Genomic DNA, 57,671 nt, shown 5'->3' with positions numbered 1-57,671 from the left:
GGGAGCGAGGTGTCCTCCGAGGTGGCGGCGAGCAGGGACACGACGGCCGTGTACGTGGCGTCGGTGCCCTGTGCCCGCGTCAGCCGGTCGGCCAGAGCGGCCCGGTCGGTGGCGTCGGCCTCGACGCGGACGGTGTCCTCGCCCAGCGCGGCGACGGCGGCGGCCAGCCACGCGTCGTCGGCGTACCCGGCCGGCACGATCACCAGTAGGCGACCCTGCGGTGCGGCGGTGGCGGGTGTGGTGAGGGGCTTCCAGGTGACGCGGTAACGCCAGCCGTCGGCCACGGACTGCTCACGACGGCGGCGGCGCCAGGACGACAGCGCCGGCACCATCGCCGTCACCGTCTCCCCGTCCAGGTCCAGCGTGTCAGCGAGCGACCCCAGGTCCTCCCGCTCCACCGCCGACCAGAACTCGGCATCCACCGGATCCACCGCCCCGGCCACCGGCGCGGCAACCACCTCCGGCCAGAACCGCTCCCGCTGGAACGCGTACGTCGGCAACTCCACCCGCCGCGCACCCGAACCTTCGAACAGGGCCGACCAGTTCACGGGCAGCCCGTGCACGTGCAGTCGGGCGGCCGCGGTGACCACGGCCTGCTCCTCGCCCCGGTCGCCGCGCAGCACCGGCACGACGGCCGGCTCGGGCTCCTGGCCGTCGAGGACGCGCCGGACGAGGGCGGAGAGCACTCCGTCGGGGCCGAGTTCGAGGAAGGTCCCCACACCGGCGGCGCGCAGGGTGTGGACGCCGTCGGCGAAGCGCACGGCCTCGCGGACGTGCCGCACCCAGTAGTCGGCCGTGCACAGCTGCTCGGCGTCGGCGAGCCCGCCGGTGAGGTTGGAGACGACGGGGATGCGCGGAGCCGTGAACGTCAGACCGTCCGCGACCGCGCGGAACGCGTCCAGCATCGGGTCCATCAGCGGCGAGTGGAACGCGTGGCTGACCCGCAGCCGTGTCGTGCGCCGGCCGTCGGCGGCGAACCGCTCGGCGGTCCGAAGGAGGGCTTCCTCGGCTCCGGAGACGACGACGGCGTTCGGGCCGTTGACCGCCGCGATCGTGACCTCGTCCGACAGGAGCGGGGTGACCTCGTCCTCGGTGGCCTCCACCGCGAGCATCGCCCCGCCCGCCGGCAGCGCCTGCATCAGCGTGGCGCGGGCGGCGACCAGCCGGCAGGCGTCCTCCAGGGAGAACACGCCGGCCACATGGGCCGCGGTGACCTCGCCGATGGAGTGGCCGCCCACGAAGTCCGCCGTGATGCCCCACGACTCGACCAGGCGGTACAGCGCGACCTCGATCGCGAACAGCGCGGGCTGGGTCCAGCCGGTGCGGTCCAGCAGCTCCGCCTCGTCGGTGCCCGCCGCGGCGAACAGCACCTCCCGCAGCGGGCGGTCCAGTTCCAGGTCCAGATGGGCCAGGACGGCGTCCAGGGCCTCGGTGAAGACGGGGAAGCGCTCGTACAGCTCGCGGCCCATGCCGATCCGCTGACTGCCCTGCCCGGAGAACAGGAACGCGGACGTGCCCGCGGTGCCGCGCAGGCCGCGCGCGGCCTCCGTCACTCCGTCGGCGCCGGCCAGCAGTACCGCGCGGTGCCCGAAGGCGGAGCGGCCGCTCGCGAGCGAGTACCCCACGTCCACCGGGGACAGTTCGGGGTGGTCCGCGGCGAAGGAGGTGAGCCGCTCGATCTGCTCGTCGAGCGCCTCGCGGGTCCGGCCGGAGACGACCCATGGCACGACGGCCGGTGCGGTCGTGCGCACGGGCTCGGCTGCGGGCGCGGCCTCGGCCGGCGGGGCCTGCTCGACGATGACGTGGGCGTTCGTGCCGCTGACGCCGAAGGCGGAGACGCCCGCCCGGCGCGGGTGCCCGGTCTCGGGCCACTCGGCCGGCTCGGTCAGCAGCTCGATCGCGCCGGCCGACCAGTCGACGTGCGACGAGGGCGCGTCGATGTGCAGGGTCTTCGGCAGCGTGCCGTGGCGCATGGCCAGGACCATCTTGATGACGCCCGCCATGCCGGCGGCGGCCTGGGTGTGACCGATGTTGGACTTGACCGCGCCGAGCAGCAGCGGCCGCTCCCGGTCCCGCCCGTACGTGGCGAGCAGCGCCTGGGCCTCGATCGGGTCGCCGAGCGTGGTGCCGGTGCCGTGCGCCTCGACGGCGTCGACGTCGGCGGCGGTGAGGCCCGCGTCGGCCAGGGCCTGCCGGATGACCTGCTGCTGTGCCGGGCCGTTGGGCGCGGTGAGGCCGTTGGACGCGCCGTCCTGGTTGACGGCGGTGCCGCGCACGATGGCGCGGACCTCGTGACCGTTGCGCACGGCGTCGGAGAGGCGCTCCAGGACGAGGATGCCGACGCCCTCGGACCAGGCGGTGCCGTCGGCGCCGTCGGCGAAGGCCTTGCAGCGGCCGTCGGGGGCCAGGCCGCCCTGGGTGCTGAACTCGATGAAGGAGTCCGGGCCGGACATCACCGACGCGCCGCCGACGAGCGCCAGTTCGCACTCGCCGGAGCGCAGTGCCCCGGCCGCCCAGTGCGTGGCGACGAGCGACGCCGAGCAGGCGGTGTCGACGGTGACCGCCGGGCCTTCGAGGCCGAGCGTGTAGGAGAGCCGGCCGGACATGACGCTGGCGGTGTTGCCGGTCGCCACGTAGCCCTGGACGTCGGAGGACGACCGGCGCAGCAGGGTGGGGTAGTCCTGGCCGTTGGTGCCGACGAAGACGCCGGTGCGGGAGCCGCGCAGCGACGCGGGGTCGATGCCGGCCCGTTCCAGGGCCTCCCAGGTGGTCTCCAGCAGCAGCCGCTGCTGGGGGTCCATGGCCAGGGCCTCGCGCGGGGAGATCCCGAAGAAGGCGGCGTCGAAGTCGGCGACGCCGGTGAGGAATCCGCCCTCGGTGGTGGCGGAGGCCCCGGCGGCGAGGGCACCGAGGTCCCAGCCCCGGTCTGCCGGGAAGGCGGAGATGCCGTCGCGGCCGTCGGCGAGCAGTCGCCAGAGGTCCTCCGGGGAGGACACGCCGCCGGGGAAGCGGCAGCCGATGCCGACGATCGCGATCGGGTCGTCGTCGGCCGGGCGGGCGGCGGGTGCCGTCGCCACGGCGTCGGGCAGCGTCCCCGCGATCTCGGCCAGCAGGAACTCCGACAGCTCCAGCAGGGTCGGGTGGTCGTAGACCAGGGAGGCGGGCAGGCTCAGGCCGGTGGCCGCGGCGAGCCCGTTGCGCAGTTCGAGCGCGGTCAGCGAGTCGAAGCCCAGGTCCTTGAAGGCCCGGTCGGACTCCACCCGGGAGGCGTCGGAGTGGCCGAGCACCGCGGCCACCTGGGTGCGCAGCAGGTCCACCAGGAACCGGCCGCGGTCGGCGGCGGGCAGCTCCGCGAGGCGGCGGCGCAGCGCGGGTTCGCCGCCGGTGGCGGTGTCCTCCCCGGTGCCGGTCGTGGCGGTCCGTCGCATCTCGGGCAGGTCGGCGACGAACGGGGCGGGCCGGACGGCCGCGACGGTGGCGGCGTAGCGGCTCCAGTCGATGTCGGCGAGGGCGAGGACGGTGTCGTCGTGCTCGATGGCCTGCTTCAGCGCGGCGACGGCCCGCTCGGGTGCGAGCGGTGCGAAGCCGCCGCGGCGGACGCGGCTCTCGACGTCGGCGTCGACGGCGACCATGCCGGACTGGGCCCAGGGGCCCCAGGCGAGGGAGGTCGCGGTCAGGCCGGCGGCCCGGCGGTGTTCGGCGAGGGCGTCCAGGTAGGCGTTGGCGGCGGCGTAGTTGCCCTGTCCCGCGGCGCCGAGGGTGCCGGCCGTGGAGGAGAACAGGACGAACGCCGACAGGGCGGTGTCCCGCGTCAGCTCGTGCAGGTTGCGGGCCGAGACCGCCTTGGCGTTCATGACGGCGGAGAAGTTCTCCGGCGTCAGGTCGGCCAGCACGCCGTCCTCGACGACGCCCGCGGTGTGGACGACCGCGGTGAGCGGCCGGTCGGCGGGGACGGCGGCGAGTACGGCGGCGAGCGCGTCGCGGTCGGCGGCGTCGCAGGCGGTGACGGTGACGTCGGCGCCCAGCTGCTCGAGTTCGTCGCGCAGTGCGGCGGCGCCGGGGGCGTCCGCGCCGCGGCGGCTGGTGAGCAGCAGGTGCTGTGCGCCGCTGCGGGCCAGCCAGCGGGCGACGTGGCCGCCGAGTCCGCCGGTGCCGCCGGTGATCAGCACGGTGCCGGTCGGGGCGAACACACGGCGTACGGGCCGGTCCGCCGCGGGGCTGTGGGCGAGTCGGCGGACGAAGACGCCGGAGGCGCGGACGGCCACCTGGTCCTCGCCGTCGGTCCGGGCGAGGACGCCCGCGATCCGGCGGGCGGTGTGGGCGTCGAGCTGCTCGGGCAGGTCGAGGAGACCGCCCCAGCGCTGCGGGTTCTCCAGGGCGGCGACGCGGCCGAGTCCCCAGACCGCCGCTTGGGCGGGGTCCTGGACGTGCTCGGAGCGGCCGACGGAGACGGCGCCGCGGGTGACGCACCACAGGGGCGCGTCGAGTCCGGCGTCGCCCGCGGCCTGGACGGCCGCGGCCGTCAGGGCCAGTGCGGCGGGCACCCCCGGGTGCCCGGCCCGCTCGTCGTCGGCGAGTGCGAGCAGCGACAGGACGCCCTCGAACCGGGCACCCCCGTCGAGCAGTTCGCGCAGGCGCCCGGCGAGGGCGGCGCGGTCGGGGGCGGTCACCTCGACGCGGACGGTCTCCACGCCGAGGCCGTCGGTCAGGGCGCACGTCCAGGGGTCCGTGCCCGAGCCGGCCGGGGCGAGGACGAGCCAGGGGCCGCGCGGTGCGGCGGTGGCGGGTGCGGTGAGGGGCTTCCAGGTGACGCGGTAACGCCAGGCGTCCGCGACGGACTGCTCACGACGGCGGCGGCGCCAGGACGACAGCGCCGGCACCATCGCCGTCACCGTCTCCCCGTCCAGGTCCAGCGTGTCAGCGAGCGACCCCAGGTCCTCCCGCTCCACCGCCGACCAGAACTCGGCATCCACCGGATCCACCACACCGGCCACCGGCGCCGCGACCGACTCCGGCCAGAACCGCTCCCGCTGGAACGCGTACGTCGGCAGCTCCACCCGCCGCGCACCCGAACCCGCGAAGAATCCGGACCAGTCGACGGACACCCCGTGCACGTGGGCGTCGACGAGCGCGGCGGTGATCGCCGACTCCTCGGGGCGGCCGCGGCGCAGCAGGGGGACCAGCACGGCGTGCGGGTCGTCGGCGAGGCTCTCGCGGGCCATTCCGCAGAGCACACCGTCGGGGCCGAGTTCCAGGAAGGTGCGTACGCCGTGCTCGGCCAGCCAGTTCACGCCGTCGGCGAAGCGGACCGCGTCGCGGACGTGGCGCACCCAGTACTCCGGGGAGCACACCTGCTCGGCGGTGGCGAGACGGCCGGTGGTGTTGGACACGAAGGGGATGGTGGGCGCGTGGTAGGTGGCGCTCTCGGCGACGCGGCGGAAGTCGTCGAGCATCGCGTCCATCAGCGGCGAGTGGAAGGCATGGCTCACCCGCAGCAGCCGGGTCTTGCGTCCGTCGGCCTCGAAGCGGGCGGCGATGTCCACCACGACGTCCTCGTCGCCGGAGACGACCAGCGAGGCGGGGCCGTTGACGGCCGCGACGGACACCCGGTCGGCGTGGTCGGCCAGCAACGGGAGGACCTCGTCCTCGGTGGCCTGGAGGGCCGCCATGGCGCCCCCGGCGGGGAGGGCCTGCATCAGCCGGCCGCGCGCGGCCACGAGGGCGCAGGCGTCCTCCAGGGACAGCACCCCGGCGACGTGCGCGGCGGCGAGTTCACCGATGGAGTGCCCGGCCAGGTAGTCGGGCCTGATGCCCCAGGACTCGACGAGGCGGAAGAGTGCCACCTCGACGGCGAACAGGGCGGGCTGGGCGTAGCCGGTGGCGTCGAGCAGCTCGGCCTCGGGCGTGCCGTCCTCCGCGAAGATCACCTCGCGCAGGGGGCGGTCGAGGGCGGTGTCGATCCGGGCGATCACGGAGTCCAGCGCGTCGGCGAACACCGGGTACCGCTCGTAGAGTTCCCGGCCCATGCCGGGCCGCTGGCTGCCCTGTCCGGTGAACAGGAACGCCAGCCGGCCGCGGCCCGCGGTGCCCTGGAGGACGCCCGGGGCGGGGGTGCCGTCGCGCAGGGCCGTGAGGCCGCGCAGCAGTTCCTCGCGCTCCCCCGCCACGACGCCCGCCCGGCGTTCGAAGCCGGTCCGGGACGTGGCCAGGGAGAAGGCGAGGTCGGTGAGGTGGAGTCCGGGCCGCTCGGCGAGCAGGGACAACAGACGGTCGGCCTGGGCGCGCAGGGCGGTGTCGCTCTTGGCGGACAGCGTCAGGGGCACGATGCCGGGCGCGGGCCCGCTCGCGGGCGCCGCCAGTTCCTCAGCAGGGGGGGCCTCAGCAGGGGGTGCCTCGGCGGGCGGTGCCTGTTCGAGGATGGTGTGCACGTTGGTGCCGCTGAGTCCGAAGGAGGACACACCGGCCCGGCGGGCACGCCCGGTCTCGGGCCACTCGGCCGGCTCGGTCAGCAGCTCGATGGCGCCCGCCGACCAGTCCACGTGGGACGAGGGGGTCTCGGCGTGCAGCGTCCTCGGCAGGACGCCCTCGCGCAGGGCCATGACCATCTTGATGACGCTCGCGACACCGGAAGCCATCTGGGTGTGGCCGATGTTGGTCTTGACCGACCCGAGCAGCAGCGGCCGCTCGCGGTCCTGGCCGTAGGTGGCCAGCAGGGCCTGGGCCTCGATCGGGTCGCCCAGGGCGGTGCCGGTGCCGTGCCCGTCGACCGCGTCGACGTCGGCGGGCGTGAGGCCGCCGTTGGCGAGGGCCTGGCGGATGACGCGCTGCTGGGAGGGGCCGTTGGGGGCGGTGAGGCCGTTGGAGGCGCCGTCCTGGTTGATGGCGCTGCCGCGGACGACCGCGAGGACCTGGTGTCCGTTGCGGCGGGCGTCCGAGAGCCGCTCCAGCAGGACGAGGCCGACGCCCTCGGCGAGGGTCATGCCGTCCGCGTCGTCGGAGTAGGCCTTGCAGCGGCCGTCGACGGCGAGGGCGCGCTGACGGCTGAAGCCGACGAAGGCGTTCGGGGTGGCCATGATGCTGACGCCGCCGGCGAGGGCGAGGGAGCTCTCGCCGTTGCGCAGCGACTGGCAGGCGAGGTGCATGGCGACCAGCGAGGAGGAGCAGGCCGTGTCGAGCGTGACCGCGGGGCCCTCGAAGCCGAAGAGGTAGGAGACCCGGCCGGAGAGGATGCTGGAGAGGGTGCCGGTGACCATGTGGCCCTCGGAACCCTCGGTGGCGTTGGCGGCGCCGGTTCCGTAGTCCTGGTAGCTCGCGCCGATGAAGGTGCCGGTCGAGCTGCCCCGCAGGGAGTCGGGGTCGATGCCGGCGCCTTCGAGGGCTTCCCAGGCGGTTTCCAGCAGCAACCGCTGCTGGGGGTCCATGGCCAGGGCCTCACGCGGGGAGATGCCGAAGAACCCGGCGTCGAAGTCCGCGACGTCCCGCAGGAATCCGCCCTGGACGGAGTAGGTCTTGCCGTGGCTGTCGGGGTCCGGGTCGTAGAGCCCCTCGGCGTCCCAGCCGCGGTCGGCGGGGAAGCCGGAGACGGCGTCGGTGCCGTTCATGACGAGGTCCCACAGCGCCTGCGCGGAGCCGACCCCGCCGGGGTAGCGGCAGCTCATCCCGACGATGGCGATCGGCTCGTCGGTGCGGGCGGCGGAGGCCGCCGGGGCGGCCGCGGCGATGTCGACGCCCGCGATCTCGGCGCGCAGGAACTCCACGAGCGCGAGGGGGGTGGGGTAGTCGAAGACCATGGTCGTCGGCAGCCGCAGCCCGGTGATCTCCCGGAGGCGGTTGCGCAGGCCCACGGCGGTCAGCGAGTCGAAGCCGACGTCGCGGAAGGCACGCTGGTCGGACAGTGCCTCGGACGAGGTGTAGCCGAGGACGCCCGCGGCCTCGGAGCGGACGAGTTCCAGCAGTTGGCGTTCCTGCTCGACGGCCGGGAGGGCCCGCAGCCGGGCCGCGAACTCCCCTTCGCCGCCCTTGCGCACGCTCTGCTCGGCGGCCTCGGCCAGTCGGCGGACCTCGGGCACCTCGTCGAACAGCGTGGTGGGACGGCCCGAGGTGAACACCGGGTGGTAGGTGTCCCAGGCGACGCCCGCGATGGCGAGCACCGTCTCGTCGTCGTCCAGGGCGCGCCGCATGCCGGCCAGCGCCAGCCGGGCGTCCATGAACTCCAGGCCGCTGCCCCGGATCTGGTCGGGGTCGACCCGGCCGAGGCCGAGGTCGTCGGCCCAGATGCCCCAGTGCAGGGACGTCGCGGTCACCCCGCGGGCGCGGCGGTTCTCCGCGAGCGCGCTGACGAACGCGTTGCCCGCCACGTAGGCGGCGTGCTGTCCGCTGCCCCACATGCCGGCGGCGGACGAGAAGAGGACGAAGGCGTCCAGTTCGGCGTCGTCCAGCAGTTCGTCGAGGTTCTGTGCTCCGGCGACCTTGGCGTGGACGACCTTGGCGAAGGCCTCCATGGTGGTCTCCGCCAGCGAGTGCAGCTCGATGACGGCGGCGGTGTGGATGGCCGTGCGGATGGTGTGGCCGTCGGCCTTCAGCGTGGCGATCAGTTCGGCGAGCGCGTCGCGGTCGGTGATGTCGCAGGCGGCGACGGAGGCCTCGGCGCCCTGTTCGGCGAGTTCGGCCACGAGCTCGGCGGCGCCGGGGGCGTTCATGCCGCTGCGGCTGACGAGGACCAGGCGCTCGGCGCCCTGGCCCGCGAGCCATCGCGCGATGTGGGGGCCCAGGGTGCCCGTGCCGCCGGTGATCAGTGTGGTGCCCCGGGGCGACCACGCGCGGTCCGGGTTCGGTTCGCCGGCCGGGGCGGGGAGCACCCGGCGGGTGAACACGCCGGAGGGGCGGATCGCGAGCTGGTCCTCGCCGGTGGTACCCGTGAGGACGGCGGCGAGCCGCTGTCCGGCGCGTTCGTCGAGCGTGTCGGGCAGGTCGATCATGCCGCCCCAGCGCTGCGGGTGCTCCAGCGCGGCCGTCCAGCCGACGCCCAGCACCTGCGCCTGCACCGGGTTCGTCACCAGGTCCGAACGGCCGGTCGAGACCGCGCCACGGGTCACGCACCACAGCGGGGCGTCGATGCCCGCATCGCCCAGCGCCTGGACGAGCGCGACCGTCAGGGCGAGACCGGAGGCCAGTGCCGGGTACGCGGCGCACGGCTGTTCCGCCGCCGCCAGCACCGAGACGATGCCGGCCACGTCTGCGACGTCCCGCAGCCGGGCCGCGAGGACGGCGCGATCGACGCAGGACTCGTCCAGCACCAGGCGGCGCACCTCGGCGCCCTGGCCGGACAGCGCGGCCACCACGTCGTCGTCGGCGATGCCTTCGGCACCGACCACCAGCCAGGTGCCCGACACCGAAGCCTGCGGGACACCACTGAGCGGCGACCAGGCGACGCGGTAGCGCCACGCGTCCAGCGCGGACTGCTCACGCCGCTCACGGCGCCACGACGACAGGGCGGGCAGCACGGCGGCGAGGGACTTCTCGTCGATATGCAGGCTCGAGGTGAGAGCGGAGACGTCCTGCTGCTCGACGGCCGCCCAGAAGGCGTCGTCGGCGGGGTCCGTGGTACCCGTCCGGTCGGTTTCGGAGGGCACGATCCACAGGTGTTCGTGCTGGAAGGCGTACGTGGGCAGGTCGACCCGGCGGGCGCCGACGGCGGTGAGGTCCACCGGCCAGCGGACGGCCGTGCCCCGGACGAACACCTCGGCCAGCGAGGTCAGGAACCGCCGCAGACCGCCCTCGTCACGCCGCAGCGTGCCGGTCACCAGCCCCTGGCCGGTGGCGTCGTCGAGCATGTCCTGGACGCCGACGGTCAGCACCGGGTGGGAGCTGACCTCCACGAACACCCGGTGGTTCGTACCGAGGAGCGACCGCACGGCCGCTTCGAACTCGACGGTGTTGCGCAGGTTGCGATGCCAGTACTCGGCGTCCATGCCGCTGGTGTCCAGCCACGCGCCGGTGACGGTCGACAGGAACGGCACCTCGGACTCGCGGGGCCGGATCGGTCCCAGCTCGGACAGCAGTTCGTCGTGGAGGTCCTCGACCTGAGCGGAGTGCGAGGCGTAGTCCACCGCGATCCGCCGGACCCGAACACCCTCGTCCGTGAGCTGCGCGGCCAGGTCGTCCAGACCCTGCGGATCACCGGAAACCACCACCGAACGCGGCCCGTTGACCGCCGCGACCGACACCCGGCCCGCGAAACCGTCCAGCCGCTCCTCGACCTCCGCGACCGGCAGCGCGACCGACATCATCCCGCCACGCCCCGCCAGCCGACGGCCGATGGCCTGGCTCCGCAACGCCACCACCCGCGCGCCGTCCTCCAACGACAACGCACCCGACACCACAGCCGCGGCGATCTCACCCTGCGAGTGACCCACCACAGCATCAGGACGCACACCATGCGCCTGCCACAACGCCGCCAACGACACCATCACCGCGAACGACGCCGGCTGTACGACGTCGACCCGCTCCAGGGAGGGGGCGTCCGGTGCCTGGCGCAGGACGTCGGTCAGCGACCAGTCGACGAACGGGCCGAGGGCGTCGGCGCATTGGGCGACGCGCTCGGCGAAGACGGGCGACTCCTCCAGCAGCCGGGCACCCATGCCCACCCACTGCGAACCCTGCCCCGGGAACACGAACACCGTCTTGCCGTCGACGTCCGCGGCACCGCGCACGACGGCGGGCGACGACGCGTCGGCGGCGACGGCCCGCAGGCCGGTCAGCAGCTCCTCGCGGTCCGTGCCGACGACGACCGCGCGGTGTTCGAACAGCGAGCGTGCCGACGTCAGCGAGAACCCGATGTCGGCCGGACGCCAGCCCGGCTCGGCCTCCACGGCCGACACCAGGCTCGCGGCCTGGTCCCGGACGGCGGGCGCGCTGCGCGCGGACACCACCCATGGGAGCAGCACCGCGGCGTCGTCCGCCGGGGCCGGGGAGGCGGGCTCCGCGGCCGTGAGGTCCTCGGCGCGCGGCGCTTCCTCCAGCACCGCGTGCGCGTTCGTCCCGCTGATGCCGAAGGAGGACACCGCGCAGCGGCGCGGCCGCTCCCCCGCCGGCCACTCGACCGGCTCGGTGAGCAGCTCGACCGCACCGGCCGACCAGTCGACGTGGGACGAGGCGTTGTCGCTGTGCAGCGACTTCGGCAGCAGGCCGTGGCGCATCGCCATGACCATCTTGATGACACCGGCGACGCCGGAGGCCGACTGGGTGTGGCCGATGTTGGACTTCACCGAGCCGAGCAGCAGCGGCCGGTCCGCGTCGCGGTCGCGGCCGTAGGTCACCTGGAGGGCCTGGGCCTCGATGGGGTCGCCCAGCGGTGTGCCGGTGCCGTGGGCCTCCACCGCGTCGACGTCCGAGGGGGACAGTCGCGCGTTGGCCAGCGCCTGGCGGATGACGCGCTGCTGGGAGGGGCCGTTGGGGGCGGTGAGGCCGTTGGAGGCGCCGTCCTGGTTGATGGCGCTGCCGCGGACGACCGCGAGGACCGGGTGGCCGTTGCGCCGTGCGTCGGAGAGCCGCTCGACGAGCAGGATGCCGACGCCCTCGGCGAGCGCGAAGCCGTCCGCCTCCTCGGCGAACGCCTTGGACCGGCCGTCGGTGGCCAGCGCCCGCTGGCGGCTGAAGGCGACGAACGGGTCGGTGGTCGTCATGACCGTGACGCCGCCCGCGACCGCGAGGGTGGTCTCGCCGTTGCGCAGCGACTGGCAGGCCAGGTGCAGGGCGACCAGCGAGGAGGAGCAGGCCGTGTCGACGGTGACCGCGGGGCCTTCCAGGCCGAAGACGTAGGACACCCGGCCGGAGAGGACGCTCGGCTGGCTGCCGGTGACCATGTGGCCCTCGGAGCCGGGCTCGGCGCCGCCGCGGCCGTACTCCTGGTAGCTGGAGCCGATGAACGTGCCGGTCAGGCTGGACCGCAGCGAGGCGGGGTCGATGCCGGCCCGCTCGACGGCCTCCCAGGTGGTCTCCAGCAGCAGGCGCTGCTGCGGGTCCATGCCCAGTGCCTCACGCGGGGAGATGCCGAAGAACCCGGGGTCGAACTCGCCCGCCTCGTGCAGGAATCCGCCCTGCGTCGTGTAGGTCGTACCGGCCCGGTCGGGGTCCGGGTCGTAGAGGCCGGTGGTGTCCCAGCCGCGGTTGGCGGGGAACTCCGAGATGGCGTCCACCCCGTCCGCGACGAGCCGCCAGAGCTGCTCGGGCGAGGTGACCCCGCCCGGGTAGCGGCAGCTCATGCCGATGATCGCGATCGGTTCGTCGTCGGCCGCCGCCGAGGTGGCGACCGGGCCGGCCACGTCGATGCCGGCGCCGAAGATCTCGGCGGCCAGGTACCGCGCCAGGGCGAGGGGCGTGGGGTAGTCGAAGACCATGGTGGCCGGCAGGGTGAGGCCGGTGACCGTGCCGAGCCGCTTGCGCAGCTCCACGGCGGTCAGCGAGTCGAAGCCGGCCTCGCGGAAGGCCCGTTGTTCGGGGACGGAGTCCGCCGAGCCGTGTCCGAGGACCGCGGCGGCCTCGTCGCGGACGAGGTCCACGAGGAGCCGCTCCCGCTCCTCCTCGGCCAGGGCGCGGACGCGTGCGGCGTACTCGGAGGCGGCACCGGTCTCGTGCTCGGTGCTCAGCTGGAGGGCGCGGATCTCGGGCAGGTCGGCGAGCAGCGCGCTGGGGCGCATCGAGGCGAAGAGCGGGAAGTAGCGCTCCCATTCGACGTCGGCGACGGTGACGGTGACGTCCCCCTGCACGACCGCGCGCCGCAGTTCGGTCATGGCGGACTGCGGGGTGAGGAAGCCCAGGCCCTGGCGGACCAGGCTGTCGGAGATGGCGTCGTCGACGGCCATGCCGGCCTCGGCCCAGGGGCCCCAGGCCACGGAGGTCGCGGTCAGGCCGTGGGCGCGGCGGTGTTCGGCCAGGGCGTCGAGGTAGGCGTTGGCCGCGCCGTAGGCGCTCTGGCCGCCGCTGCCCCACACGCCGGCGATCGAGCCGAAGAGGACGAAGAGGTCGAGTTCGCGGTCCCCGAGCAGGGCGTGGAGGTTGGCCGCGCCCGCCGCCTTGGCCGACGTCAGCTCGGCGAAGGCGGTGACGGGGGTCTGCTCCAGGGGTGCGGCCTGGCCGACGCCCGCGGTGTGCACGACACCGGTCAGCGGCAGCTCGTCGGGGACGGCCGCGAGCACGGCGGCCAGCGCGTCGCGGTCAGCGACGTCGCAAGCGACGATCTCGACGCGGGGGCCCAGCGCCTCCAGTTCGGCGCGGAGTTCGGCGGCGCCGGGGGCGGTGGGACCGCGGCGGCTGGTGAGCACCAGGTTCTCGGCGCCGCTGCGGGCGAGCCAGCGGGCGACCTCGGCGCCGAGCGCCCCGGTGCCGCCGGTGATCAGCACGGTGCCGCGGGCGGTGAACGCGGTCTCGGCGGGCAGGTCCTGGGCGAAGGCGCGGGCGAGGCGGCGGCCGGAGAGGCCGGAGGCGCGGACCGCCACCTGGTCCTCGCCGTCGAGGCCGGTCAGGACGCCCAGCAGGCGCTGTACGGCGTGCTTGTCGAGCACCTCGGGCAGGTCGACGAGTCCGCCCCAGCTTCGCGGGTACTCCAGGGCGGCGACGCGGCCGAGGCCCCACGCGGCGGCCTGGGCGGGCCGGGTGACGGGGTCGGCGGGGCCGGTCGACACGGCGCCGCGGGTGGCGGTCCACAGCCGGGCGCCCCACCCGGTGTCGCCGAGTGCCTGGGTGAGGGCGACCGTCAGGGCGAGTCCGGTGGTGAGCGGCGGACAGGCCGGGCTGGGGCGCTCGTCCAGCGGGAGGAGGGACAGGACACCGGTGAGGCCTTCGGCGCCTTCGACGGCGGTGAGCCGCTCGGCGAGGACGCTCCGGTCGGCACACGGGTCGTCGAGCACCAGGAGACGGGCCCGGGTGCCGTGGGTGTGCAGCGCGGCGAGCAGGTCGTCGCGGAGCTCGCCGTCGATCCCGTCGGTGGTGACGAGCAGCCAGCTGCCGTCCGCCGCCGGGGCGGCGGCGCCTCGCAGCCGGGTCCACTCGACCCGGTAGCGCCAGGTGTCGAGGAGGGCCTTCTCCTGGTTGCCCTGGCGCCAGGACGACAGGGCGGGCAGCAGCGAGCCGAGCGAGGAGATCTGGTCGTCCGCGAGGCCCAGGATCGTGGCCAGTTCATCGGCGTCGCCCCGCTCCACGGCGGCCCACAGCCGCTGGTGCGCGGGGTCGGCGGACGCGTCGGCGGTCACCGGCGAGGCGGCCTGCGGCCAGTAGAACTCGTGCTGGAAGGCGTACGTCGGCAGGTCCACCCGGTGGGCGCCGGAGCCCGCGAGGAAGGCGGACCACTCCACGCTCACGCCGTGCACCTGCAGGCGCGCCAGCGCGGCGGTGACGGTCTGCTCCTCGGGGCGGTCGGCGCGCAGCACGGGGACGAGCAGGGCGCCGTGTTCGTCGCCGAGGGTGTCCTGGGCCATGGCGGACAGCACGCCGTCGGGGCCGAGTTCCACGAAGGTGGTCACACCCGCGTCGTGCAGGGTGCGGACGCCGTCGGCGAAGCGGACCGCGCCGCGCACGTGCCGGGTCCAGTAGTCGGGGGAGCGCAGCTCTTCCTCGGTGGCGAGCCGCCCGGTCAGGTTCGACACCAGCGGGATGGCCGGTGCCGCGTAGGTCAGCCCCTCGGCGACGCGCCGGAAGTCGTCCAGCATCGCGTCCATGCGGGGCGAGTGGAAGGCATGGCTCACCCGTAGCCGCTTGGTCTTGCGCCCCTCCGCCGCGAGACGGTCGGCGATCTCCCGGACCGCGTCCTCGTCACCGGCGACGACGACCGACGTCGGCCCGTTGACCGCGGCGATCGACACGCCGTCGGTGAGCAGCGGCAGGATCTCTTCCTCGGTGGCCTGGACGGCCACCATGGCGCCACCGGCCGGCAGCGCCTCCATGAGTCCGGCCCGCGCGGCGACCAGCGTGCAGGCGTCGGTGAGCGAGAGGACGCCCGCGACGTGGGCGGCGGCGAGTTCGCCGATGGAGTGCCCGGTGACGTAGTCGGGGGTGACGCCCCAGGACGACACGAGGCGGAACAGCGCCACCTCGACCGCGAAGAGGGCGGGCTGGGTCCAGCCCGTACGGTCCAGGAGGGCGGCGTCGGCCGAGTCCGCGGCGGCGAAGAGCACCTCGCGCAGCGGGCGGTCCAGATGGGTGTCCAGACGCGGGGTCAGTTCGGTGAGCACCGCGTCGAGGGCCTCGGCGAAGACGGGGAACCGCTCGTACAGTTCGCGGCCCATGCCGAGGCGCTGCGCGCCCTGGCCGGCGAAGAGGAACGCCGTCCGGCCGGGGTGGGCGGCCTCGCCCTCGACCAGGTGGGCGTCGGGCCGGTCGGCGGCCAGCGCGGCGAGCGCGCGCAGCAGCGCGTCGCGGTCGCCCGCCACCGCGGCGGCGCGCTGGTCGAAGCGGGAGCGGGTGGTCAGCAGGGAGTACGCGACGTCGGCGGGGTCCAGCTCGGGGCGCGCCTCGACGTAGGACCGCAGCCGTGCCGCCTGCGCCCGGAGGGCGTCGCGGGTACGGCCGGAGATCAGCCACGGGACGACGGCTGTGGCGTTCGGGGCGGTCCGCTCGGGGGCGGGGGCCGGGGGCTGCTCGATGATGGTGTGGACGTTGGTGCCGCTGATGCCGAAGGAGGAGATGCCCGCGCGGCGGGGGCGGTCGGTCTCGGGCCACGCCGTCTGCTCGGTGAGCAGCTCGACGGCGCCCTCGGTCCAGTCGACCTTGCTGGAGGGGGCGTCGACGTGCAGGGTGCGCGGCAGGATGCCGTGGCGCATCGCCATGATCATCTTGATGACGCCGGCGACACCGGCGGCGGCCTGGGTGTGGCCGATGTTGGACTTGACCGAGCCGAGCAGCAGCGGCCGGTCCTCGTCCCGGTCCCGCCCGTACGTGGCCAGGAGGGCCTGGGCCTCGATCGGGTCGCCGAGGGTGGTGCCGGTGCCGTGGGCCTCGACCGCGTCGACGTCGGCGGGCGAGAGTCCACCGCTGGCGAGGGCCTGGCGGATGACGCGCTGCTGGGAGGGGCCGTTGGGGGCCGTCAGACCGTTGGAGGCGCCGTCCTGGTTGATGGCGCTGCCGCGGACGACCGCGAGGACCGGGTGGCCGTTGCGCCGTGCGTCGGAGAGCCGCTCGACGACGAGCACACCGACGCCCTCGGACCAGCCGACGCCGTCGGCCGCGTCGGAGAACGCCTTGCAGCGGCCGTCCGCGGACAGCCCCCGCTGCTTGGAGAACTCGACGAACACGGACGGCGTCGACATGACCGTCACACCGCCGGCCAGCGCCAGCGAGCACTCGCCCGCCCGCAGGGCCTGAGCGGCCAGGTGCAGGGTCACCAGCGAGGAGGAGCAGGCCGTGTCGACGGTGACCGCCGGGCCCTCGAGCCCGAAGGTGTAGGACACGCGGCCCGAGACCAGGCTCGGGGAGGTGCCGCTGCCCTGGAAGCCCTCGAAGTCACCACCGGCGAGTACGGCGCTGTAGTCGCTGTACATCACACCGGCGAAGACACCGGTCTGGCTGCCGCGCAGGGACACCGGATCGATCCCGGCGCGCTCGACGGCCTCCCAGGACGCCTCCAGCAGCAGACGCTGCTGCGAGTCGGTGGCGAGCGCCTCGCGCGGGCTCATGCCGAAGAAGGCGGGGTCGAACTCGCCCGCGTCGTGCAGGAAGCCGCCCGATCGGGTGTAGGCCGTGCCGGGGTGGTCGGGGTCGGGGTGGTACAGGCCGTCGACGTCCCAGCCGCGGTTGGCGGGGAAGCCGGAGACCGCGTCGGTGCCCTCGGTGACGAGCCGCCACAGGTCCTCCGGCGACGTCACCCCGCCCGGATAACGGCAGGCCATCCCCACGATCACGATCGGGTCGTCGGTGTCCACGGCCCGCGCGGCGGGCGCGGTGACGGCGGCCTCCGAGCCGAGCAGCTCGTCGAGGACGTACGCGGCCAGGGTGCGCACGCTCGGGTAGTCGAAGACAAGGGTGGCGGGCAGTCGGAGCCCGGTCACGGTGTTCAGCCGGTTCCGCAGCTCGACCGCCGTCAGCGAGTCGAAGCCGAGGTCGCGGAACGGGCGGGCGACGTCGATCTCCCCGGCGTCCGCGTGCCCGAGCACCAGGGCGACCTGACCGCGCACCAGGTCCAGCAGGGCCTCGTCACGGTCGGCCTCCGCCAGCCGTCCCAGACGCTGCACGAGGCCGGTGGCCGTGCTCGATCCGGCGACGGCGGCGCGCCGGGCGCGCGTACGGATGAGGCCGCGCAGCAGGGGCGGGACGTCGCCGCTCGCACGGAACGCGGGCAGGTCGAGGCGGACCGGCAGGACGACGGGCTCGTCGGTGGCCAGGGCCGCGTCGAACAGCGCGACGCCCTGCTCGGCCGACAGCGCCGGCATGCCCGCGCGGGCCAGCCGCTGGAGATCGGCGTCGCCGAGCGTGCCGGTCATGCCGCCGGACTGGTCCCAGGGGCCCCACACCAGGGAGATCCCGGGCAGGCCCTCCTCGCGGCGCCGCTGCATCAGGGCGTCGAGGAAGGCGTTGCCGGCCGCGTAGTTGCCCTGGCCGGCACCGCCGAAGGTACCGGCGACGGAGGAGAACACCACGAAGGCGGACAGGTCCGCGTCGCGGGTCAGCTCGTGCAGGTTCCACACCGCGTCGACCTTCGGGCGCAGCACCGCGTCGACGCGTTCGGGCGTCAGGGAAGCGATGACACCGTCGTCGAGGACCCCCGCCGCGTGCACCACGGCGGTGACCGGGTGCTGAGCGAGCAGCTCGGCGAGACCGTCACGGTCGGCGATGTCGCACGCGGCCACCACGGCCTCGGCGCCCAGCTCCGCCAGCTCCGCGACCAGGTCGTCCACACCGTCGGCGGCGAGACCCCGGCGGCTCACCAACAGCAGCCGCCGCACACCGTGTTCGGCCACCAGGTGCCGCGCCACGACCGCACCCAGGCCGCTGGTGCCGCCGGTGACGAGCACCCGGCCCTCGGCGTCCCAGACGGCCGTCCCGGACACGGCGTCCGACACCGGTACCCGGGCCAGGCGCGCGGCCTTGAGCTCGCCCGCGCGGACGGCCAGCTGCGGCTCGTCGGAAGCCAGCGCCCGTGTGAGCGCGGCGGCCGAGGCGTCGTCCCCGGCCTCCGTCTCCAGGTCCAGCAGCCCGAAGCAGCCGGGGTTCTCCGTCTGCGCCGAGCGCACCAGACCCCACACCGATGCCGCGGCAGGGTCGCCGCCGCCCAGGGCACCCCGGGTCACGAACACCAGGCGCGAGCCGACGAACCTCTCGTCGGCCAGCCAGTTCTGTACGTGGCCCAGGGCCCGGGCCACCAGCGCGTGCGCGGACCCGACCATCCCGTCACCGAACTCACCGGCGACGGGGACCAGCACCACGGCCGGCATCGCCGCGTCCGAGGCCGGCAAGGACGCCAGGTCCTGGTGGGGCACCGCACCCGGCAGCGCCTCGGCCAGCCCGAAGGCGTCCCGGCCCACCAGGGCCACCGACCCGGGCTCGGCCGACTCGGCCCGTACCGGCGCCCAGTCCAGACGGAAGAGCGCGTCCCGGGCCGCCCCGGCGGCGTCGCCGAGGCGCTGCTCCGACACCGGACGCAGCACCAGGGAGTCGACGGAGGCGACCGGCTCGCCGGAGGTGTCGGCGACGGCGATCGAGACCGTGCCCTCACCGGCCGGGGCGAGCCGCACCCGCAGCGCCGTGGCCCCGGTGGCGTGCAGCGACACGCCCTCCCAGGAGAAGGGCAGCCCGCCTTGGCCCTGCGCGCCGAGGTCGGTGAACCCGGCCGCGTGCAGCGCCGAGTCCAGCAGCGCGGGGTGGAGGCCGAACGCGCCCGCGTCGGCCTCGCCGCCCTCGGGCAGGCTCACCTCGGCGAACACCTCGTCGCCGAGCCGCCAGGCGGCCCGCAGTCCCTGGAACGTCGCGCCGTAGCCGAACCCGTCCTCCGCGAGGCGGTCGTAGAGGCCGTCGAGCGACACCGGCTCGGCACCCGGCGGCGGCCAGGCGGCCGCGTCGAACGGCATGCGGTGCTCACCGGCGGCGAGCACACCGGTGGCGTGCTGCGTCCACGGCAGCTCGTCGGCGCCGTCCGGGCGGGAGTAGACGTTGAGGGTCCGGCGACCGGTCCCGTCGGGGCTGCCGATCCACAACTGCACCTGGATGCCGCCCTGTTCGGGCAGCGTCAGCGGTGCGGCCAGCGTCAGCTCCTCGACCCGGTCGCAGCCGACCTCGTCACCGGCGCGGATCGCCAGCTCCAGGAAGGCGGTGCCGGGCAGCAGCACCGTGCCCCGTACGGCGTGGTCGGCGAGCCAGGGGTGGGAGTGCAGTGACAGGCGGCCGGTGAGCAGGGCGCCGTCGGAGTCGGCGAGGGAGACCGCCGCGGACAGCAACGGGTGGTGTGCCACGCCGAGTCCCGCGGCGCGCAGGTCGCCGGACTGGCCGGGGTTGTCCTTGGGCCAGTACCGCCGCCGCTGGAAGGCGTAGGTCGGCAGGTCGACGCGGCGCGCTCCGGTGCCCTCGAAGTAGGCGTCCCACGTCACCGGGACGCCTCGGGTGTGGAGACCGGCGAGGCCGGTGGTGACGGCCTGCACCTCGGGGCGGCCGGCGCGCAGCAGCGGCAGGGCGGCGTGGCCGTCGGCGCCGGCTTCGTCGAGGCAGCTCTGGGCCATGGCGGCGAGGACACCGTCGGGGCCGAGCTCCAGGAAGGTGGTCACGCCGTGGCCGCGCAGCCAGTCGACGCCGTCGGCGAAGCGGACGGCCCGGCGGACGTGGTCGACCCAGTAGTCGGTGGAGGTGACCTGTGCGACGGTCACGGGCTCGCCGGTCAGGTTCGACACGAACGGCATCAGCGGGGCCTGGAGGGTCAGGCCGGACACCACCGCGCGGAACTCGTCGAGCATCGGCTCCATGAGCGGCGAGTGGAAGGCGTGGGAGACGCGCAGCCGCTTGGTCTTGCGGCCGTCGGCCTCCAGCCGGGCGACGATGCCGGCGAGCGCGTCCTCGGCGCCGGCGACGACGACGGCGCCGGGGCCGTTGACCGCGGCGACGGACACCTGGTCGGCCGGCTGGTCGGCCAGCAGCGGCAGGACCTCGTCCTCGGTGGCCTGGACGGCCACCATGGCGCCACCGGCCGGCAGTGCCTGCATGAGACGGCCGCGGGCGGCGACCAGGGCGGCCGCGTCGCTCAGCGACAGCACCCCGGCGACGTGGGCGGCGACGACCTCGCCGATGGAGTGGCCCGCCAGGAAGTCGGGCTTGACGCCCCACGACTGCGTCAGCCGGAAGAGAGCGACCTCGACGGCGAACAGGGCGGGCTGGGCGTAGCCGGTGCGCTCCAGCTCCTCCTCCTGCTCGCCCCACATGACGTCGCGCAGCGACCCGTCCAGGTGGCTGTCCAATGCGGCGAGGACCTCGTCGAGGGCCTCGGCGAAGACGGGGAACCGCTCGTACAGCTCCCGGCCCATGCCGAGGCGTTGGCTGCCCTGGCCGGAGAAGAGGAACGCGAGTTTGCCCTCGCCCTGGGTGGTGCCCTGGACGCAGCCGGGCGCCGGGCGGTCCTCGGCCAGGGCGGTCAGACCGGCGACGACGTCGTCGTGTCCGGCGGCGACGAGCACGGCGCGGTGCTCGAAGCCGGCGCGCGACGTGGCCAGGGAGTACGCGGTGTCGAGGACGCCGGGCCGAGGGTCGGCGGTCAGGGCGGACAGCAGTCGTCCGGCCTGGGCCCGCAGGGCCTCGCGGGTCCGGCCGGAGACCGGCACGGGCACGACGCCCGGGGCGACGGTGACGTCCGCCGAGCCCTCGGGGTCGTTCTCGGGCTCGGGGGCCTGCTCGACGATGGTGTGGGCGTTGGTGCCGCTGATGCCGAAGGAGGAGACGGCCGCACGCATCGGCCGCCCGGTCTCGGGCCAGGCGGTGTTCTCGGTGAGGAGGCGGACGGCGCCCTGTGACCAGTCCACGTGGGACGAGGGGGCGTCGACCATCAAGGTCTTGGGCAGGACGCCGTGGCGCATGGCCATGACCATCTTGATGACACCGGCGACGCCGGCGGCGGCCTGGGTGTGGCTGATGTTCGACTTCACCGAGCCGAGGAGCAGCGGCCGGCTCTCGTCGCGGTTGCGGCCGTACGTGGCGAGCAGTGCCTGGGCCTCGACGGGGTCGCCCAGCGTGGTGCCCGTGCCGTGTGCCTCGACGACGTCGACCTCGTCGGCCGACAGCCGGGCGTTGACCAGTGCCTGCTGGATCACCGCCTGCTGGGAGGGGCCGTTCGGGGCGGTCAGGCCGTTGGACGCGCCGTCCTGGTTGACGGCGCTGCCGCGCACCACGGCGAGGATCTCGTGCCCGTTGCGCTGGGCGTCGGAGAGCCGCTCCAGCACCAGCACACCGACGCCCTCCGCCCAGCCGGTGCCGTCGGCGGAGTCGGCGAAGGAACGGCAGCGGCCGTCGGCGGACAGCCCGCCCTGGCGGCTGAACTCGACGAACGTCGTGGGGCTCGCCATGACCGTGACACCACCGGCGAGAGCGAGCGAGCACTCGCCCGCGCGCAGCGCCTGGGTGGCGAGGTGGAGGGCCACGAGCGAGGAGGAGCAGGCGGTGTCGACGGTCACGGCGGGACCGACGGCACCGAAGACGTAGGAGATGCGGCCGGACAGCACACTGCCGGTGTTGCCGGTGAGCTGGAAGCCCTCGACGCCGTCGGCGGGGCCGACGCGGTAGTCCTGGGCCATCGCGCCCATGAACACACCGGTCTGGGTGCCCCGGATGGAGGTGGGGTCGATGCCGGCGCGTTCGAAGGCCTCCCAGGACGACTCCAGCAGCACCCGCTGCTGCGGGTCCATGGCCACCGCCTCGCGCGGGGAGATCCCGAAGAAGCCGGTGTCGAACTCGGCCGCGTCGTGCAGGAAGCCACCGGAGTTCGTCTGGGAGGCGGCGAGGGCCTCGGGGTCCCAGCCACGGTCCGTGGGGAAGTCGGTGATGCCGTTCCCGCCGGCCTCGACCATCCGCCACAGGTCCTCCGGGCCGGCCACACCACCCGGGTAGCGGCAGGTCATGCCGATGATGGCGATGGGCTCCTGGGAGGCCGACTCGAGCTCCTGCACCCGCTGCCGCGTCCGTCGGAGATCGGCTGTCGCTCGCTTGAGGTAGTCCCGGAGCTTCTGTTCGTTGTCCATCTCAACTCAACCAATCTCGACAGCCAGTGGCCGAACCTGAATCGCGCCGCCCGAACGTCACCCGGCAGGCACGTCCTTGGCCCGGGGCGACGAGACTCGCGGCATCCGCGTCCGCGGAATGCCATGAGGCGAGTCTCGTCGGGACGTCGGCAAGAAATCCCTAGTTCTGCGGCGCTTCGTCGCGACGACGCGGCGGGACGCGGGTACGCGTCACGCCGCGTCGGTCTTCTTGACGCCTCTTTGTCTGCTGCTTGCCTGTTGCTTGTCTGTTTGTTTGTCTGTTGCTGGTCCTGATGGCCGGTGCCGCACCGGCGTGGTGTGCCGCTGTGCGGCCGCTACCAGCTGCCGGCCAGCAGAAGGTCCCCGTACTCGTGCTCACGGGACACCTGCTGGAGGTCGGACTCGACCATCATGTGCATCAGCTGCGGGAAGTCGACGGTCGGCTCCCAGCCCAACTCGGTGCGGACCCGCTGGGTGTCCGCGCACAGCACCTCGACCTCGGCCGGACGCACCAGGGCGGGGTCGACGCAGACGTAGTCCTTCCAGTCGAGGTCCACGTGCTCGAAGGCATAGCGCACCGCGTCCCGGACCGTGTGCATCTGGCCGGTTCCCACCACGTAGTCGGTCGGTTCCTCCTGCTGGAGCATGAGGTGCATCGCGCGGACGTAGTCGCCGGCGAAGCCCCAGTCACGCACGGCGTCGAGGTTCCCGAGGTCCAGCTTCTTCTGGTGGCCCAGCTTGATGCGGGCGGCCGCCAGCGAGATCTTCCGGGTGACGAACTCCGCGCCACGGCGCGGGGACTCGTGGTTGAAGAGCATCCCGGACACCGCGTACATCCCGAAGGACTCACGGTAGTTCTTCGTGATGAAGTGCCCGTACGTCTTCGCGACGCCGTACGGGCTGCGGGGGTGGAACCTGGTGGTCTCGCTCTGCGGAGTCTCGGCGGCCTTGCCGAACATCTCCGAGGAGGACGCCTGGTAGAAACGGATCTGGCCACCGCCCGCGTGGCGGGAGCCGTTCAGCCCGCTCACCATGCGGATGGCTTCGAGCATCCGCAGGACACCCATGCCGTTGATCTCGGTGACCAGTTCGGCCTGCTGCCACGACATCGGCACAAAGGAAATCGCGCCGAGGTTGTACACCTCGTCCGGCTGCACCGTGTCCACGGCCGATACGAGACTTGCCTGATCCATGAGATCGCCGTCCACGAACGACAAATCGGAGACCAGACGGCTCACCCGCGATTTCCGCGGATTGGCCTGTCCCCTGATCAATCCCCATACCTGGTAACCCTGCGAGAGCAGGTGTTCCGCCAGGTAAGAACCGTCCTGTCCGGTGATCCCAGTGATCAACGCGCGCCTGGACATGTCATCCCCTTCTCTCCCCCGGACAGACCGCCCCCACGCAGAGCTGTCCCACCACGGGAGCGGAACATGCGAAAGTCCGACGGTGAACGCACCGGAAGAATGACCGGTCGATGAACTGGCACCGAATGCGCTTCTGTCCGGCCGATATATGCGACCGCACGCTCGCAGTCGCCCGACGGCAGTGTCAAGAAAATGCCGACACACTAGGGAATTTGCGAGACTCGGACCCCGCGGGCACACCATCGGCCGACGCCCGGGAGCGGCCCGTGGGGTGAACACTAGGGATTCTCCTGTGTGTTGTGCGATGGACTGGGCGGGTCGGCGGTCCGCCGGCCCTGCCGTCCGGAGAGTTCGGTGCTGATCAGACTCCTGCGTGCCCGCCTGCGCCCCTACGGCCGCTCCGTCACCCTCCTCGTGCTGCTTCAACTGGTGCAGGTCCTGGCCACGTTGCTGCTGCCCATGTTCGGTGCCGCGGTCATCGACAACGGCGTGGTCAAGGCCGATACCGATTACATCTGGCGGATCGGCGGCGTCATGCTCGTCGTGGCGGTCGCGCAGATCGCCTGCGCGATCGGCGCGGTGAACCTCGGCTCCCGCACCTCGATGGCCCTCGGGCGGGATCTGCGCTCCGCGGTCTTCCGCCGCGTGCTGGACTTCTCCGCCCGCGAGGTGGGCCGGTTCGGCACCCCCTCGCTGATCACCAGAACGGTCAACGACGTCCAGCAGGTCCAGGCGCTGGCCCAGTCGGCCTTCGGCATCGCGGTGTCGGCACCCATCATGTGCGTCGGCAGTGTGCTGCTGGCGTTGCGTCAGGACGTGCCGCTGTCGATGTTCCTGGTGGCGATCGTCGTGGTGATCGCCGGTGTCTTCACGCTCGTCCTGACCCGGATGAGCCCGTGGTACGCCCTGATGCAACAGCGCGTGGACCAGGTCAACCGGATGCTGCGCGAGCAGATCACCGGGGTCCGGGTGGTGCGGGCCTTCGTGCGGGACACCCACGAACGCGAACGGTTCACCCGGACGAACGCCGAGATGACCGCGCTGTCGCTGCGCGTCGCCCGGCTGATAGCGATGATGCTCCCCCTCGTCATGATGGTGATGAACACCTTCATGGTGGGGCTGATCTGGTTCGGCGCCCGCCGGATCGAGGCCGGGTCGATGCAGCTCGGCTCGCTCAGCGCCTTCCTGAGCTATCTCGGTCTGATCCTCATGTCGGTCGTGATGGTGACGTTCGTCTTCCTGGCCGCACCGCGCGCGCGGGTGTCCGCCGAACGCATCCAGGAAGTGCTCGACACCGAACCGAGCGTCATCGCTCCCGCGACACCGGTCCACTCCGGCTCGGACGTCGGCCGCCTGGAGTTGCGTGCCGTGGAGTTCCGCTATCCGGGGGCGGAGGAGCCGGTGCTGCGGGACATCGACCTCACGGCCGGGCCCGGGGAGACGGTGGCGATCCTCGGCAGTACGGGCAGCGGCAAGACGACCCTGCTGAACGTGCTGCTGCGGCTGTTCGACCGCACGGGCGGTTCGGTCCTGGTGGGCGGCGTCGACGTGCGCGCGTACGACGCCGACGCCCTCTCCCGCACCATCGGCTTCGTACCGCAGAAGCCCTATCTCTTCTCCGGCACCGTGGCGAGCAATCTGCGGTTCGGCAGCCCGGGGGCGACCGACGAGGAACTGTGGCGCGCACTGGAGATCGTCCAGGCCCGGGAATTCGTCGAGCGCATGCCCGGCGGCCTGGACGCGCGGATCGCCCAGGGCGGCACCAATCTCTCGGGCGGGCAGCGACAGCGGCTGTCCATCGCGCGCACGCTGGTGCGCCGGCCCGACGTCTATCTCTTCGACGACTGTTTCTCGGCACTCGACTACGCCACGGACGCCGCGCTGCGGGCGGCTCTCACCCCCGAGATCTCCGGGGCGACGGTGGTCGTCGTCGCCCAGCGGGTCAGCACCGTCCGGCACGCCGACCGCATCGTGGTCCTCGACGCCGGGCGCGTCGTGGGCACCGGCACCCACGAGGAGCTGATGCGCCACAGCACCACGTACCGCGAGATCGCGCTCTCCCAGCTCACCAGCGAGGAGGCCGCCGGTGCGGCGACACAGCCGTGACAGCGGCGGGAGCGCCGTCGCGCTCGTAGGCCAGGGGTCACCCCAACCCCCCGGAACCCAGAGGAAAGGCGGGGCGGCATGACTCCCCCGGTCAAGGTCGGCGCGGCACCGGGCACACCACCGCGGGAGCCCGAAGCCGTCCCGGACGGGGGGCAGGACACCCCGCCGGAGGGCACCGAGGCGTCGGAGAAGGCACGCGACCCGCGCGGTACGGTCCGCCGGGTGCTGGGACTGCTCCGCCCGCAGCGCGGGCGGATCGCCGTGCTGCTCGGCCTCGGGATCGTCGGCGTCACCCTGAACGCCCTCGGCCCGAAGCTCCTCGGTGATGCCACGGACCTGGTCTTCGCCGGTGTCGTCGGCAAGCAGGTGTCCACCGGGGAGTCGAAGGCCGCCGTCGTCGAGCGGCTGCGCGCCGAGGGCCACGACTCGCTCGCCAATGTCTTCAGCACGGTGGACGTGGTGCCCGGTCAGGGCATCGACTTCGACGGGGTCGGACGGCTGCTGTTGGTCGTCCTCGCGCTGTACGCCGCGGCGTCACTGTTCACGCTCCTGCAGGGGTGGTTGGCCACGGCCGTCGTCCAGCAGGTCGTGTTCGATCTGCGCGAGAGGGTGGAGGAGAAGCTCGCGCGCCTGCCGCTCAGCTACTTCGACCGCAATCCGCCGGGCGAGGTGCTGAGCCGGGTCACCAACGACGTCGACAACCTCCAGCAGACCCTCCAGCAGTCACTGAGCCAGCTGATCACCGCGGTGTTCTCCACGCTGAGCATGCTGGTCCTGATGTTCGTGATCTCGCCGCTGCTGGCCCTGATCATGCTGATCGGCGTGCCCGTGTCGGCGCTGCTGGCCACGTTGATCGTCAAGCGGGCACAGCCGCAGTTCGCCGCGCAGTGGGCGGCCACCGGGACGCTCAACGCCCATGTCGAGGAGATGTACAGCGGGCACTCGCTCGTGAAGGGCTTCGGCAGGCGGGAGTTGGCGGAGCGGGCCTTCGACGAGCACAACGAGGCCATGTACCGGGCGGGCGCGAAGGCGCAGTCCGTGTCGGGCACCATCGAACCGTCGATGATGTTCGTCGCCAACCTCAGCTACATCGTCGTGGCCGTCGTCGGTGCGCTGCGGGTCGTGAGCGGATCGCTGTCGATCGGCGAGGTGCAGGCGTTCATCCTGTACTCCGGCGGGTTCAGCCGGCCGATCGTCGAGGCGGCGAGCGTCGCGGGCCGGCTGCAGTCGGGCGCAGCGTCCGCCGAGCGGGTCTTCGCGCTGCTCGACGCGGACGAGCAGGGCCCCGACCCGAAGCGGCCCGCGCGGCCCGAACGGGTCGAGGGGCACGTGGAGTTCGAGCGGGTGTCGTTCGCCTACACCCCGGACACCCCGCTGATCGAGGACCTGTCGCTCACCGTGCGGCCCGGCCAGACCGTGGCGATCGTCGGTCCGACCGGGGCGGGCAAGACCACGCTGGGCAATCTCCTCATGCGCTTCTACGAGGTCGACGGCGGCCACATCCTGCTGGACGGCACGGACATCGCCGCGATGACCCGCGAGGAGCTGCGCGCGAACATCGGTCTCGTCCTCCAGGACGCCTGGCTGTTCGGCGGCACGATCGCCGAGAACATCGCGTACGGGCGCCCCGACGCCACCCGCGAGGAGATCGTGGCCGCTGCGCGCGCCACCTGTGTGGACCGCTTCGTGCGGACCCTGCCCGACGCGTACGACACCGTGCTCGACGACGAGACGTCGAGCGTCAGCGCCGGCGAGAAGCAACTGATCACGGTGGCGCGGGCGTTCCTGACCGGGCCGGCGATCCTGGTGCTGGACGAGGCGACGAGTTCGGTCGACACCCGCACGGAGGTCCTCATCCAGCGGGCGCTGAACTCGCTGCGCGCGGGCCGCACCAGCTTCGTCATCGCGCACCGGCTCTCGACCATCCGGGACGCCGACGTCATCGTCGTCATGGAGGCCGGGCGGATCATCGAGCGGGGCACGCACGAGGAGCTGATCGGGAACGCGGGCACCTACGCGCGGATGTACGCCTCGCGCACCCTGGCGCCCGGGCAGGAGTCGGGTGAGGCGGGTGAGCCGGCCAGTCAGGCCTGACCGGTCTCGATGCGGCTGATCCTGCCGTCCGCCATGTCGAACCTCCACGCGGTGCGCATCTGACCCCAGGTGTCGTTGCGGAAGTCGGCGATCAGCGAGCGGCCGCCGTCCGACTCGGACTGCACGTCGATGTGGCCCCCGGAGGTGAAGATCTCCTTGTCGATCCACTGCTGGAGGTCACGGTCGGAGCCGTCGTCGGACAGGGTCGCGTCGTCGGTCAGCAGCGACAGGAAGCCCTCCCGGTCACCGGCGTTGATCGCGAGGGCCAGGGATCTCACCAGGGGGTCGCTGAGGTTCTGGGGAGGGATGGTCATCGGGGCTGCTCCTCGGTCGTGCCGGGCGGATGCCTCGAACGGTAGCCACGGGGTGGGGTTCCGGCCACGGGACCACGCACACCCCACTCACAAGATCGTTAAGCGAGGCGATCGCCGCATTCACCTTATTGAGGGGAAAGATGACTTACCCCATCTTTCTTCGCGGCCCGGCCGCCTAGCGTGAGGGGCGATTTGGTCCGGGCCACGCGAAAGGCCGTGCACGATGTCAGATCCCTTCCGGCTCCCCTCCTTCTACATGCCGTATCCGGCGCGTCTGAACCCTCATCTGGAGAGTGCCCGCGAGCACTCCAAGGCGTGGGCCCGCGACATGAAGATGATCGAGGGATCCGGCATCTGGGACGAGTCGGACTTCGACTCGCACGACTACGCCCTGCTCTGCGCGTACACCCATCCGGACGCCTCGGCCGCGGAGCTGTCCCTGGTGACCGACTGGTACGTCTGGGTGTTCTTCTTCGACGACCACTTCCTGGACATCTTCAAGCGCAGCCGGGACACGGCCGGCGCGAAGGCCTATCTCGACCGGCTCCCCGCCTTCATGCCCGTCGACCCGGTGGACACCCCCGCGACACCGACCAACCAGGTCGAGGAGGGGCTCGCGGAGCTGTGGGCCCGGACGGTCCCGTCGATGTCGCGGGACTGGCGCCGCCGCTTCCACGAGAGCACCCGGCATCTGCTGGAGGAGTCCCTCTGGGAGCTCGCCAACATCAATGAAGGCCGGGTGTCCAACCCCGTCGAGTACATCGAGATGCGCCGCAAGGTGGGCGGCGCCCCCTGGTCCGCCAACCTCGTCGAGCACGCGGTCGGCGCCGAGGTGCCCGCCGCCGTCGCGGCGAGCCGGCCGATGCGGGTCCTCAAGGACACCTTCGCCGACGGGGTGCACCTGCGCAACGACCTCTTCTCGTACCAGCGCGAGACCGAGAGCGAGGGCGAGCTGGCCAACGCGGTACTGGTGCTGGAGAAGTTCCTGGACTGCGGCACCCAGGAGGCGGCGGACGCCGTCAACGACCTCCTCACCTCCCGCCTGCAGCAGTTCGAGCACACCGCGCTCACCGAGGTGGCGCCGCTCCTGCAGGAGCACGGGCTCGACCCGGCGGCATACGGTGACGTCTTCGCCTACGTCAAGGGGCTCCAGGACTGGCAGTCCGGCGGGCACGAGTGGCACATGCGCTCCAGCCGGTACATGAACGGCGCCTCGGGCGACGCCCCGGCGCACTCCCCCGCCCCGACGGCCACCGCGGCGGCCCTGCCGGCCGGCCCCTCCGGCCTCGGCACCTCGGCGGCGCGGGCCCTGGTCTCGCTGGCGGCCTCGGTCCCCGCCAGGCTCAGGAGTCACACGCACATCCCCTTCCAGCAGGTCGGCCCGCTGCCGCACCCCGATTTCCTCATGCCCTACACGACCCGGCTGAGCCCGCATCTGGACGCCGCCCGGCGACACAACGTCGAGTGGAGCCGTCGCGTCGGGATCCTGGACGCGGTCCCGGGCGTCCCCGGATCCGCCCTCTGGGACGAGGAGAAGCTCAAGGACATCGACCTCCCCCTGTGCGCCGCCGGCATCGACCCCGACGCGGCCCCCGGGGAACTCGATCTGACGTCGGACTGGCTCACCTGGGGCACCTACGCCGACGACTACTATCCGGTGTTCTTCGGCCGCACCCCGGACCTGGAGGCCGCGAAGGCCTGCCACGAACGGCTGCTGCGGTTCATGCCGTTGGACCTCGCCCCGGCGCCGGCCCCGCTGAACCCGCTGGAGCGCGGTCTCGCCGATCTGTGGCCGCGCACGGCGGGGCCGATGGACGCCGGCGACCGTCGAACGTTCCAGGACGGCGTCCGGGTCATGCTGGAGAGCTGGCTGTGGGAGCTGTCCAACCAGAAGCAGAACCGCATCCCCGAGCCCGTCGACTACATCGAGATGCGCCGCCAGACCTTCGGCTCGGACCTCACCATGAGCCTGTCCCGCATCGGCCACGGACACACCGTGCCGCCGGAGGTCTACCAGGCACGGCCCGTCAAGGCGATGGAGAACGCGGCCCAGGACTACGCCTGTTTGATGAACGACGTCTTCTCGTACCAGAAGGAGATCCAGTTCGAGGGCGAGATCCACAACGCCGTCCTCGTGGTGCAGAACTTCTTCAACTGCGGGACCGAGGAGGCCCTCGGCATCGTGAGTGATCTGATGACCTCCCGGATGCGGGAGTTCCAGCACATCGTCGCCGTCCAACTGCCCGCGCTCTTCGAGGACTTCCATATGGGCGAGGAGGCCCGCGCGACACTGACGGGCTACGCCGAGGAGCTCAAGCACTGGTTGTCCGGAATCCTGACCTGGCACCAGGGCTGCCGGCGGTACGCGGAGGTCGACCTGCTCCGCCACAACGCCCCGCCGGCACCGACGTGGGGCGGCCCCACGGGCCTCGGCACCTCGGCCGCCAGGATCACGACGCCGTTCCACCCGCCCACGGCGGTGGTGGGGGCCCGGGGCTGACCGGGCCCCCGGGCCGGGGGCTCAGCAGTCCAGGGGGTTGCGGATGTTCTCCGTGGTGGGTCCGCTGTTCCGGCACAGCCGGTAGCCCTGGCCGTGAAGGTCGTCGACGATGCCGGGCAGGGCGTCGGGGAAGCGGGTGAAGAGATGCCCCAGGACGACTCCGCTGCGTTTGACCGCCGCCGGGGCCTCCCGCACCCGGGCCCGTAGGACATCCGGGCCCGGGAACTGCTCACCGGTCTTCACCCAGTCCCGGGTGTCCAGGGTCCAGGTGCAGATCCGGTACCCGAGCTCCGCCGCGAGTGCCGTCTCACGCGGCCCGTAGTCACCGAACGGCGGTCGCAGCAAGGTGCTCCGCAGCCCGTTGCGGATCTCCTCGCGGGCCGCATTCTCGGTCAGGGCGGGCAGATGCGGGTGGGAGTAGGAGTGGTTGCCGACCCAGTGGCCCTGGCGCCGCAGGGCGGCGGTGATCCGCGGGTAGCGCTCGGCGTAGTTGTTGACGAGGAAGAACGCGGCGCGGACACCGCGCCCTTGCAGGAAGTCCCCGGCCCGCACGATCCGGTCCGGGTCCTCGACGGACCAGTCGTCCAGCGTCAGCAGCACCCGGCCGGAGGTATTGCCGCACCGCTCGACGTCGTAGCCCGCCGCCGCGCTGGCGGGGGCCGCGCAGACCGCGAGGACGGCCGACAGCGCCGCCATCACGGCGATCGCGGCCGTCACGGGCCGGGGGTGACGACAGGGACGGGGCGGACTGCCGGTGATCACCGCCTCAGGCTGGCAGTGGCCGCACCCCCGCGCAAATGAACACTCGGCCGAGCGGGTGATACATGGACGCTCGGGTCAGGAACAGCCGCTTCCGCCGCAGCCCGAACTCGAGGCGGAGCAGGCTCCCTTCGGGCCGGCGCTCGTCTCGGTGCGTCTCAGCGCGCGGCGCGTGAGGTGCGCAGGGCCGACACCAGGCGGCCGAGGCGAACGGGCGTACGGCCGGGGGCGGGTCGCGGTGTCGTCCGCTCCTCCCACCAGGCGGTCAGCAGCTCTCGCCGCTCGGCGTCCCGCGGTCGGCCGGCGTCCAGGAGGTGCCGGACGAAGTCCGTCGCGTCCCGGCGGTAGCTGTCGGTCATGGGGCGGGTCCGGGCGTAGTCGAAGAACAGGTCCCGGAAGTCCCCGGCCAGGATGTCCGCCGGCTCGGGTGCCACCTTGCTGACGACGTCCGCGCGCTTGGCGACCAGCGCCCGCCGCTGCACCAGCAGCCGCCCCGGGTCGAAACCGTCCGGCGTCGGGCCGCCCGCGACGAGCGCGGACAGCAGCTCGGTCTGCGCGTGGGCGAGCCGACGGCGGGCGGCGTCGATGTCGGGCTCTTCCCCGTGGGGGACACGACGCGGGGGTTCAGACACGGTGGGCCTCGTGGAGCACGCCGCGTATCGCGGTGAGTTCGGCGGCGAGCCCGCCCGCTTCGGGGAAGTCGTCGTCGCGCTCCAGCAGCACACCGGGCGGGGTGACGCGGGAGCACAGCTCGGCGAGGACGTCCAGCACGGGCCGGGTCACCGGATGGGCGTGGCTGTCGTGCCACAGACCGTCCTTCTCGAAGCCGCCCGCCACGTGGACGTAGGCAATGGCCCAGGCCGGCACCTCGTCCAGGAACGCGGCCGGGTCCTCGCCCCGGTTGACGTGATTGGTGTGGAGGTTGGCGACGTCGACGAGCAGCCGCACACCGGTCCGCTCGACCAGTTCGGCGAGGAACCGTCCTTCGGTCAACTCCTCGCCCGGCCAGGTCAGATACGCCGCGATGTTCTCCAGCGCGAGCGGTACGGGCAGGACCTGCTGTGCGATCCGCACGTTCGCGCACAGCACGTCCAGGGCGTCGCGGGTGCGTGGCACGGGCAGCAGGTGCCCGGCTTCGAGCCGCGGCGAGGCGGTCAGCGGGCCGCCGGCCCGGACGAACGCGATGTGCTCGCTGACCAGCGGGGCGTCGAGCTCCTCGGCGAGTTCGGCGAGGGCGACCAGCCCGGCCGGGTCGGGTCGTTCGGCGCCGCCGAGGCCGAGCGAGACGCCGTGCGGGACGACGGTCGTGCCGCGTGCGAGCAGCCGTTCCAGGGGATCGGGGAGACGGCCCGGGCAGAGGTTCTCCGCCACGACTTCGACCCAGTCGACGTCCGGCAGCCGCGCGATGTCGTCGGCGATCTCCGGGCGCCAGCCGATGCCCGTGCCCAAATGCCCCATGGGTCCCCCGCCCCCGTGCTCCCGCGCGCTACCGCTCGCGCGGGGGAAACGATCCGGGGGAAAAATGCCCCCTGTCGCATCATATGAATGCCTGTTCGGCGAGGCGCGGAAACGTCGGTGTGATGTTGGCATCAGCAGGTCCGGGCGCAGGTTGGACTAGCGTTCTCGGACATGCAGAAGAGTCTGTACGGAACCGCTGTCGTGTTACGCCCGGCGACGTCGGCCGACGTTCCCGCGCTGGCCGCCATCCGTGCCAAGCCCGAGGTGTACGAGCGGTGGCGCGGGGGCGAGGACCTGGCCGCCGCGGTGGCCGAGGACCTCGCCTACCCCGGCGACCACACGCTGGTGATCGAGTACGACGGCGAGGTGGCCGGTGCGATCCAGTGGTCCGCCGAGACCGATCCGGACTACCGCCACGCGAACATCGACATCTATGTGGACCCGGCGGTGCACGGTCGGGGCGTGGGGAGCGACGCCGTGCGCACCCTCACCCGGCATCTGATCACCGATCACGGCCACCACCGGGTGGTGATCGACCCTGCGGCCGACAACGCGGCGGCCATCCGCTGCTACGGCAAGGTGGGCTTCCGTCCGGTCGGCATCATGCGCCGCTACGAGCGGGGGCCGGACGGCACGTGGCACGACGCGCTGCTGATGGATCTCCTCGCCGAGGAACTGACCGACGACACCCGGCCCGGCGGCGAGGGCCGCGCCGCCTCCTCGGGAGCCTGATCGCGGCCGGGGGCGGCCACGGGATCCCGGCGGTCGCCCCCGGCGCGCGGCTACCGCACCGCGTAGACCTTCTCGGCGAACGCGGCGATCTGGTCGTCGGAGAGGTGCCGGGCCAGGTCCGCCTCGCTGATCATGCCGACGAGGCGCTTGTTCTCGATGACCGGCAGCCGGCGGATGCGGTGGCTCTCCATCTCCTCCAGCACCTCGGAGACGTCGGCGTTCGCGTCTATCCAGCGCGGGGTGCCCTCGACCAGGTCGCCGGCGGTGATGTGGGACGGATCGTGACCGGCAGCGACGCACTTCACGACGATGTCACGGTCGGTGACGATCCCGCACAGCCGGTCGTTCTGGTCGCTCACCGGCAGGGCGCCCACATCCAGCCGACGCATCAGCTGGGCGGCGCGGTCCAGCGTCTCCGTACGGGGAATCCACTGCGCGCCCTCGTGCATGATGTCCTTGGCAGTGGTCATGGTTGCCTCCTGTTCCCACCGGCGGCGCGGGTGCGCGCCGGGGGTTCGATCGGACGTCGCCGCGGCTGACGCACACGGCCCTTCCATCGTCGCCGCCTCTGCCCTCCGCCGCGAACGGCGGCGCCCTCCGTTCAGGGGCGGCACCCGGGCGGCCGGGCCCCTCCCCCCCTGAGTCCCCCTCGAGCCCCCCCGAGCCCCCCCGAGCCCGCGCGGCCGTCGGTGGCCGGTGCCAGACTGAAAAACGTCGGGGAGACACCGAATCACCGCGCCCGCGGGAGACGGCCCCCGGCGCGGATCCGTCGAAGGAGCGCACCACCATGCTCACCACTGACTTCGTGACCGGCGCACCCAATTGGCTGGACCTCGGCAGCCCCGACACCGAGGCGACGGCCGCGTTCTACGGCTCGGTATTCGGCTGGGACTTCCGGTCGGCCGGGCCCGAAGCAGGCGGTTACGGCTTCTTCCAGAAGGACGGCCGGACGGTCGCGGCTCTCGGACCGCTCACCGAGGAGGGCGCGAACGCCGCCTGGACGGTGTATTTCCGGACCCCGGACGCCGATGCCACCGCGAAGGCCACCGAGCAGGGCGGCGGCACCGTTCGCGTCGAGCCGTTCGACGTGATGGACGCCGGGCGGATGGCCTGTCTGACGGACCCGGGCGGTGCCGAGTTCGCCGTCTGGCAACCCGGCTCCGTCAAGGGGCTGGAAGCGGCCTCGGAGCCCGACACGCTGTGTTGGACGGAGCTGCACAGCCCGGATCCTGAGGCGGCCCAGGCCTTCTACCGCTCCCTGTTCGGGTGGCGGAGCGAGCGGATGGCGGTCCCCGGCATGACCTACACCGTGCTCTCGTCGGCCGAGGGCGACCAGCAGGACGCGACGTTCGGCGGTGTCGCTCCGCTCGAGGACGGCAACGAACCGCGCTGGCTGCCCTACTTCGCCGTCGAGGACGCGGACGCGGCCGTCGCGAGGACGGTGGACCACGGTGGCACGGTCCTCATGCCCGCCATGGACACCCCCGACATCGGGCGGATGGCCTGGCTCGCCGACCCGTTCGGCGCCCCCTTCGCCGTGATCGAGCCGAAACCCCCGCAGTCGCCCTGACGGGACGCGTCGGAAGGGGAGCCGGACCGACGGGTCAGTGGACGGGCGCCGCGGCCCGGATGCCCGCCACGACGGCGTCGATGAGCGCGGACGGATCGGGCTGGAAGTAGAAGTGGTCCCCGCTGAACACCCGGGTGCCGAGGAAGCGCGTGCTGGTGGCCGCCCAGCCCTCCGTGCGCGACAGCGGGACGCCCGCGTCGGCGTCCGCGGCGAACACCGACAGGGGGATCGGCAGGGCGGGGGCGTCGCGGCGCGGACGCCAGGTCTCCGCGAGTTCGAAGTCGGCCCGCAGGATCGGCGAGAGGAACGCCCAGAGCTCGGGGTCCTCCAGCACCTCGCGAGGCGTGCCGCCCAACCGCATCACCGCTTCGCGCAGCCCGTCGTCGGGCAGGGCGAAACGCCGGGAGCCCCTGGGGTGGTGTTCGGGGGCGCTGATGGCCGAGAGCCCCAGCCACTGCGGCAGGGGAAGCCCGCGCTCGTGCACGGCGAGGGCGCTCTCGTACGCGGCGATGGCGCCCATGCTGTGCCCGAAGAGGGCGTACGGACGGTCCATCAGGGGCCGGAAGTCGTCGAGGAACCGCTCGGCCAGCTCGGCCGCGCTGCGGCAGGCCTGGCCGGGACGGGTGATGCGGCCGGGCGCGTCGACCAGGCACAGTTCCCACTCGGCCGGCAGCAGCCGGGCCCAGCTCCGGAACGGCACGTGCGAGCCGCCGGCGTGGTGCAGGACGAAGAGGCGCAGCTCGGGGTCCTGGACGGGGCGGGGGCGGATGATGTTGTCGAGCTTGTTGTCGGTCATCAGAGCGGTGGGTTCCTGTTCTCGTCGCCGTCGGCCCGCCGGTGCGCGAGGGCGGACCCGAACGCCAGTATGGCGAGTTCGTGATCAACGGTACGGGGCCGGGGCGGTAAGCGACGGGACCGGAAACGGAACCTTACTTACCAAGTGCGGGCCGGACGGGCCCCGTGCGCCCGGCATCCGGCGGCGGTCGGGTTGCGAGCGGGGGCGAAGTGCCTAGGGTGGAGAACAATCATGATGCTCGCCCCAGGCCGGGACAGGCCGCCCGAGGCTTCGCGGCTCCCCCGCCGCGCACACCGCCTCGTCGTGGCCGCCTACGTGCTCCTCGCCGCGTCCGTCGCGACGGACCTGGCCACGAATCCGCAGTGGACGCTCTCCCCCGTGCTCGCCACGGCGCCCGTGCTCGCCAGCATCGGCACCCGGCGCGCCCGGGTCCCCCTGGCGGCCGGGCTGTTCGCCCTGGCGCTCGTCCCCCTGCTCGCGCGGGCCGACCCCGATGTGTCGCTCGCCGTACACCTGACGGCGGGCTTCACCGTCCTGGCGATCACCTGTGTCAGCACCGCGAACGTCGTGCTCGTGGCGACGCGGGAGCGCGAGCTGCTCCAGTCCCGTTCCGTGGCGGAGGCGGCGCAGCGCACGCTGCTGCGGCCCCTGCCGGAGCGGATCGGCACACTGCGGGTGGCGGTGCGGTATCTGGCGGCCGCGGCCGAGGCCCGGGTGGGCGGCGATCTGTACGCGGCGCTGGCCACGCCCTTCGGGACCCGGCTGATCATCGGCGACGTCCGGGGCAAGGGGCTGTCCGCCGTGGACGCCGCGGCCGACGTGCTCGGCACCTTCCGTGAGGTCGCCCAGGTCGAGGCGGATCTCGCCACGGTGGCGCGCCGGCTCGACGCCGCCCTGGGGCGGCGCCCGCCCAGCGAGGAGTTCGTGACCGCCGCGCTGGTCGGTGTGCCGGACAACGGCGGCCCGGCCGAGCTGGTGAACTGCGGCCACCTGCCGCCGTTGTTGCGGCGCGCGGGCACGGTGACCGAGGTGGAGACGCCCGTTCCACAGCCGCCGCTGGGCCTGCTCAACCTGATCGGGGGCCCGTACGACGGGCGGGGGTTCGTCTTCGAGCGGGGCGATCTGCTGGTGCTGTACACCGACGGCGTGACCGAGGCGCGCGACGCGTCCGGCGTCTTCTACCCCCTGACCGAGCGGCTCGCCCGACTGCCGGAGCTGGCCCCGGACGCGATGGCGGACCGCCTCGTGGCCGATCTGCTCTCCTACGCGGGCGGCGAACTCTCCGACGACGCCGCCCTGCTGGTCGTCCGGCGCGAGCAGTGACACCTGCGGGATCCCGCAGGGACCCGTACCCGCCGTCCCGTCCGCCCCCGTCCTGCCGAGAGCTTCGCCCGCGGCCGGACACCGGGTGGGCTCGCTGTCCCCGCGGCACGTACCCGGTGGTGCGGTCGGCACCGAGCGTTCCAGTCGCCCTCGGCGACGGTGTGCGTCTGTCGGAGCCCCGCCCGCCGCAGGCGGTCAGGCCCCGCAGTCCAGTTCCGCCGGGGGCAGCTTGCCGGAGAGGAGGAAGGTGCCCACCGCGCGGTCGGTGCACTCCGAGCCGTTCGCGTAGGCGGAGTGACCCGTGCCGGCCCGGACGACCAGGGAGCCCGCGCCCAGGTTCGTCCGTACGGCCCGGGCGTTGACCAGCGGTGTCGCCGGATCGACGGCGTAGGAGACCAGGACCATGGCGGGGGCGCCGGGCGCGCTGAGGGGTTCGGCCTTCCCCGTCGGGGTGATGGGCCAGGCGGCGCAGTGGACCATGGCCGTGGCCACGGTGGAGCCGAACAGCGGCGACGCCTTCTCGAACTCCCCGAGGTATCTCAGGATGTCGTCGGGGCTCCTCGGCCCCGGCCGGTCCAGGCAGTCGATGGCGCTCCTGGCCATGGACGGGTCGGCAGCGGCCTCCCCGGTCTCCCCGGCCGACCCCGCCGCGGTGAGCCGGCCCTCGTAGGGGCCGAGCCGCATGAGCGGCTCCGGGTCGCCGTTCATGGCGTCGACCAGGGCCTGGGTCAGCTCCGGCCACCTCGCGTCCTGGTAGAGGGAGTCACGGATGGCCTGGGCCGCCATGGCGGTGGTGAGCCGGCCGCCCTCGGGGCCGGGGACGGGGTGGGCGTCGAGGCCCCGCACGAAGTCGGTGGTCGTGGTGGTGACTTCCCCCGGTGTGGCGCCGAGGGAGCAGTCGTTCGCCGCGCAGGTCCGCGCGTAGCTCGCGAAGCTCTCGCTGATGGCCTTGACGTCCTCCCGCGCGGTCTGCGCCTGGTCGGCGCCCGGGTCCACGACCCCGTCGAGGACGAAACGCCCGACCCGGTCCGGGAAGAGCCGGGCGTAGTGCTGACCGATGTAGGTGCCGTAGGAGACGCCGAGGTAGTCGAGTCTGTCCTCGCCCAGGGCCGCCCTCAGCAGGTCCAGGTCACGGGCGACGCTCACGGTGTCCATGTGCGCCATCAGCGCGCCGGTGGCCTTCCGGCAGTCGGCCGCCCGCTCGGCGGCGACCTTGAACTCGGCGTCCATCCGCTGCCGGGTGCGCGGGATGAGATCGCTGCCGCCGTGGCTCGCGGGGCATATCAGCGGGGCCGAGCGGCGGACGCCGCGTGGATCGAAACCGACCAGGTCGTAGGCGTCGCTCACCTCGGGGGTCGCCGTGAACGTGCCGTCGGCGACCAGGGCGGCTCCCGGCTCACCGGGCCCGCCGGGGTTGAACACCAGCGAGCCGAGCCTCCGGGACCCGCCCGGGGCGCTCACCCGCGCCACCCGCACCTTGATGGTGCTCTTGTGGGGCACCGCGTAGTCGAGCGGGACCGTCAGCCAGGAGCACTCGGCGTCCGGCAGCGGCTGCTGCACACCCTCCCCGGCGTCCTCGGGCTCGCAAGGGGCCCAGTCGAGGCGCTGCCGGGCGATCTCCGGGGGCACCCCCGGCACGGCGGGCCCGGGCGGGGCGGCCCGCTGCGGCCCGTCCGGGCCGCCCGACGGGGTCGGCGGCCTCGTCCTCCCGCCGCTGCCCCCTCCGTCCGCCACGCAGCCGCCGGCCATGAAGGCCGCGGTGATCACCACCACCGCTATCCTGCCGGGCCGGGTACGCATCCCCGTCACGTCCTCTCCTGGCGATGCCCCCGGCGGGCGGCCTCGGGGACGATCCCCAGTCCATCCGCCACGGGGTCGGGCCGCAGCCGGGATGGGCCATCGGGATGACACGGCCGTGCGGGTTCCCCGGGACCGGCGCGGGGCAGGGTGACCTACGAAAGGGAGGTGACCATGGGACATGCTGCCGCGCCCGGTGGCGACCGGGAGGCCGGGCACGCCGACGGGAACGAGGAGGGCCACGGCGACGGGCAGGGCCGCGGCCCGGGGCGGGACGTCGTGATCGTGGGCGCCGGATTCGCCGGCACCAGCGTCTTCCTGCACCTGGTGCGCGCGCTGCTGCGCCCGGGCATACGGACACGGACCGGCCCCGCCGCCCGCCCGGTACGGTCGGTCCAGGTGGTGGACCCCAACCCCACCGGCTGGGGGCTGGCCTTCGGTGACAGCGACCCGCTGTTGGTGTGCAACAGCGCGGCCGACGTCAACTCCCTGCTGGCGGACCGGCCCACCGACTTCATCGACTACCTCCGGGAGCGCGGCGCGCCGCCGGAGCCGCAGGACTGCGTACCGCGCGCCCGGATGGCCGAGTACTGCCACGACCGGCACACGGACGCCCGCGCCCTGGCGATCGCCCACGGCATCGAGGTCCGGCACGTGCGGGACACGGCGGTGTCCGTCAGCGCCGGGGCCGGCGGGCACCGGGTGCGGCTCCGCGGCGGACAGGAGATCACGGGCGACGAGGTCGTCGTCTGTACGGGCGTCCACCACCCCCGCGTCCCGGACGGCTTCGCGGACTTCCCCGGTCACCCCCGCTATCTGGACAGCCCCTACCCCGCCGGCCGGATCCGGGGCGGGCTTCCCCCGGGCAGCCGGGTGCTGGTGCTCGGCACCCACCAGTCGGCCGTCGATGCCGCCCTGTTGCTGTGCCGGGACGGCCACCGGACGACCATGGCCTCGCCGTCGGGGCTGCTGCCCGCCGTACGGCGGTCGCTGGCCGCGCCCGTGCGCGACTTCCCACCGTTGGAAGGGATCGCCCGTCTCGACCCCGCCGACCCCCACCTCGAAGCGAAGGTGACGCGGTGCGCGGTGGAGGCGGTCCGGCTGCTCGACCGCCGCCCGCTGCGCGCGCAGACCTCCACCGCCGCCGATCCCGTCCGGCGCCTGCGGGAGGAGACCGCGTTGGTGGAGGCCGGTGCCTGCGCGTGGCCCGGCGTCGTCGTACCGCTGCTGGAAGGGGTGATCGCCCTGAGCGCCGGCCTTCCCGCCGCTCGGCGCCGCGCGCTGATCACGCATTTCGCGTGGTTCGTCGACCGCTACGCGACGGCGCTGACCGTCGTCAACGCCCGTCGGCTGCTCGCCCACTTCGAGACCGGTGCGCTGCGGATGGCTCCCGCCTATCCCCGCGCGGTGTCCTTCGACGACGGCGCGTGGCGGGTGCACTGGCCGCAGCGCTCGCCCGGGGGATCCCGGGCGAGCTTCGACTACGTCGTCAACGCCACCGGTTTCCGTCCCCCCGAGCTGTGTTGGGACACCGATGGCAAGGCCGTCCACCTGGGCGGGGTGCCGGGGCCCGCCGTGGCCGTCGACGGGCTGGAGGCCGATCTGCGGCTGCGCCTGCGGCCCGGGACCGAGCCCGAGCACATCTGGGTGGTCGGGGTGGGCACCCATCTGCGGATCCCGTTCTCCAACCATCTGCGCAACGTGGTCCGGCAGGCCCGCCAGGTCGCGGACGAGATCTCGGCCGTGCCGTCCGGCGGTTGAGCGGGCCCCGGGTCACCTGCGGAGCACCTTGCGGGCCAGGAAGTTGCCGAGGAGCTGGGCGAGTTGCACCAGGACGACGAGCACCGCCACCGCGACCACCATCACCGAGGTGTCGAAGCGCAGATACCCGTACGTCATGGCGAGGTTGCCCACTCCCCCGCCGCCCACGGTCCCCGCCACCGCCGAGAAGTCGATCAGCGCGACGAGCATGAAGGTGAAGCCCAGGACCAAGGGCCCGAGGGCCTCCGGGACGAGCACCGTCACGATGATCCGGACGGGGCTCGCGCCCATGGAGCGCGCGGCCTCGATCACCCCGGGCTCGACGGAGAGCAGATTGCCCTCGACGATCCTGGCGACACCGAAGGTGGCCACGACGACCATGGGGAAGATCGCCGCCTCGGTGCCGATCATCGTGCCGACCACGCTCCGGGTCACCGGGGAGAGCGCGACGATGGCGATGATGAAGGGGATCGGCCGGATGACGTTGATCAGCGCGTTCAGCACGGCGAAGACCACGCGGTTGCGCAGGATTCCGCCCTTGCGGGTGGCGAAGAGGGCGAGCCCCACGACCGTGCCCAGAACGCCGGACAGGGCGAGGGTGACCAGGACCATGTAGACGGTCTCGCCGGTGGCGTCCACGACCTTGACCCAGAACTCGTTCCAGTCGACCTTCATCGGGCACCCACCGTCGTCCGGGAAGCCAGGTGGAGCAGGACGGCGTCGATGTCCTCGTCCGCGCCGCGCAGTTCGAGGGTCACGCTGCCCAGGGGGCGGTCCTGCACCTCGGCCACTCCGGCGTGGGCGACCGTGAAGTCCACCGCGTGCTCGCGCAGCAGCCGCGAGAGCTCACGCGTCCCCGCCGCGCCGTTCTCGGTGACCGGTACGGTGACGAGCCGACCGCCGTGCCGGGCCCGCAGCCTGTCCCAGGTCGCGGCCTCGGGAAGGTCCTGGAGCGCCGAGCGGACGAACGCCTCGGTGGTGGGGTGCCGGGGCCGGGCGAAGACGTCGTAGACGCCGCCGGTCTCCACGACCTTGCCGGCCTCCATCACGGCCACCTTGTCGCAGATGCCGCGGACCACCTCCATCTCGTGGGTGATCAGGACGATGGTGACGCCCAGTTCGCCGCCCACCCGCTTGAGCAGGGCCAGCACCTCCTGGGTCGTCTGCGGGTCGAGGGCGGAGGTCGCCTCGTCGCACAGCAGCACGCCGGGCGAGGTGGCGAGAGCGCGGGCGATCCCGACGCGCTGGCGCTGGCCGCCGGAGAGCTGCTCGGGGTAGCGGCGCGCGTACTCCTCCAGGCCGACGAAGCGCAGGACCTCCTCGGCCCGCTCGCGGGCCTCGGCGCGCCCCAGCCCCGCCAGTTTCAGGGGGTAGGCGACGTTGCCGAGGACCGTGCGCGAGCGGAAGAGGTTGAACTGCTGGAAGACCATGCCGATGGACCGCCGGACCGCGCGCCGGCGTCGCTCGCTGAGCGCGCCGAGGTCCTGGCCGTCGACCAGGACGCTGCCGGAGGTGGGCTCCTCCAGGTAGTTGACGAGCCGCAGCAGGGTGCTCTTGCCCGCCCCGCTGTGGCCGACGATGCCGAAGACGCTGCCGCGGTCGATGGTCAGGGAGACCCCGTCCACCGCCGTGAACCCGCCTTCCGCCCGCTTCTTGCCGTCCCGGCCGGAGCCCTTCGAAGCACTCGAGGGACCTGAGGGACCCGAGGGAAAAGTCTTGGTGACGTCACGGAGTTCGATCACCGGTCGGCCCGCCCCTGCTTCTCGAGCCGGTCGAGTTCCTTGCCCAGCTCGGCCTCGGGGATGTCGAGGACGTACCGGGCGCCGCCCGCCGATTTCGCCACGGCTTCCTGCACCTTGGGCGAGCGGTAGAGCTTCACGATCTTCCGGATGTTCTCGGTGTCCTTGTCCTCGGCCCGCGCCGCGAGCACGTTGACGTACGGGCGGGCGGCGGCGCTCTCGGGGTCGTCGTGGAAGACGGCCTGCTTCAGCTTGTAGCCGGCCTGTTCGGCGACGCCGGCGTTGATGACCGAGGCGGCGGTGTCCTTCAGGCTGCGCGGGGTCTGCTGGGCGTCGACCGGTGTGATCTTCAGGTGCTTGGGGTTGGCGCTGATGTCCTCGGGGGTGCCGTAGATGCCGGCGTCGTCCTTGAGGTCGATCAGCTTCGCCTGCTCCAGGACGAGCAGCGCGCGGCCCTGGTTGGAGGGGTCGTTGGGTATCGCGACCCGTGCCCCGTCGGGGATCTCCTCGACCTTCTTGTGCTTGAGCGAGTACAGGCCCATGGGCGCCACGGAGGTGGAGGTGACCGGCACGATGTCGGTGCCGTTGCGCGCGTTGAACTGGCTCAGGAACGCCAGGTGCTGGAAGGCGTTGAGCTCGATGTCACCGTCGGCCAGGGCCTTGTTGGGCAGTTGGTAGTCGTCGAAGTTGACGATCTTCACCTTGAGGCCCTCCTTCTCGGCCTCCTCGGCGAGGACGTCCCACTCCGGGTCCGCGCCGTTGACCCCGATCCGCACCTGGTTGCCGTCGGCCGCCTCGGACAGGTCGCAGGAGGAGAGGGCGAGCGTGAGGGCGGCGGCCACGGACGCCGCCGCGACGCGGCGACGGGAGAGGGTGAGATTCATCGGTGCTCATTCCAGGAAGCAGGCGGTACGAAGCGCGAGAGCGCCGACCGGGTCGATGACCGGCGGCGTGCTGGAGATCGTATGAGCGAACGGGGGCTTCGCCTGGAAATGAAAGGAACGCTTCATGGCTTTGCAATAAAGCGAAGGGCAAGGGGGGTTACTCCTTCGGACCGCTCAGCGGCTGCCCGTCGTTCTGAACCCGCGGGGCACCAGCCGGACGGTGAGCAGGGCCACGGCGACGACGATCGCCGCCGACACGTACGCCGTCGTGGTGAGCGCGTCGTCGAAGGCGTCGCGGGCGGCTTCGAGCACCTGCCGCCCCGCCGTGCCACCGACCTGCTCGGCGACCTCCGCGGCACCGCCGACCGACTCCCGCGCCCGCTCCACATCGGCGCCGCCCAGGGGCAGCCCGGTCATGTGCCGGTAGAAGACGGCGCCGTGGATGCTGCCGAGCAGGGCCACACCGAGGCCGACGCCGAGTTCGTAGGCGGTCTCCGAGACCGCGCCCGCCTGCCCGGCGCGTTCGGCCGGTACGGACGAGACCAGCACCGCCTCTTCAAGCGCGGTCCGTTCCTGGCCGCCGCGCTGGCCACCCTGCCGAGCCCGCCGGGCTGCGGGGTGCGGTACTCCGGCAGCAGCCGGAGTCCGGCGACGACCGTGACCACGACGACCGTGACGTTCACCCAGAACGCGGCCGACCAGCCGAAGTGCTCGACGAGCACCCCGCCGACGACCGGTCCCACGCACGCCCCGGCACCGGCGACCGCGGCCCAGATGCCGATGGCGAGCGCCCGTTCGTGGGCGTCGGTGAAGATGTTGCGGATCAGGGAGAGCGTCGACGGCATCACCATGGCGCCGCCGAGCCCGAGCAGCACCCGGCCGCCGATCAGCTGCGCGGAGCTGCCCGCGGTGGCCGCGACGACGGACGCCAGGCCGAAGAGGACGAAGCCGCTCAGGAAGAGCCGCTTGCGGCCGTACCAGTCGCTCACCGCACCGCTGGTGACCAGCAGGCCACCGAGCACGAGACCGTAGATGTCGATGATCCACAACTGTTCGAGCGCGCCCGGCTCGAGATCGTTGATGAGCGAGGGCAGCGCCACGTTGAGGATGGTGGCGTCCATGGCGACCAGCAGAAGGCTGGAACAGAGCACCGCGAGCACCGCCCAGCGGCCGGGGTCGGGGACCGGACGGCGGACGGCCGCCGGACCTTCGGGGACATCGGCCGGAGAGGCTCGCTCCATGGCACATCGCGCCCTTTCGCCGGCTTCCCCTCGCATGACGGGCGATGCCGGTGCAGGGCGCGATTCGTGATCGGCCGACGGCCGCCGCGCGCCCGTGCCGCCGTTCGCGACCACGGCGCGGCGAACGGCGGCACGGGGCGCCCGGGATCAGCTCACCGGTACGGGGGCGTCCAGCAGCTCGGCGTGGTGGCGGCGGGCGACGGCGGGGTGCGCCCGGAGCCAGCCCTTGATCTCGTTACGGCCGTACTCGGCGAACAGCGGGTTGGCCGAGTCCTGGGTGACACCGGGGGCCCGGTGGGCGTGCGGGAAGGGGACGGGCTCGATACGGGCGTCCAGCCGCGGGTTGTAGAAGAACGGGACGGAGTAGCGCTCCCGGTTCCCGGGCGGGGAGACGACCCGGTGGTTGGTGGCCTTGAGGTAGCCGTTGGTGGCCACTTCCAGCAGCTCGCCGAGGTTGATCACGAAGGCGCCGGGCATCGGCGGCACGTCGATGAACGCACCGTCGGGACCCTCCACCTGCAGTCCGCCGACCGTGTCCTGGAGCAGCAGTGTCAGGAAGCCGTAGTCCTTGTGCGCGCCGACCCCCTGCGCGGCACCGTCGGGGGCGCTGCCGGGGTAGCGGACGAGCTTGAGGTGCAGGTGGGGGCGGTCGGCGAAGGCCTCGTCGTAGAAGTCCGGCGGGGCGCCGATCGCGGCGAGCAGTTCGTGCAGCAGCCGCTCGGCGACCGAGCTCAGCCGGTCGACCCAGTTCAGGGCGGCGGTGCGGAGCTCAGGAAGGGCGGCGGGCCACTGGTTGGGGCCCTCCAGCCACCAGTAGCCGGGCTCGTCCGGGCCGGGCACGCGCGGCGCGCGCTCGGCGCCGATGTCTATCTGGTCCCGCCAGTCACGGCTGCCGCCGGTCCGCTCGTCGCCTATGCGGGTGTAACCACGGAAATGGGGCGAGTTGAGGTTGCTGATGGAGAGCCGCTCCTCCTCGGGCAGGGCGAAGAAGGCGCGCAGGGTGCGCATCAGCTCATCGGTCTCGGCCGCGGTGATGCCGTGGCCGGTCAGATGGAAGAACCCCACGTCGCGGGCGGCGGTGTGCAGCGCGTCATGGAAGCGGGCCCGTGCGTCGGGGCCGGCCGAGGCGGCGGAGAGGTCGATGACGGGAAGCTCGTTGATCATGAAATTTATCCACAGCGTGAGGGCCCGGTCACGCCCGGCGGTGGCCGGGCGACCCGCGAAGCGCCGCAGGGTATGCGGGAGCGGGGCCGGGAAACGGCTAGGAAAGGCAGGAGAAAGAAAAGGGGACCACTGCCCGGAGAGCGGGGCACGGTCAGGTGATGGTCAGCCGTAGTGGCGACAGGACATGCTCGTAACGCGGACGAGGTCCACGTGGCGGCGCTTGACGAGCGGAATCACACGACCAGGGTATACGACCGGGCGCCGAACTGTTTTTCGAGCCCGGTCCGGGGCGGATCAGGACCTGCCGTCCGTGCTCCGCCGGAGCGCTCAGCCGTTGCGCAGACGCTCCAGGTCGCGCCGGTCGCGCTTCGTCGGGCGGCCCGCGCCGCGGTCGCGGTGCGCGACCTGGGCGATCTCCTCGCGCGGCGGGGGCGGCGGGCTGTTGTCGACGAAGCATTCGGCGGCGACCGCGGCACCGACCCGCTTTTTCACGACACGCGAGACCACGACGATCCGGTCCCGTCCGCCCACGCGCAGCCGGACCTCGTCGCCGGACCGCACCGCGTAGGCGGGCTTGACCCGCTCGCCGTTGACGCGCACGTGACCGGCGCGGCAGGCGGTGCCCGCCAGCGAACGGGTCTTCGTGAGCCGCACGGACCAGATCCAGCTGTCGATCCGTACGGACTGCTCGTCGGAAGCCATGCCCCCCACCTTATGCAAGCGCTCCCCGCGGGGTGAATGCCCCGCGGGGAGCGGCATCGCGTCGATCAGGTGCTCACCACGCGACCGGCAGATCGATCGGGCCCCGGATCAGCACCTCGGTCTGCCACCGCACCTGGTCCGCCGGAATCGCGAGCCGCAGCTCGGGGAGCCGGCGGGCCAGGGTGGACAGCAGGACCTCCGATTCCATGCGGGCCAGCAGGGGGCCCACACAGAAGTGCGGGCCGTGCCCGAAGGCGACGTGCGGCGGGCCCTGGCGGTCGAAGTCGATCCGGTCGGGGTCGGGGTAGACCTCCTCGTCCCAGTTGGCGGCGACGTAGGAGACGTAGACGATGTCACCGGCGGCGATCTGGGAACCGCCCACTTCGACGTCCACCGTGGCGATGCGCGGCTGTCCGATGCCGTGCTTGTGCGGGATCCAGCGCAGCAGCTCGTCGACGGCCTTCGGCACCACCGCGGGCTCGGACCGCAGGCGGTCCATCAGCCCGTCCTGGGTGAGCAGGGCGTAGACCATGTTCGAGGTGTTGTTGCGCACCGCGTGCCAGCCGTTGAGCCCCATGAGGGTGGCGAGGGCCAGCAGCTCCTCCTGGTCGATCTGGCCCGCGTCGACGGCGGCCACCATCGTGCTCATCAGGTCGTCCCGCGGTGCGGCGCGGCGCTCCTCGGACAGCCCCTGGAAGTAGTCGTGGGCGGCCTTCTTCACCGCCTTGGCCCGCTCGAACGCCGCCTCGTCGGACGCCCTCGTCAGGATGGTCTGCGCCCAGTCGCGGACCTGCAGCCGGTCCTCGGCGGGGACGCCCATCAGCTCGCTGACCACCTCCAGGGGGAACGGCGAGGTGACGTACTGGATGAGGTCGGCGGGCTGTCCGGCCGCCAGCAGCTCGTCGATCAGTCCGTCGAGCACGGCCTGGGCCCGGGGCCGCAGCCGCTCCATGCTGCGCTGGGTGAACGCGGGAGCGACCACCGCGCGCACACGGGCGTGGTCGGGCGGGTCCACGAAGCTGACCGCCCGGTCGAGCGGGATGAAGTGCTTGGTCATCTTGGGGACGGACCTGTTGAGGACGTCCCGGCTGAACCGCGCGTCCGAAGCGACGAACTTGACGTCGGCGTACCGGGTCATCAGCCAGCAGTCGCCTTTGCCGTGCGGCAGCCGGATCCGGACCGGCGCGGCCTGCAGCGACTGCTTGAGGAACGGGTCGAAGTCCAGCGCCGGCAGGTCGGGGACCTCGTACATTTGCGGGGTTTCACCGATCGTCACAGTCGCCTCCACCTCGATGGCCACCTGACCCACCGTCAGGCCGGTTGCGCGTCAGGCTACCTCCGGCGGGGCCGCGGACCGCGGGGCGCGCCCATCGTCGCCCCCGTTCGGGTGAATACCCCGATGATCACTTCGGCCAGGAGCTCAGGGCGACGTCGACGACCCGGTGCAGGTCGTCGGTGGTGGCGCCGCCCGACGCCTGGACGGAGACGCCGTAGGAGACCATGGCGACGTAGCGGGCCAGACCGGCGGCGTCGGTGTCGGCCGGCAGGTCGCCCTCGGCCCGGGCCCGTTCGAAGCGCGCGCACAGGTCCGCTTCACCGGCGCGGCGGCGGGCGGCGAGCTTGTCGCGGACGACACCGGCCTGTTCGCCGGTGGCGAGGGCGCCCTGGACGACGAGGCAGCCGCGGCCGGGGTTGTCCCGCGAGGTGGTGACCTCGACGGCGCCGCGCAGCAACCGCTCGGCGGCGGCGCGGGCCGTGGGTTCGTCGAGGGCCTCGCGGACATGGCGGGCATAGGCGTCCAGGTAGCGGTCGATCGCCTTGTCGAACAGCGCTTCCTTGTTGCCGTAGGCGGCGTAGAGGCTCGGCCTGCTGATGCCCATGGCCCGGGTCAGGTCGGACAGGGCAGCGCCTTCGTACCCCTGCCGCCAGAACACGCGCAGGGCGCGGTCCAGGCGTTCGTCGATGTCGAACTCACGCGGGCGTCCAGCGGTCACGGGCGGCGGCCTCCAGTCATTTCGTACCGATCGATATAGTACTCTTCCGCTTCAGTACCGATCGGTACACAATTCTTGACCAAGGGGCTTGGGACTCATGACGAAGACGCTCGAAGGCAAGGTGGCGCTGGTGACCGGCGGGTCGCGCGGCATCGGTGCGGCGACCGCACGCGCGCTGGCGGAGGCGGGGGCGGATGTGGTGATCGGCTACGCCGCGGCGGCCGACAAGGCCCAGAAGGTCGTGCGCGACATCGAGGCCCTCGGTGTGCGCGGCGCGGCGTACCGGGCCGACCAGGGCGACGCCGGTCAGGTCACCGCCCTGGTCGACACCGTCGTGGCCGACTTCGGGCGGCTGGACGTCCTCGTGAACAACGCGGGCGTGTCGGTCAACGGCCCGGTCGGCTCCCCCGACGGCGACCACGCCGCGTTCGACCGGCAGCTCGCCGTCAACGTCGGCGGGGTCGTGGCCGCCGTCCGGGCCGCGAGCAGGGTGATGACCGCGGGCGGGCGGATCGTCACCGTCGGCTCCACGCTGGCCACCCGCCCCGGCTTCCCGGGCGTCGCCGACTACGCGGCCTCCAAGGCCGCCGTCGTCGGATACAGCAAGGGCGCGGCCCGGGACCTGGCCGCCCGGCAGATCACCGTCAACGTCGTACAGCCCGGCGCGGTGGCGACCGACATGAACCCGTCGACGGGTGCGTTCGCGGACGCGCAGCACGCGGCGAACGCGATGGGGCGCCACGGCAGGCCGGAGGAGATCGCGGCGGGCATCGTCTTCCTCGCCGGCCCCGGCGCCTCCTTCGTCACCGGCGCGGTCCTCGACATCGACGGCGGCTACCTGGCCTGACCGGGCGGCCGGTCCCCGGCGAGCTGGCCCGTTCGGGGGAATCGGCCCACAGACTCCGGTGCGGCCGACGGCGGGCCGCCCCCGCCGGCCGACGGCCGCGGCCAGACTGGGCCGATGGAAACGCAGGTCACGGAGATCGCGCCGGACATCTACCGGCTGTCCACCTACATCAGCGACGCGGACTTCATGTTCAACCAGTTCCTCGTCGACGCCGAGGAGCCGCTGCTGTTCCACTGCGGGCTGCGGGCGCTGTTCCCCCTGGTGTCGGAGGCCGTGGCCCGGGTGACCCCGGTGGAGAACCTCCGCTGGATCACCTTCGGTCATGTCGAGGCCGACGAGTGCGGTTCGCTGAACTCCTGGCTGGAGGCGGCCCCGCGGGCCCAGGTCGCGCACGGCGCGATGGGGTGCCTGGTGTCGGTGAACGACATGGCCGACCGTCAGCCGCGCCCGCTGGAGGACGGAGAGGTGCTCGACCTCGGCGGAAAGCGGGTGCGCCGCCTGGAGACCCCGCACGTGCCGCACGGCTGGGACGCCGGACTGCTGTACGAGGAGACGACGGGCACGCTCCTGTGCGGTGACCTCTTCACCAGGGTCGGCAACGCCCCGCCCTTGACAGAGAGCGAGATCGTCGGCCCCGCCCTGGCCGCCGAGGACGTCTTCGGGGCGACGTGCCTGACGGCCACCACGGCACCGACCATGCGCCGCCTGGCCGAGCTGCGGCCGACCACGCTGGGGCTGATGCACGGCCCGTCCTACGCGGGCGACTGCGAACAGGCGCTGACCGATCTGGCGGCGGCGTACGAGGGCCGCTTCCTGGCGTCGTGCGACGGTCACCGGGGCAGGTGACCGTCGCACCCGATCAGACCAGGGCCGGACCGCCCCGGGCGCCGCGCGGCTCCCGGAGGCGGCGCAGCGCCCTGGGCAGGGCGAGCTTGTCCCCGTCGGGATCGAGCTGCTCGCTCAGCGCCCGCCACGTGGCCTCGTAGTCCCAGCACGCCTGGCGGACGGCGCCCGGGGACACGGAGCCGACCGATGCGAAGTCCTGCCGCACCGCGGCGAGCCACTGGACACTGCGCGAGACGGGCGACGCGGCGGCCGAGTCCACCGACCGCTGCTGCAAGGCGCAGCTCAGGATCTGCAGGCGCCGCACGATCAGTTTGTCGAACACCTCGACCCGCCCCTCGGCCTCGCCGGGTTCGATCCACGCCGCCTCGTCCAGCAGCTCGTCCAGCTCGGGCAACGTGGACGGCAGGCCGCACCGGGTCAGCAGGACGGGGTCGGCGATCGCGCGCACGGTCTGCAGCAGCTTTTCACGGTCGCGCCAATCGCACCCCTGGTTCCGGGCGACACGGTGGACGCACTCCCACAGTTCCCCTTCTCCGCTGAACCATTGGGCGAGGACGTGGGTCTCGGCGGGCAGCCGCTCCTTTCTGAGGCACCAGGTCTCCTCCATGACCCGGGCGGTGCCGCGCAGGAGCCGCTGGTCGTAGGCCATCACCTCGGCCCACAACGGCCGCCTCGGCCGGTGGCGGTCGGGGACGGCATGCGGATAGGTCTCACGCTCGAAGCGGATGAAGCGGTCCTTGCGCCGCAGTTCCTCCAGATCGGGGTCCTCGATGAGCAGCCACTCCCTCATCAGGGGGTGAAAGCCGCTCCGGTCGGTTCTCGCAGCGTCCTCCAGCTCGTTCACGGCCATCTCCGCGAGGTCGTCCGCGTTCATCTTCCGCGCCTTGACGTGCATCGCCACGGCGTAGACGCATGCCGCGCTGTAACTGTCCTGCCACGGGCGACGGGGCCACAGGCTCCAGTCCCTGGCCCACTGCTTGAGCCGGTCCGGCAGCGGCCAGGCCATCACCTTCCGCACCTGCTCCTCGAGGGTCTCCGGCTGCGCGAGCCAGTCCGGGGCCTTCGGCAACCCGTCGATGCGGTGTCGCACGCACTCGGTCCCGGACGCACACCCCGACTCGCACACACCGTCGGCCCAGGCCAGCCTCAGCGGTGCCCAGACATCACGGTTGAGCCGGAGAGAGGGCCAGGTGACTGTTCCACGCCGGCGGGCGGCGGCGAAGGGATGCAGGCTGACGAGGGGATAGTCCCGGGCCAGCTGCCGCATCTCCTCCTGGGCCGCGCACTGGAATATCATCCGGACGATCTCCCGCCGGGAATGGTCGCCGAGTTGCCGCGCGAGCCAGTCCTTGATCAGTACCTCGTCCTCGGCCTCGAACCGCGAACGGCCGGGTGGGGTGAGTCCGATCAGTGTCGGCCAGTACCGATCGACGAATGCCGGCGTCAGTGACCTGCGGATCTCCTCCCGGGCCTGTGCCCGCCTCGGTTCGAAGGTGTCCTCGAACGGGCTGCGGCACCACTGCGCGGCGGTGCGCTCCGTGACACCGAGCACGACCGCGTACCGATAGCGGGCCTCCAGGAGCCCGTCACGCCACCACCGGTATCTGTGGCGCAGGAAACGGCGCGGGTTCCAGGCCTTCCTGGCGAGTCGGGCCTTGCGCTGCCTGTTGGTGCACCCGTCCAGGAGCATGGCTCCGTAGTAGGTCTCCAGGGCGTCCAGATGCAGCCCGAGTTTTTCCTGCGTACCGGCGATCTGGGTCCGCAGATACAGGTTCATGGGGTCGAGCCGCAGCGCCGCGTAGTAGTGCTCCAGGGCGTCGTCGAACTTCCGCTCCTCCGTGAGTCTTCTCGCCTCCTGGTAGGCGGCGAACAAGTCAGGGCACAGGTCCCTGCCGTGCCAGTCCTGCCAGGGCGGGCGCCTGCTGGCCCGGGTCACCGGCACGAGCGTGGCCATCACCCAGTTCCCGGCCTCCCGCACCACGTCCTCCCACGTCGTCTCCCAGAGTGTCTCGGTGCGACTGCCCCTGATCGCGTAGGAGGTGACGGTGATCGTCACCCCGAGATGCGGCTCCTGGGCCCGCGCGCGCAGCACCCCGCGGACCGTGTAGGCGATCGTGGGCCGCAGTCGGCTGAAGAGCCGCAGCAGGCTCGTCCCCAGCTTCTTCGGTTCGAGGTCGACGTCACCCAGCAGATCCAGGAAGTTGTCCGCGGGGGCCTCCGCCGGCAGGGCGGTCGGGGGATACAGATTGGTTTCCGAAAGGTACTTGCGCAGTTGCGCGGTCAGGCCCTCCACTTGCGTCTCCACGTCCGGGGACGAGGCGACGAGCCGCTTCACGTCCACCGGTCCGGGCTTGTAGGCGTTTCGGGAGAGCATCGCGCGACGCAGCAGGACGAAGAAGGCGATGAGCAGCAGCAGGCAGCCGAGGCGCTGGGACAGCGAAGCCCCGTTCTGCCCACCGGCCACCACGCGCGCCACGCCGTTGAGGCATTGCATCACCCACTCGGCGACCGAGGCCATGGGCTCCGGCCACGACGCATGCCAGGCGGGCTGCTTCCCCCCGATCGCGCGCAGTGCGCCGAGCAGGAGGGAGAACGCGGCACCGGCCAGCACCGCCGCTCCGAGGACGTGCGGTACGGGGAGCAGGGAAAGATCCGTTGTGGAGTGCCGATGTGCGCGTGAGGACATGCCGACCCCCTGCGGCTCGGGTCGTCACCTACCAGTCTTCTACGAATTCGCATCCGGGCAACCTGGGCGATCACGGCTTCGGAACCAGGGCCTGTCCGGCGGATCTTCGTGGGCTCCCGACGCCTGACACCAGGGTGCCCCCAATGCCGCTCGCCGATTCCACGAAGATCCGCCGGACAGGCCCTAGGCGGAGAACTGTCTCATCAGCCGCATGCCCTGGGCCGGTGTCATGTGCGGCAGATACGCCTTGGAGATCGCCCGGGTGATGGCGGGCAGGAAGGCCGGATCGGGATAGGCCATGTACAGGGGCCGGTACCGGGGCTGGAATTTGGCCTTGAAGTTCAGCAAGGACCGGAAGCCGTAGACCGGTTCGAGGACCTTTCCCCCGTAGTCGAGGACGCGTTGCAGCGCCGCGGGCGGCTGGGCGCTGGCCGTGCGGGCCAGGGGGGCGCCGGAGAGGCTGAGGAACGCGGCGCCCTCCTCCTTGAAGCCGAGGGCCGCCGACGCGATCAGGAACTCCATCGAGCCACGGAATCCGCCGGCCCTGCGGCGCATGAAGTCCAGCGTCCAGCCCACCGGGCTACCACTGCCGTAGACCGGCATCCAGCTGGTGATGCCGTGCACCGTGCGGTCGGCGTCCACGGCGAGCAGACAGCGCACCGCCGGGTCGTCGAGTTCGTCGAGGCCGCCCAGGGTGAAGCCCATCTCCGGCAGCCCCTTGTCGGCGACCCACTCCTCGGAGATCGACCGCACCTGGTCGGTGAGGGCGACCGGGGCCTCGGGGTAGGACCACCATTCCGCGGTGATGCCCTCCTTCTTGGCCTTGTTCAGGGCGGTACGGACGTCCTGCCACTTCTTTCCGGTGAAGGCCAGGTCGGGCAGCGGCACCACGGTGTCCTCGGCCACCTGCACCGACCGCCAGCCCAGCTGCTCGGCGGCCTCCAGGGTCGGTGACCCCACGCTGTAGAAGCAGGGTGTCCAGCCGCGCTCGTCGCAGTGCCGGGAGAAGCCGGCGACGGCGGCCGCGCGGGCCTGCGGGTCGCCGAACGGGTCGCCGGTCGTCAGCGCCACCGTGGAGATCACCCGGTAGGCGACGGCGGCCCGGCCGCTCTCGTCGAACCAGTAGTAGTTGCCGTCCCACGTGGTGAGGTAGGAGAGGTTCGAGCCGCCGTGCGTGGTGAGGAGTTCCCGGGCCCGTACGGCCGCGTCCGCGTCGGTGTGCAGCCGGGGGCGGCGGAAGGTGAAGAACAGCGCGACCAGGGCGACCGCCCAGAAGACGAGCCCGCAGTACTGGTAGAGGGCCTTCGCCGTGCCGCCGACCGGGATCGGCGAGTCGGTGAACTCGTCGAGGAAGGCGGGTGGCAGGAACACCGACACCAGCCCGCCGAAGAGCAGCCCGGGGGTGGCGTCCGGGTCGTACTGGTCGCGCACGGCGTATCCGATGCCCACGTAGGCGGCGCACACCAGCAGGAACGCGGCCCCGACGACCGCCGCCAGCTTGTACATCGCGGTGCGCGGCAGCCGCAGGTCGAACCGGTCGCGGGTGAGGACGAGCAGGAGGAGGACCAGGACCGGCAGCAGCATCTGCTCGACGAAGGACTGGACGTACCCCGCGTGTTCGGCGGGTACCGCGCCGTACGCCTGGGGGTCGGCGAGGAAGTCGTTCAGCAGATAGCCGAGCAGCGCGATCCAGGCGAGGTGCACCAGCACGGCGAGGCCCCAGGCGAGGCGCAGGCCGCGGCGCAGCCCCTCGGCGAGGACGAGCAGCAGGATGGGCACCAGCGCGGCCATGATCACGGATGGCGAGTGGTAGAAGTCCTGGATCGCGTGCTCGGAGTGACAGTCGCGGGCGGAGGAGGCGCAGGCGTCCGCGATCTCCTCGGCGGTGGGCTGGATGGAGACGTAGAGGTTGTCGAAGGAGTTGAAGGGGCCGTACGCGTCGCGGTAGAGAATGGCGATCATCGGTCCGATCGCGGAGGCGGCCACGACGAGGGCGACCAGCACCCGGGCCTCGGTGTGCGAGGCGCGCCGCAGCCGCACCCGGCCGGAGCGGTGGTAGAGCGCGGCACCGGCGGCGAGGCCCACCACGACCCCGCCGAACCGCATGACGCCTTGCAGATGCCCCACGTACAGGGCCATCACCAGCGCGAACGCGCCGATGCCGAGCCGGACCCGGCGGCGCCACAGCGCGGTGAGCCGGTAGCTGAGGACCCCGCCCACGGCGAGCGCGCCGACGGTCGGGGTGACGGCGAGGTCCTCGGAGAGGCTGTCCAGCCACTGCTCGCCCGCGAGGGAACCGAGTTTGACGATGCCGATGGCGAGCAGGGTGCCCGTGATCTGGCCGCCGAGCAGGACCGCGGCGGTGCGGGCGACGCCGAGGCGGCGTTCGGCGGGTGTCAGGAGCACCAGGACGAGGACGGTCGCGCCGATGTAGCCGGCGAGGCCGGGGCACCACAGCAGCGAGGTGGCCGGGGTCCACCACCGGCCCTCGGCGAGGGAGGGCAGCCCGGCCCCGAAGCGTTCCATGCGGTGCCGGCTCGGGCCGCTGCCGAGGCTGCCGGTGACGGCACCGACGATCCACAGGACCGCGAGGAAGGCGAGGGTGAACGGGGCGTGCCGAACGGGGGCGAGGAGCCGGTCGAGGGTGGTGCGCCACGGGTGCCGGCTGTCGCCGACGACGGGCGCCTCGGCGGGGTCGTCGAGCGGGGCGGGGGAAGGTGCCGAGGTCATCGGATCAGTCCCGTCTCCCGGGACAGCCAGGGCAGTTGACGCTCCAGGCCGGGCCGCCATACCTGCCAGCTGTGGCCCCCGGGGAGCTCCACCCACTCGGCCCGCATGCCGGCCTTGACCGCGGCCTCGTAGACCTTGCGCTGTTGCGGCCGGTAGGTCTTGTCGTCGCTGCCGGCGATGAACGCGGCCGTGGTGTCGGGGAACCGCTTGCGCGCCATCACATCGAGCGGGTTGACGGCGGCGTAGGCGGCCGGGTCGCCGCCGAACGCCGTGTCGACGGTCTTCTTGGTGCTGCCGAGGGTCGGCGCGTCCTGACCGGAGATGTCGTTGACGACGCCGTAGACGTCGGGGGCGTTGACGCCGAGCTGGATGGAGCAGGTACCGCCGAAGGAGATGCCCGAGACGATCCAGGAGGTACGGGCCGTCGCGACCTGGAGATGGGAGCGGATCCAGTCGGGGACGTCCAAGGAGAGGTAGGACTGGACGTTGCCGAGCTTGGAGTCCACACAGAGGGTGTTGGCGAACTGCCTGCCGAGCGGGTCCACGACGACGACCACCGGGGCGAGGCCCCGGTGCGCGGCGGCGAAGGTGTTCATCATGCCGACCAGCCGGCCCGAGTTGATCCAGTCGTCCGGCGATCCCGGCTGGCCGGCCATCAGCACGATCACCGGCAGCAGGGGGCGGGGGGTGGAGCGGTAGGCGGGGGGCAGGAAGACGTACGCGCTCCGGGCGACGAAGCCGGATTTGGTGCCGGGGATCGACGACTTGGAGAGCGTGCCCTTCTCGGGCAGCCCCGCCGGAGGCCGCCACACGTCGGAGATCGCCTTGCCCGCCGGAACCCGCAGGGCGGGCTCCTTGCGCCCGGTCGCGTCGGCCAGGCTGGTGGTCTTCTGCAGCCAGGTGTTGAGGGCGGTGCGCGCCGTCGGGTACTGGTCGAAGTGCCGGTTGATCTGCGAGGCCCCCAGCAGGACGACGAGCAGCCCGGCGAGCAGGACGGGCACCCACAGGCGGGGTCTGAGCAGTGGAAGGCGGAAGGCCGCGAGAACGACGCCGAGGACGGCGACGCCGACCCAGAGCACCACATCGGTCGGCAGCGGGTCGGGGAAGAGCTGGAGCCAGTCGTCCACGGCCACCCGCAGCAGCCAGGTGAGCAGCACGGCGAGCACGACGGCGACCGGTCCCCAGCGGATCCACCACCGGCGCTGCCGGGAGTAGAGCAGGGCCGCCAGCGCGCACAGCCCCACGACGAGAAGGGTGAGCGGAATCCATCCGCTCACCAATGACCAGTCCAGCGGGCCTGCCGCGATCCGCATGCGTCGCACCACGTCCGTGTGGGGGGTGTGGGCGAACGGGTCGCTCTGCCTTGAGCTACGGCCCCACGTGGTGGAGCCGGGTGGACTTGAACGCACCATCTACCCGTTCACGGAAAATGCTACCTTTCAGCAGATATCCGGCAACCCGGGGTATTCATCCCTCTTTCCTGAGGCGCATCTCTTCTGCGGTGCTCGGCAGGCGGTCAGCAGGGTTTCCGCCAGGAGTCCAGGTCGAGCCGCTTGCGCATGGAGCTGAGCCCGAGCCGCTTGGCATCACGGCAGAACGCGTCCGGCGTCAAGGCGTACTCCACGTGGAAGACCGCCTTGTCCCGCTTCACGAACGGCGTCAGCCGGTCGCATTCGCCGAACTGCGCGCACTCCTCGTTCACCGCGAAGTCGAAGTCCCCCACGAGCTCCGGGATTTGGTCCAGGTCGTTCTTCAGGCCCACCGCGAGCCCCCGGTCGTGGGCCAGTTCCGCGAGCATGCGGTTGAAGGCCAGTTGATGGGCGGCGGTGAGCGGGAATCCGGTGGTGTTGCGGTATCCCTCGGTCAGGTCCGGTTCGACGGCGTCGAAGCCCTTCTTCCGGCACATGTCGATACGGGTGGCCATCAGCGGCCGGAGGACGTCGAGGCGGCGGATGTCGAGCCACCGCTCGCCCGCCCAGCCGTTGTTCTCGCCGAGCAGTTCCTTGGGGAAGGCCGCCTGGTCGGGCCGGAACTTCTCCCAGGCGCCCGCGTTGATGTAGCA

At 72.7% G+C, this 57,671-nt stretch carries 30 protein-coding genes and 1 pseudogene (2 of these 31 cut by a window edge); 9 read left to right on the top strand and 22 right to left on the bottom strand.

Annotated elements, in window-relative coordinates; translation table 11 throughout:
• Both FHS38_RS06735 and FHS38_RS06730 read right to left on the bottom strand, forming a co-directional pair.
• Positions 1-22,199, bottom strand: partial view of a type I polyketide synthase gene (locus FHS38_RS06735; RefSeq protein ID WP_184731764.1) — the 5' portion only. It extends 6,223 nt beyond the left edge of the window; the window shows 22,199 of its 28,422 coding nt (coding positions 1-22,199); its start codon is at positions 22,197-22,199; its stop codon lies off the left edge, out of view.
• Between the two features lie 335 nt (positions 22,200-22,534).
• The gene (locus FHS38_RS06730) at positions 22,535-23,566 is read right to left on the bottom strand and encodes a GDP-mannose 4,6-dehydratase (protein ID WP_130880881.1); all 1,032 of its coding nucleotides are present in this window, start codon (positions 23,564-23,566) and stop codon (positions 22,535-22,537) included.
• Positions 23,567-23,920: 354 nt separating this feature from the next.
• Between FHS38_RS06730 and FHS38_RS06725 the strand changes: the two genes are divergently transcribed.
• Entirely contained in the window at positions 23,921-25,672 is a 1,752-nt protein-coding gene (locus tag FHS38_RS06725) for an ABC transporter ATP-binding protein (RefSeq protein ID WP_184731762.1), read from the top strand.
• 78 nt (positions 25,673-25,750) lie between these two features.
• Complete coding sequence (locus FHS38_RS06720) at positions 25,751-27,766, top strand: ABC transporter ATP-binding protein (RefSeq protein ID WP_184731760.1); 2,016 nt, start codon at positions 25,751-25,753, stop codon at positions 27,764-27,766.
• Here FHS38_RS06720 and FHS38_RS06715 read toward each other — a convergent pair.
• Positions 27,757-28,080, bottom strand: a complete 324-nt coding sequence (locus tag FHS38_RS06715) for a nuclear transport factor 2-like protein (protein WP_184731758.1) — start codon at positions 28,078-28,080, stop codon at positions 27,757-27,759. The two genes, FHS38_RS06720 and FHS38_RS06715, sit on opposite strands and share 10 nt — an antisense overlap.
• A gap of 223 nt (positions 28,081-28,303) precedes the next feature.
• Between FHS38_RS06715 and FHS38_RS06710 the strand changes: the two genes are divergently transcribed.
• Positions 28,304-30,580 (top strand): family 2 encapsulin nanocompartment cargo protein terpene cyclase, encoded by a 2,277-nt coding sequence (locus FHS38_RS06710; RefSeq protein WP_184731756.1) that lies wholly within the window; start codon positions 28,304-28,306, stop codon positions 30,578-30,580.
• Positions 30,581-30,601: 21 nt separating this feature from the next.
• Here FHS38_RS06710 and FHS38_RS06705 read toward each other — a convergent pair whose 3' ends face one another.
• Positions 30,602-31,297 (bottom strand): polysaccharide deacetylase family protein, encoded by a 696-nt coding sequence (locus FHS38_RS06705; protein WP_184731754.1) that lies wholly within the window; start codon positions 31,295-31,297, stop codon positions 30,602-30,604.
• 200 nt (positions 31,298-31,497) lie between these two features.
• Positions 31,498-32,797: pseudogene (locus FHS38_RS06700) on the bottom strand (MbnB/TglH/ChrH family RiPP precursor modification enzyme).
• Between the two features lie 171 nt (positions 32,798-32,968).
• On the opposite strand from FHS38_RS06700, the gene FHS38_RS06695 reads away from it, so the two are divergent.
• Positions 32,969-33,529, top strand: a complete 561-nt coding sequence (locus tag FHS38_RS06695) for a GNAT family N-acetyltransferase (protein ID WP_184731752.1) — start codon at positions 32,969-32,971, stop codon at positions 33,527-33,529.
• 50 nt (positions 33,530-33,579) lie between these two features.
• On the opposite strand, the gene FHS38_RS06690 is transcribed toward FHS38_RS06695, so the two are convergent.
• Entirely contained in the window at positions 33,580-33,999 is a 420-nt protein-coding gene (locus tag FHS38_RS06690) for a CBS domain-containing protein (RefSeq protein WP_184731750.1), read from the bottom strand.
• Positions 34,000-34,316: 317 nt separating this feature from the next.
• Between FHS38_RS06690 and FHS38_RS06685 the strand changes: the two genes are divergently transcribed.
• Positions 34,317-35,099, top strand: a complete 783-nt coding sequence (locus FHS38_RS06685) for a VOC family protein (protein WP_184731748.1) — start codon at positions 34,317-34,319, stop codon at positions 35,097-35,099.
• A gap of 34 nt (positions 35,100-35,133) precedes the next feature.
• Here FHS38_RS06685 and FHS38_RS06680 read toward each other — a convergent pair whose 3' ends face one another.
• A complete protein-coding gene (locus FHS38_RS06680; RefSeq protein WP_184731746.1) occupies positions 35,134-35,895 on the bottom strand; it encodes a thioesterase II family protein in 762 nt (253 codons plus the stop codon).
• A gap of 231 nt (positions 35,896-36,126) precedes the next feature.
• On the opposite strand from FHS38_RS06680, the gene FHS38_RS06675 reads away from it, so the two are divergent.
• Positions 36,127-37,218 carry a PP2C family protein-serine/threonine phosphatase gene (locus tag FHS38_RS06675; RefSeq protein ID WP_184731744.1) on the top strand — a complete coding sequence of 364 codons (1,092 nt, stop codon included), beginning with the start codon at positions 36,127-36,129 and terminating at the stop codon, positions 37,216-37,218.
• A gap of 195 nt (positions 37,219-37,413) precedes the next feature.
• Here the strand turns inward: FHS38_RS06675 and FHS38_RS06670 are convergent, their stop codons facing one another.
• Complete coding sequence (locus FHS38_RS06670; RefSeq protein WP_229822575.1) at positions 37,414-39,018, bottom strand: alpha/beta hydrolase; 1,605 nt, start codon at positions 39,016-39,018, stop codon at positions 37,414-37,416.
• 171 nt (positions 39,019-39,189) lie between these two features.
• On the opposite strand from FHS38_RS06670, the gene FHS38_RS06665 reads away from it, so the two are divergent.
• A complete protein-coding gene (locus FHS38_RS06665; RefSeq protein WP_184731740.1) occupies positions 39,190-40,776 on the top strand; it encodes an FAD/NAD(P)-binding protein in 1,587 nt (528 codons plus the stop codon).
• Positions 40,777-40,788: 12 nt separating this feature from the next.
• Here FHS38_RS06665 and FHS38_RS06660 read toward each other — a convergent pair whose 3' ends face one another.
• The 10 genes from FHS38_RS06660 to FHS38_RS06625 all read right to left on the bottom strand — a co-directional run bounded on the left by FHS38_RS06660 (position 40,789) and on the right by FHS38_RS06625 (position 48,500).
• Positions 40,789-41,451 (bottom strand): methionine ABC transporter permease, encoded by a 663-nt coding sequence (locus FHS38_RS06660; protein ID WP_184731738.1) that lies wholly within the window; start codon positions 41,449-41,451, stop codon positions 40,789-40,791.
• Positions 41,448-42,401, bottom strand: a complete 954-nt coding sequence (locus FHS38_RS06655; RefSeq protein ID WP_229822559.1) for a methionine ABC transporter ATP-binding protein — start codon at positions 42,399-42,401, stop codon at positions 41,448-41,450. The genes FHS38_RS06660 and FHS38_RS06655 overlap by 4 nt, the downstream gene beginning before the upstream one ends.
• Before the next feature lie 113 nt (positions 42,402-42,514).
• Positions 42,515-43,399 carry a MetQ/NlpA family ABC transporter substrate-binding protein gene (locus FHS38_RS06650; RefSeq protein WP_184731736.1) on the bottom strand — a complete coding sequence of 295 codons (885 nt, stop codon included), beginning with the start codon at positions 43,397-43,399 and terminating at the stop codon, positions 42,515-42,517.
• A gap of 174 nt (positions 43,400-43,573) precedes the next feature.
• A complete protein-coding gene (locus FHS38_RS35135) occupies positions 43,574-43,816 on the bottom strand; it encodes a hypothetical protein (protein ID WP_229822557.1) in 243 nt (80 codons plus the stop codon).
• On the bottom strand, positions 43,813-44,640 hold the full coding sequence (locus FHS38_RS06645; protein WP_229822555.1) for an MFS transporter: 828 nt from the start codon (positions 44,638-44,640) through the stop codon (positions 43,813-43,815). Before FHS38_RS06645 ends, FHS38_RS35135 begins: the two co-directional genes overlap by 4 nt.
• A gap of 147 nt (positions 44,641-44,787) precedes the next feature.
• Entirely contained in the window at positions 44,788-45,804 is a 1,017-nt protein-coding gene (locus tag FHS38_RS06640) for an isopenicillin N synthase family dioxygenase (RefSeq protein WP_184731734.1), read from the bottom strand.
• 162 nt (positions 45,805-45,966) lie between these two features.
• Positions 45,967-46,041 carry a putative leader peptide gene (locus tag FHS38_RS36290; protein ID WP_362221080.1) on the bottom strand — a complete coding sequence of 25 codons (75 nt, stop codon included), beginning with the start codon at positions 46,039-46,041 and terminating at the stop codon, positions 45,967-45,969.
• 90 nt (positions 46,042-46,131) lie between these two features.
• The gene (gene hslR / locus FHS38_RS06635) at positions 46,132-46,506 is read right to left on the bottom strand and encodes an Hsp15 family ribosome-associated heat shock protein (protein WP_184731732.1); all 375 of its coding nucleotides are present in this window, start codon (positions 46,504-46,506) and stop codon (positions 46,132-46,134) included.
• Between the two features lie 73 nt (positions 46,507-46,579).
• Entirely contained in the window at positions 46,580-47,782 is a 1,203-nt protein-coding gene (locus FHS38_RS06630; protein ID WP_229822552.1) for a cytochrome P450, read from the bottom strand.
• Positions 47,783-47,909: 127 nt separating this feature from the next.
• Positions 47,910-48,500, bottom strand: a complete 591-nt coding sequence (locus tag FHS38_RS06625) for a TetR/AcrR family transcriptional regulator (RefSeq protein ID WP_184731730.1) — start codon at positions 48,498-48,500, stop codon at positions 47,910-47,912.
• A gap of 97 nt (positions 48,501-48,597) precedes the next feature.
• On the opposite strand from FHS38_RS06625, the gene FHS38_RS06620 reads away from it, so the two are divergent.
• Together FHS38_RS06620 and FHS38_RS06615 are read left to right on the top strand one after the other, a co-directional pair.
• Positions 48,598-49,347: an SDR family oxidoreductase gene (locus FHS38_RS06620; protein ID WP_184731728.1), complete on the top strand. Its 750-nt coding sequence runs from the start codon at positions 48,598-48,600 to the stop codon at positions 49,345-49,347.
• A gap of 114 nt (positions 49,348-49,461) precedes the next feature.
• Positions 49,462-50,193: an oxygen-binding di-iron domain-containing protein gene (locus tag FHS38_RS06615; RefSeq protein ID WP_184731726.1), complete on the top strand. Its 732-nt coding sequence runs from the start codon at positions 49,462-49,464 to the stop codon at positions 50,191-50,193.
• Between the two features lie 13 nt (positions 50,194-50,206).
• Here FHS38_RS06615 and FHS38_RS06610 read toward each other — a convergent pair whose 3' ends face one another.
• The 4 genes from FHS38_RS06610 to FHS38_RS06595 form a co-directional block, all read right to left on the bottom strand.
• On the bottom strand, positions 50,207-52,879 hold the full coding sequence (locus FHS38_RS06610; protein WP_184731724.1) for a hypothetical protein: 2,673 nt from the start codon (positions 52,877-52,879) through the stop codon (positions 50,207-50,209).
• Between the two features lie 183 nt (positions 52,880-53,062).
• Positions 53,063-55,609, bottom strand: a complete 2,547-nt coding sequence (locus tag FHS38_RS06605; RefSeq protein WP_184731722.1) for an MprF family protein — start codon at positions 55,607-55,609, stop codon at positions 53,063-53,065.
• On the bottom strand, positions 55,606-56,922 hold the full coding sequence (locus FHS38_RS06600; protein ID WP_184731720.1) for an alpha/beta hydrolase: 1,317 nt from the start codon (positions 56,920-56,922) through the stop codon (positions 55,606-55,608). Before FHS38_RS06600 ends, FHS38_RS06605 begins: the two co-directional genes overlap by 4 nt.
• Positions 56,923-57,125: 203 nt before the next feature.
• On the bottom strand, positions 57,126-57,671 hold the 3' portion of the coding sequence (locus FHS38_RS06595) for an endo alpha-1,4 polygalactosaminidase (protein WP_229822550.1). 405 nt of this gene lie beyond the right edge of the window; only the last 546 of its 951 coding nucleotides appear in the window; the start codon falls outside the window, past its right edge — the gene reads right to left on this strand; its stop codon occupies positions 57,126-57,128.

This window comes from Streptomyces netropsis (genome assembly GCF_014203545.1).
In the GTDB taxonomy this organism is placed as follows: domain Bacteria; phylum Actinomycetota; class Actinomycetes; order Streptomycetales; family Streptomycetaceae; genus Streptomyces; species Streptomyces netropsis.
This window is presented reverse-complemented; position numbering and strand designations above follow the sequence as displayed.

What these genes read in the sequence shown, in the direction of transcription:
- FHS38_RS35135 (WP_229822557.1), bottom strand. Translation starts at nt 43,816, where the DNA reads ATGACCGGGCTGCCCCTGGGCGGCGCCGATGTGGAGCGGGCGCGGGAG.
- FHS38_RS06710 (WP_184731756.1), top strand. Translation starts at nt 28,304, where the DNA reads ATGTCAGATCCCTTCCGGCTCCCCTCCTTCTACATGCCGTATCCGGCG.
- FHS38_RS06645 (WP_229822555.1), bottom strand. Translation starts at nt 44,640, where the DNA reads ATGGAGCGAGCCTCTCCGGCCGATGTCCCCGAAGGTCCGGCGGCCGTC.
- FHS38_RS06680 (WP_184731746.1), bottom strand. Translation starts at nt 35,895, where the DNA reads ATGACCGACAACAAGCTCGACAACATCATCCGCCCCCGCCCCGTCCAG.
- FHS38_RS06665 (WP_184731740.1), top strand. Translation starts at nt 39,190, where the DNA reads ATGGGACATGCTGCCGCGCCCGGTGGCGACCGGGAGGCCGGGCACGCC.
- FHS38_RS06615 (WP_184731726.1), top strand. Translation starts at nt 49,462, where the DNA reads ATGGAAACGCAGGTCACGGAGATCGCGCCGGACATCTACCGGCTGTCC.
- FHS38_RS06640 (WP_184731734.1), bottom strand. Translation starts at nt 45,804, where the DNA reads ATGATCAACGAGCTTCCCGTCATCGACCTCTCCGCCGCCTCGGCCGGC.
- FHS38_RS06720 (WP_184731760.1), top strand. Translation starts at nt 25,751, where the DNA reads ATGACTCCCCCGGTCAAGGTCGGCGCGGCACCGGGCACACCACCGCGG.
- FHS38_RS06685 (WP_184731748.1), top strand. Translation starts at nt 34,317, where the DNA reads ATGCTCACCACTGACTTCGTGACCGGCGCACCCAATTGGCTGGACCTC.
- FHS38_RS06730 (WP_130880881.1), bottom strand. Translation starts at nt 23,566, where the DNA reads ATGTCCAGGCGCGCGTTGATCACTGGGATCACCGGACAGGACGGTTCT.
- FHS38_RS06715 (WP_184731758.1), bottom strand. Translation starts at nt 28,080, where the DNA reads ATGACCATCCCTCCCCAGAACCTCAGCGACCCCCTGGTGAGATCCCTG.
- FHS38_RS06620 (WP_184731728.1), top strand. Translation starts at nt 48,598, where the DNA reads ATGACGAAGACGCTCGAAGGCAAGGTGGCGCTGGTGACCGGCGGGTCG.
- FHS38_RS06695 (WP_184731752.1), top strand. Translation starts at nt 32,969, where the DNA reads ATGCAGAAGAGTCTGTACGGAACCGCTGTCGTGTTACGCCCGGCGACG.
- FHS38_RS06605 (WP_184731722.1), bottom strand. Translation starts at nt 55,609, where the DNA reads ATGACCTCGGCACCTTCCCCCGCCCCGCTCGACGACCCCGCCGAGGCG.
- FHS38_RS06650 (WP_184731736.1), bottom strand. Translation starts at nt 43,399, where the DNA reads ATGAATCTCACCCTCTCCCGTCGCCGCGTCGCGGCGGCGTCCGTGGCC.
- hslR (WP_184731732.1), bottom strand. Translation starts at nt 46,506, where the DNA reads ATGGCTTCCGACGAGCAGTCCGTACGGATCGACAGCTGGATCTGGTCC.
- FHS38_RS06675 (WP_184731744.1), top strand. Translation starts at nt 36,127, where the DNA reads ATGATGCTCGCCCCAGGCCGGGACAGGCCGCCCGAGGCTTCGCGGCTC.
- FHS38_RS06660 (WP_184731738.1), bottom strand. Translation starts at nt 41,451, where the DNA reads ATGAAGGTCGACTGGAACGAGTTCTGGGTCAAGGTCGTGGACGCCACC.
- FHS38_RS06600 (WP_184731720.1), bottom strand. Translation starts at nt 56,922, where the DNA reads ATGCGGATCGCGGCAGGCCCGCTGGACTGGTCATTGGTGAGCGGATGG.
- FHS38_RS06690 (WP_184731750.1), bottom strand. Translation starts at nt 33,999, where the DNA reads ATGACCACTGCCAAGGACATCATGCACGAGGGCGCGCAGTGGATTCCC.
- FHS38_RS06670 (WP_229822575.1), bottom strand. Translation starts at nt 39,018, where the DNA reads ATGCGTACCCGGCCCGGCAGGATAGCGGTGGTGGTGATCACCGCGGCC.
- FHS38_RS06610 (WP_184731724.1), bottom strand. Translation starts at nt 52,879, where the DNA reads ATGTCCTCACGCGCACATCGGCACTCCACAACGGATCTTTCCCTGCTC.